Source organism: Pseudomonas sp. P5_A12 (assembly GCF_056400685.1).
In genome coordinates this window covers 1-53,144 of sequence record NZ_JBFUKU010000012.1, presented here as the reverse complement: position 1 = coordinate 53,144, position 53,144 = coordinate 1, and the positions used below count along the sequence as shown (strand labels likewise).

The window sequence follows — 53,144 nt, the reverse complement described above, 5'->3', positions numbered from 1 at the left end:
ATCTGTGCCTGCAAGCGTTGCTGCGCGCGCGGACCGACGTACAGCGCACCGATGCCTTTGGGGCCGTAGAGCTTGTGCGCGGAAAACGACATCAGGTCCACCGGCAAGCGGGCCAGATCGATGGCCACTTTGCCGGCACCTTGAGCGGCGTCGACATGGAACAACACGTCGCGAGCGCGGACGACTTCGCCGATGGAGGCGATATCGTTGACCGTACCCAGTTCGTTGTTGACCAGCATCAGCGACACCAGAAAGGTGTCTTCGCGCAATGCCTCGCTGACCGCTTGCGCTGTGATCAAACCATCGGCGTCAGGCACCAGATACGTCACAGCAACACCGGCGTCCTGCAATTGTTTCGCCGTGTCGAGAATTGCCTTGTGTTCGATCTGACTGGTAATGATGTGCCCGCCGCCGACGCCCCGTGCCTGGGCCACGCCCTTGAGCGCGAGGTTGTTGGATTCAGTGGCGCCGGAGGTCCAGACGATCTGCGCAGCCTGTGCGCCGACCAGTTCTGCAACCTGCTGCCGGGCGTGCTCGACCGACTGTCTGGCCTGCTGGCCAAAGGCGTGGGAGCTGGACGCCGGGTTGCCGAAATTGCCGGAAAAACCCAGACACTCGACCATGACCTTGATGACCCGCTCATCCACCGGCGTGGTGGCGGCGTAATCGAAATACAACGGACGTTTATTCATAAAAGACTCGCAGAGCGTGTTCCGGGATCAGGAGGCTCGTAACGGAAACGTCAAAGCGCAGCCTTGTGAGCTGCGCCGATATCTCAGTACGTTAGAAATACCTGATCGGAGGCCGTTAAAGAAGAACAACTTCATTTAAAAGTGCGTAGGAACGCTCCTGAAGTCGAGCTTAACAGGCATCGGGCAAGCGGTTGAAGCGATGCGTCAGCTAATGCTTTCAAGAAGTAACGGGTACAGCGAAGCCACCAACAGCAAGGCCATGCCCCAGTTGAACAGACGCAACCAGCGGCGATCCTTCAACACGTTGCGTAACAGCGTGCCGCACCCCGCCCAGACGCTGACGCTCGGCAAGTTGATCAACGCGAACACCGCCGCAATCACGAGCACATTGGTGAAATAGCCCTGCATTGGCGTGTAGGTGCTGATGGCACCGATAGCCATGATCCACGCCTTGGGATTGACCCATTGAAACGCCGCTGCACCCAGGTAACTGATGGGCTTGCTCTCCCCCTTCTCACTCTCGGAGACCGGACCTGAATGAGCAATTTTCCACGCCAGATACAGCAAATAGGCCGCGCCAACATAACGCAACACCGTGTAGAGCAAAGGATAAGTCTGGAACACGGCGCCGAGGCCAAATCCCACGGYAACCACCAGGACAAAGAAGCCACAGGTGATGCCCAACATATGCGGAATGGTGCGGTTAAAGCCGAAGTTCAGGCCCGATGCCAGCAACATCGTGTTGTTGGGGCCGGGAGTAATCGAGGTGACGAGCGCAAACAGGGCGAAGCCCATCAGCAGATCAAGTGAGAGCGTCATGGCGGCAGTCCATTAGGGTCAATCAAGTGTTAAGACCCTATCGCACGCCTTGCGGGAAACCCACGGACAGTTACGTAAAACTTCGAGCGGTACAGTTTTCGATCAGCTTGGCCGACCGTGAAGCTGTACAGCGCGTTCGGCGTTCATCTCACCTTGTTTATCAAAACCAAACGGTTTTTGCGGTTGACCGAGCAATGCTGCTTTCTTCGCGTGGTACTCCTCGAAAGACAGACCACGACGGTTCAATTCCTCAAGCGCCAATTCCCTGGATTCTTCGGCGGTGTATGGCCGTAATTCCGGTGAAGCATGGCTGGCACATCCGGCAAGCACGGAGATCGCAAGCAGCAAGAAAGTGGCGATTAGAGGTTTCATTGTTGGCGTCCTGCATCTGGGTTCGGGGGAATGAACACAGGCTACTCGCGCTATTTAAGTGGCAGAAATCAACGCTCTCGATAGTGGCTATCGACTTTGGCAAACACACTCAAGCCGCACCGACACATATTCTATTTAGGCCTATTAATATTTATTTAATGTCTTTTGAGGAATAACAAACAACCTTTATAACAACGCCATCGCTTCACGAACTGTTGCCTGAACAACTGTTTACCCGGCAACAGTCATCCAGCAAACAGCCCTGAAACCAGCACAGCGTTCACCGACAAACATGCTCAAAACCCCTTAAACAGGGGCCCGAAGGATTGGTACAGCTCTTGCTCAAGCCAAGGACTACTCACTGCTCCCTGAGCAACTGTTGAAAAAGGAACTGATCATGTCCCGTGCACTGAAAGTCGTTGCCCTCTCGGGCGGTACCTGGCGTCCGTCTCGCACCCTGGTGCTGACTCAGGCGCTTCTGAGCGAACTGTCGGCGCAATTGCCAATCGAGAGCAGGCTGATCGAACTCGGCGACATCGCCCGCCCCTTGGGTGCGGCCCTCTCACGACAAGAGCTGGGCGCCGAGATTGAAGCCGAGCTGCAAGCGATCGAGAACGCTGACCTGCTGATCGTTGCCGCGCCGGTTTATCGCGGCTCCTATCCGGGGTTGCTCAAGCACTTGTTCGACCTGATTGACCTCAATGCCCTGATCGACACGCCGGTGTTGCTGGCTGCCACAGGTGGCAGCGAACGTCACGCGCTGGTCCTCGATCATCAGTTGCGCCCACTGTTCAGTTTCTTCCAGGCCCTGACCTTGCCGATTGGTGTCTACGCCACTGAAGCCGATTTCTCCAACTACCAAATAACCAGTGAGCCCTTGAAGGCCCGCATTCGCCTTGCTGCCGAACGCGCCGCGCCGTTGTTCGGCGTGCCCCACAAAAATCTGCTGAAAATCGCTTAAGGATTTCTTCATGGATGTTTTCTGGTTCCTGCCTACCCACGGTGACGGTCATTACCTGGGCACCACTCAGGGCGCACGCCCGGTCACGCTCAACTACCTCAAACAAGTGGCCCAGGCCGCGGACAGTCTTGGCTATCACGGCGTGCTGATTCCCACAGGGCGTTCTTGCGAGGACTCGTGGGTAATTGCTTCGGCGTTGGTACCACTGACTGAACGCCTGCGTTATCTGGTGGCCATCCGTCCGGGGATCATCTCGCCGACGGTCTCGGCGCGCATGGCAGCCACGCTGGACCGTTTGTCGAACGGTCGCTTGTTGATCAACGTAGTGACCGGTGGCGACCCGGATGAAAACCGTGGCGACGGTATTTTCCTCGATCACAGCGAACGCTACGAAGTCACCGACGAGTTTCTGCAAATCTGGCGCAGGGTGTTGCAGGGCGAAGCGGTGGATTTCGAAGGCAAACACCTTCAAGTGCAGAACGCCAAGGCGCTGTATCCACCGGTACAAAAGCCCTACCCGCCGCTTTACTTCGGTGGCTCCTCCGAAGCCGCCCATGAACTGGCCGCCGAGCAGGTCGATGTCTACCTGACTTGGGGCGAACCACCGGCCGCCGTGGCGCAAAAGCTTGCCGATGTGCGCGAGCGCGCGGCGCGAAACGGTCGTACGGTGAAGTTCGGGATTCGCTTGCACGTGATCGTGCGCGAAACCGCCGAGGAAGCCTGGAAAGCCGCAGACAAACTCATCGAGCACATCAGCGATGAAACCATCGAGGCGGCGCAGAAGTCGTTCTCGCGTTTCGACTCCGAAGGCCAGCGACGCATGGCGGCACTGCATGACGGACGTCGTGACAACCTGGAAATTGCCCCCAATCTCTGGGCCGGTGTCGGTCTGGTGCGAGGCGGTGCCGGGACCGCGCTGGTAGGTGATCCTCAGCAAGTGGCCGCGAGAATCAAGGAATACGCGGACCTGGGGATCGAGAGTTTCATCTTCTCCGGCTATCCGCACCTTGAAGAGGCTTATCGCTTTGCCGAGCTGGTGTTTCCGTTGTTGCCGGAGCCCTACGCGAGTCTGGCCGGGCGCGGCGTTACCAACCTCACCGGGCCGTTTGGCGAAATGATTGCCAATGATGTGCTACCCACCAAAGCCACGGCCTGATGGACAACCCTTGTGTGAGCGAGCCTGCTCGCTCCCACAGGGGATTTGTGTCGAATTTATGAGGAACCCCCGCGTGACCGCCAAGCCGCACAGCACTCTGTTATCCCCATTGCAAACCGCCCGCCAATTGGCCGCCGGGTTTGCCCTGACCGCCGTCGAACGCGACGAGCGCGGCGGCACGCCCAAGGTTGAACGCGATGCCCTGCGCCACAGCGGCCTGCTGGGCTTGAGCATTCCCGTTCAGTACGGCGGTCTCGGCGCCAGTTGGAGTGAAACGCTGACCATCGTGCGTGAATTCGCCAAGGTGGACAGCTCGATTGCGCATGTCTTCGGCTTTCATCACTTGATGCTCGCCACCGTGCGCCTGTTCGCCAAGCCCGAACAATGGCAGCCATGGTTCGAACAGACCGCACGCAAGAACTGGTTCTGGGGTAACGCCCTCAACCCGCTGGACACCCGCACGGTAGTGAAAAACCTCGGTAGCTGGCGTGAGTTTTCCGGCAAGAAAAGCTTCTGCTCCGGCGCCAGCGATTCGCAGATGCTGATCGCCTCCGCCGTCGATGAAAGCGCAGGTGGCAAGCTGTTGATCGCCGCGATTCCCAGCGGTCGCAGTGGCATCACCCTGCACAACGACTGGAACAACATGGGCCAGCGCCAGACCGACAGCGGCAGCGCCACGTTCGAACGGGTGCGGGTCGAAGAGTCGGAACTGTTGCTGGATCCTGGCCCGTTGAGCACCCCGTTTGCCTGCTTGCGGCCGTTGATTGCGCAACTCACGTTCACGCACATGTTCCTCGGCATCGCCGAAGGCGCCTTCGAAGAAGCGCGGCAATACACGCTCACCGAAACCCGGCCGTGGCACAAATCCACTGTTCAGGATGTGCGTCAGGACCCTTATGTACTCGGCCATTACGGCGAATTCTGGGTCGCCCTCGAAGGCGTTCGATTGCTGGTGGAACGCGCCGCCGAACTGCTCGACAAGGCTTGGGCGAAAGGCCCGAATCTCAGCGCTGAAGAACGTGGACATCTGGCCACCGCCATCGCCACCGCCAAAGTCGCCGCCACACGCAACGGCCTGGATCTGTGTAGCCGGCTGTTCGAAGTGACCGGTGCGCGCTCGACACACGCCTCCCTGCGACTGGACCGCCACTGGCGCAACTTGCGCACGCAAACCCTGCACGACCCGGTGGATTACAAACTCCATGAACTGGGTGACTGGGCGTTGAACCAGGCCCTGCCGATTCCGACTTTCTATTCATAGCCCTCTCTTCATGGAGTGAACCCCATGCAACTGCTGACCCTACCGCCCTCGCCCGCGCTGGCCACCTCGATCCGCGCCACTGCGCAAGTGTTCGAAGACCCGAAATCCCGGGCTTTACTCGCTCATCTGCAACAAGTCGCGCCCAGTGAAGCCAGCGTGCTGATCATCGGCGAAACCGGCACAGGCAAGGAGTTGGTGGCGCGGCACATCCACAACCTCAGCGGCAGGCGCAACCGGCCGTTCGTGGCGGTGAACTGCGGCGCGTTCTCCGAATCGCTGGTCGAGGCCGAACTGTTCGGCCACGAAAAAGGCGCCTTCACCGGCGCATTGAGCGCCAAGGCTGGATGGTTCGAGGAGGCCGATGGTGGCACGCTGTTCCTCGATGAAATCGGTGATCTGCCGATGGCGATTCAGGTCAAGTTATTGCGTGTGTTGCAGGAGCGTGAAGTGGTTCGACTCGGCTCGCGCAAGAGCATTCCTATCGACGTGCGTGTACTGGCCGCGACCAATGTGCAACTGGAAAAAGCCATCAATGCCGGGCATTTTCGCGAAGACCTTTATTATCGTCTCGACGTGGTCAGCCTGGAGCTGAACCCTTTGCGCGAGCGGCCCGGCGATATCCTGCCGCTGACTCGACATTTCGTCGAAACCTACAGTCAGCGCCTGGGCTACGGCAGCATCACCATCAGCAAAGAAGCCGAACTGAAACTGCGCAGCTACAGTTGGCCGGGCAACATCCGCGAGCTGGAAAACGTCATCCACCACACGCTGCTGATCTGCCGTAACGGCGTGATCGAACGCGATGACCTGCGCTTGTCCAACATGCGCATCGAGCGCCAGGACGATTACAACGCCAACATCGACGATTCACCGGAAGCCTTGCTGGATCGGGCCTTTCAGAAACTCTTCGCAGAACAGGCCGGTGCACTGCATGAAAAAGTCGAAGACGCGTTGTTGCGCGCGGCCTATCGCTTCTGCCATTACAACCAGGTCCACACCGCAGCCCTGCTGGGCCTGAGCCGTAACGTGACGCGCACGCGGCTGATCAAGATCGGCGAGCTGGCCGTGAACAAGCGCCGGGTGATGGAAAATGTTCAGGGCGAACGTGTGATGCAGTTATCGATTTAGCGGGGGCGCAGCTGCTGGAATCGAATTCAACCTCCAAATTAGCGGCGCGGTCATCGTCGGAACGCCGCCCGGAGCAGGCTCRCTCCCACATTTGATCTGAGGTGTTCACAAATTTTGTGTTCACAGGAGATCCAGTGTGGGAGYGAGCCTGCTCCGGGCGGCGTTCCGAMGATGACTTACTGACATTCAATGAAGGTTTAGAACCCCGGCGCAATCTGCCCCTTGTAGCGGGTCAAAATGAACTGCCGAACCTCATCAGAATTCAACGCCTTGGCCAGTTTCTGCAAGCCCGGATCATTGATGTTGTCCGGCCGTGCCACCAGAAACTCGATGTACAAGCTCTTGCCCTTCTCGACGATCAACGCGCTATTGGTATCGATCCCCRCCTCCAGGGCGTAGTTGGCAAAGACAAACGCCAGGTCAACCTGACTCACGGAACGCGCCAGCAACGCGCCTTCCAGTTCACGAATTTTCAGGTGTCTGGAGTTGTCGACGATGTCCCGTTGAGTCGCCAGGGTATTGCTCGGGTCCTTGAGTTTGAGCAGCCCGGCTTCGTGCAACAGCACCAGCGCGCGGCCGCTGTTCACCGGGTCGTTGGGGATAGACACGGTGGCGCCGTCTTTCAGCTCGGCGATGTTTTTGATCTTGGTCGAGTAGGCACCGAACGGCTCAATGTGTACGCCGACTACGGGCACCAGATCGGTATGGCGAGACTTGTTGTAATCATCGAGAAACGGCCGGTACTGGTAGTAATTGGCGTCGAGGTTCTTCAACGCCAACTGCTGGTTGGGCTGGATAAAGTCGTTGAAGACTTTGATGTCCAGGTCCACGCCTTCCTTGGCCAGGGTCGGTTTGACGAATTCGAGGATTTCCGCGTGCGGCACCGGGGTCGCGCCGACGATGAGTTTTTCGTTGGCGTGAACGCTCAACGACACTAAGGCAGCCAGAATGGCCAGGGTCTTTTTCATGATGTGCTCCTAGGCAGCTTGAGTGGCCGTCGTTAGGTGGACGTGGGGCCTGATTGCTTTCTTTTGAATAAAACTTATCGTCGGCTGTAGCGCGCGACCAATCGGTCGCCGGTCATTTGCAGGGCCTGAACCAGGATCAGCAACAGCATCACCGTGACCACCATGACGTCGGTCTGAAAACGCTGGTAGCCGTAGCGGATCGCCAGGTCGCCCAATCCGCCGCCGCCAATCACCCCGGCCATCGCCGTGTAATCGACCAGCACAATCGCGGTCACCGTGACTGCCGCCAACAACCCTCCCCGCGCCTCGGGCAACAAGGTGTGGCGGATGATCTGCCACGTATTCGCGCCCATGGCCTGGGTTGCTTCCACGACCCCGCGATCCACTTCGCGCAGCGCCGTTTCCACCAACCGCGCGAAGAACGGCGTACAGCCGACCACCAGCGGTGGAATGGTCCCGGGCACGCCAAGCGAGGTGCCGACCAGCAGCGTGGTCAGGGGAATCAGCACGATCAGCAAAATGATGAACGGCAGCGAGCGCAGCATGTTCACGATCACCGACAGCACGCGGTAAACGCCGATCGCCTCATGCAACTGGCGCTTGCCGGTGAGGAACAGCACCACCCCCAGCGGCAGTCCTAGCAGCACGGTGAATCCCAGCGCGGCGCCGAGCATGCTCAGTGTGTCGAGGCAGGCCTGGGCGATGTCGGCCCAATAGATATGTTTCAGCAATTCGGCCATTGATCACGACCAGTCATGGCGCGGCGGTTTCACGCCGTTGAGCAGCCAGTTGCCAACCACGTGGTACTTCCAGCGCACCGGGTCATGCAGGGTATGGACCCGGGCGTTGCGCCAGTGGCGGTCGAAGTTGTGCTTCCTCAGTGTCGAGCGGGTGCCGCCGAGTTCGAAGAGTTTGTTGCTGGCTTCGATCGCAATTTCGGTGGTCAGCACCTTGGCCTTGGCCACTGCGAGGGAGGCTTGGGCGACATTGTCTGCGTCAGGCGCCGGACGCGCCGCATCCAGCGCTCGTCCTGCCCGCTCCAGCAAAGCTTCGGCGGCTTCCAGACGAATCTCCAGGCCGCCGATCTGGATGATGGTCAGTGGATCTTCACTGGCCTTTTCCACGCCTGCATCAATCCACGGCCGGGCGAATTGCTGAACGAAGGCGATGGTGTCGCGCAGTGCCGCGCGGGCAATGCCGGCGTCGATGGCCGCCGTGGTCAATTGCGCGAAGGGGCCAGCCAGCGTGGGCGTTTCATAGGAACGGTAGGTCGGGAACAGATTGAACGCCGAAACGTGCAAGTCCTCGGCGAGCACGGTGCCACTGGACGTGGTGCGCTGGCCGATGCTGTCCCAGTCGTCGACGATCACCAGCCCTTGGGTTCCGCGCTCAACGAACGCCAACTGACCCTTCTGTTCCTCATCCAGCGCCAACACCGCCAGCCAGTGGGCGTAGAGCGAACCGGTGCAGTAACCCTTGCGTCCGTTGATCACATGACCATCGCCATAGCGGCGGATGGTCGCCTGAATGTCCTGCACGTTTTTGCCGCCGGTTTCCGACAAGGCATTGGCAAAGCGATGGCCTTGCAGCGTCAGCTCGAAAAAGTGCGCCTGTTGTTCGGGTGTGCCTTGCAGTCGGATATCTTCGAGCAGGCAATAGTGGTTTTGCGGAATCTGCCCCAACGACGGGTCGGCGGCCGAAATGATCGCGATGACCTGCGCCAGCACCGCGTAAGACACCTGCGCGCCACCAAACTCGCGAGGCACGCTGATGCCCCACAAACCACTATTGGAATACAGATCGACGATCTCGGCGGGCACCTGTCGGGTGCGGTCGCGTTCGGCATCCTGTTCCAGCAGTACAGCGGCGACACGCTCGGCGACGCGCAAGGCTTCGGCTTCGTCGGCAATTCGATGGGCGGCCGGTGGGTTGATCGGATAAACGGCAGATTCAGGCATTTGAGGTTCCGGGCAGCAGTGTTTAACAGAGCCATTGCAGCTTCTGTGCCGAGGTCCAGCGCTATTGTTTTCAGGCAGTTGAAGGGTGTTTTTCAGGTTCTGGCATGACGCAGTAGAGCAATTTGCTGCTGCACTGTTGTTGGCTGAACAGCGTTGCAGCTCGTCGGGCGTTCGGTAGCCAACATGATGCTGACCTATATTTATTCGGCCGGAAATCGGCACAGGACATCTTTTCACCCACAACAACAAACAGGGAGATTCATCATGAGCGTCAAACCCATTCCAGAGGGTTATCACAGCATCACCCCGTATCTGGGCATCAAAAAAGCGGCTGAAGCGATCGAGTTCTACAAGAAGGCCTTTGGCGCCATCGAAGTCATGCGCCTGGCCATGCCGGACGGCGGGATCGGGCATGCCGAACTGAGGATCGGCGACTGCGCGATCATGCTCGGCACGCCGTGTGATCAAGGGCCGTTGAACAATCCTGACAATTCACCGTCGGTGGGCCTGCATCTGTATGTGACGGATGTGGACAAGTCTTATAACCAAGCCATTGCGGCGGGCGGCACGGTAGTGTCCGAGGTCAAGGATCAGTTTTACGGAGACCGTTCCGGGACGTTGAAGGATCCGTATGGGCACCTTTGGTTTCTGGCCACGCGCAAGGAGGATTTGACTCAAGAGCAGATTGAGCAGCGAGCCAAGGAGATGTTTCAGCAGGGTTGAGATCTTCAGTGCCTGACAGGCCCTTATCGCGAGCAGGCTCGCTCCCACAATTGATCCGCGTACTCCGCCCCATGTGGGAGCGAGCCTGCTCGCGATGGGGCCATCTCTAACACCACAAAACCACGCTTTATCCCCGCCCCCTCAACACCCCTTCGCAAATAAGAAACATTTACTTTCACTTCTCGTTTCAGGTTTACTGATTCTCATCCGTCTTATAGGCATGTAGTTGGCGTGTGCAAGCGAAAGCCACCGCCGGCCTTCTCATGGACCTCAACGCTGGGAAGCCCGCAGCAGAGGCCCTCTCATCGATACAAGACCTTTAATCATGTCGAAGAAATCCCGTTCCAAACTCTGGTTTCTGGTCCATAGCTGGCTGGCATTGCCGATCTGGTTTTTTGTGCTGATCGTCTGTGTCACTGGCACGCTGGCGGTGATCAGTCAGGAAATCGTCTGGCTGGCCAACCCGCAAATGCGTGCCGGCCAGCCGTCGGACGATGCGCCGCTGCTTAGCTATGACCAGATCATCGCGGCAATCAAACAGGCAGAACCTGACACGCTGGTCGAGTCCATCAGCCGCCCGGACGAGTCCCACTTTGCCCTCGATGTCGGGGTCAGTTATCCGGATGGTCGCTCGGTAACGGTGTACGTCAACCCGTACAGCGGCGTTATTCAGGGCACCGCCCCGGCATTCGATTTCAAGGCCTTTACCCGCGCACTGCACGGCTGGTGGCTGGTGCCGTTCACCAACGGTTACAGCTGGGGCTGGTACCTGGTGTCTTTCCTGAGCCTGCCGTTGCTGGCGTCACTGGTCACCGGGCTGGTGGTGTACAAACGCTTCTGGAAAGGTTTCTTGCGCCCGACCTTACGCATTCGTCATGGCGCGCGGATTTTCTGGGGCGACTTTCATCGCCTCAGCGGCATCTGGTCGATCTGGTTCATTGCGGTGATTTCCATCAGCAGCACCTGGTTCCTGATTCAGGCGTTCATGTTCGATAACCAGGTCACGATTTCCACCGCGCCCGTGGCCTTGGTGGTTTCGCGTGAAAGTGTACCGGTGACCGCTGACGGCTCGCCGGCGCCGACGATCAGCCTTGAAACTGCCATTGCACAGGCCAAAGAACGCATTCCTGGACTGGAAGACAGCTTCGTGACCCTGCCCGCCAATGCCTATAGCTACCTCACCGTGGGCGGCCGCAGTTGGTATCCACTGATGTTTCAGACCGCCGATATCAACCCGTATAACGGCGACATCGGCTCCACCCGCCTGCTGTCGGACCGCTCCGGCCTGGAGCTGGTGACCGAGTCCATGCGCCCCTTGCACACCGGCGATTTCGGCGGGATCTGGATCAAGCTGATCTGGTTCTTCTTCGGTCTGGTGCTGAGCATGATGGTCCTCAGCGGCTTGCTGATCTGGACCAAACGCACCGCCCTCGCCACGGCCAACGCCCTCAAGCGCAACGATAAACAATCGCGGGCTCGGACCACCTCGGAGGTTAGCCTGTGAGCACTCTCGCCAAGCAAAAACCGGACTCGACACTGCGCCGCTTCTGGCTCAAATGGCGTTTCCACATCAACGTGCTGCTGCTGTTGGTACCGCTGGGGTTCATGCCCAAATACTTCGCTGACGCGGCGCTGTTTCGCGGCGACACTGGGCTGGGTGAGCGAGAAGCCGGTGAAGTCCAGGTCGGTCCCTGGAGCCTGCGTCTGGCCGAATTCCGCAATGAGGCACCGACGCTCGACGGTCCGGCCGGCCACATGAAAAGCTTCACCGCCGCGCTGTGCGAGCGCTGCCGCGATCAGGTCAAGGCGACTTACCTGCGCATCGGTAAACCGCGCAGCCTGCGTGCCGCCGGGGTGATTTTCTTCGGCACGCCGCACCGCATGGGCGCCATGTTGCCGATCCCGGAAAAGACCAAGGCTGACGCCGACCTGTGGATCACCATGGAAGGCTGGGACGGCGCGATGCATCAAGCGTCGATCCCCTTGAGTCAGGCATCCCCCGCTACCCTCGCGTGGCTGAACAAACAAGGAGGCAAACCATGATCAACGCTTTACGTCCTCTGAGCGCCGCGTTACTGGTGCTCTGCGCCGGCTTCAGCGCCAGCGTCCTGGCGCACAACCCAATGTGCGAGTGCAAAGCCGTCGATGCCGAACAGATCAAATGCACCGGTGGTTTCTCCGACGGCAGCGGTGCGCCGGGCGTGACCCTGGACGTGATCGGTTACGACGAGACCATTCTGGTCCCGGGCAAGCTCGGTGACGATTCCACAGTGACCTTCAAGAAACCCGGCGCCGAATTTTATGTCCTGTTCGACGCCGGTCCCGGCCACGTCGTCGAGATCGACCAAGCGGACATCGAAGCCCCATGAGTACGCCAACCACTCAAATCGTCCGCCCGGCCGGTGCCGGCCATGAAACCCTTTATGTGCTGCTGTTGTGCCTGATGATTCTGGCAGTGGCTGGCTCGGTGGTCGCCTGTCGCCACGAGTCTCAGGCCGTGAGCAGTGTGAGTAGCCATCAACTGGATGCCCGGCGCGACTTGAGCGCYTCCGAACAAGGTATCTACGCCGACCTGCGAGTGACGCTGGACGAGATTCACCTGCTGCGTCAGGAACAGCCATCCCTGCCAACACCGGCGAACCTCGCCGATGAAGGTTTTGCACCCTTTGCCCAGGACGCCAGCTCGGTCAGTCGTGGCGACCATGCCTGGCAATTGCTCGATGCCAAGGCGTATTTCGGTCAAAGCCAGGCCCCCGCCGTGGCCGGTTCGTTTTTGATGCGCCTGAGCGCAGGCGACGATGCGCCGGACATCTGGCTCAACCGCACCGCGAATCTCAAAGCGCCGACTGACCTGGCCGATGCCTCCCTCGAAAGCGCCGGCTGGCAGCAGATCGTCGCGCAATTCGATGCCGGCGTGACCCGCCAGCACCGGCACTGAACCCTCGCCTTCACCCGAGAGAAGACCGCTTTCCCATGCCTATTTCATCTTACTTGCGCCTGCTATGGGTCGGCTTGCTGGCCTGCCTGCTGACCCCACTGGCCCATGCCGACGACGCCAAACGCCTGCGCATCGGCATCACCCTGCACCCTTATTACAGCTACGTGGCCAACATCGTCGGCGACAAGGCCGAGGTCGTGCCGCTGATTCCGGCCGGTTTCAACCCGCACGCCTACGAACCCCGCGCCGAAGACATCAAGCGCATCAGCGGGCTCGATGTGATCGTGCTCAATGGCGTCGGTCATGACGACTTCGCCGACCGCATGATCGCCGTCAGTGAAACGCCGAATATCCCGGTGATCGAAGCCAACGAAAACGTGCCGTTGCTGGCCGCCACCGGCGTCGCCGCTCGCGGCGCTGGCAAGGTGGTAAACCCGCATACGTTCCTGTCGATCAGCGCCTCGATTGCTCAGGTCAATAACATCGCCCGTGAACTGGGCAAGCTCGACCCGGCCAACGCCAAAACCTACACCCAGAACGCTCGCGCCTACGGCAAGCGTTTGCGGCAGATGCGCGCCGACGCCCTGGCGAAGCTGACCCAGGCGCCCAACGCCGAACTGCGAGTGGCCACGGTTCACGCGGCTTACGACTATTTACTGCGTGAATTCGGCCTCGAAGTCACCGCCGTGGTCGAACCGGCCCATGGCATCGAACCAAGCCCGAGCCAGTTGAAAAAAACCATCGACCAACTGCGCGAACTGGACGTGAAAGTGATCTTCTCGGAGATGGATTTCCCCTCCACCTACGTCGACACCATCCAGTGTGAATCCGGGGTGAAGCTGTACCCGCTGTCGCACATTTCCTACGGCGAATACACCGCCGACAAGTACGAAAAAGAAATGACCGGCAATCTCAACACCGTGGTCCGGGCGATACAGGAGTCTGGGGCATGACCGCTAAAGAAACACTCAACGAATCCAAATCCCCTGTGGGAGCAAGCCTGCTCGCGAAGGCGTCAAGTCAGTCAACATCATCTTTAAATGAGACACCGCATTCGCGAGCAGGCTYGCTCCCACAGGTTTCGGGCCCGACCCTGGATTTTGCGGAGGTCAGCCTGACCCTCGGGCGCACCACGATCCTCGACAAGGTGACCTTTCAGGTCTCGCCCGGCAGCGTGCATGCGCTGGTCGGCCCCAACGGTGGCGGCAAAAGTTCGCTGATCAAGACCCTGCTCGGGCAGATGCCGCATCAGGGTCGCCTGAGCCTCCAGTGGCCGGGCGATTCCGGAACCATCGGCTACGTGCCCCAAGCGCTGGAGTTTGATCGCGGCTTGCCAATGACCGTCGACGATTTCATGGCCGCCATGTGTCAACGGCGTCCGGCGTTCCTCGGCTTGAGCAAACACTACGCGGCGGCGATTGGTGAGGCGCTGGAACGGGTTGGCATGCAGGACAAGCGCAAGCGGCGCATGGGTGCGTTGTCCGGCGGAGAACGTCAACGGGTATTGCTGGCTCAAGGGCTGATCCCGGCACCGCAGCTGCTGGTTCTCGACGAACCGATGTCGGCACTGGATGAAGCCGGTATTCAAGTGTTCGAACGGCTGCTTGGCGACTGGCGCCGCAGCGGCATCACCGTGCTGTGGATCGAGCACGATCTGGAAGCCGTCGGGCGTCTGGCGGATCGCGTCACCGGGCTTAATCGCCGGGTGTTGTTCGACGCCACGCCGAAACAGGCACTGACCCCGGAACGCTTGCTGACCCTGTTCTCCACCCATCCACGGAGCGCTGCCTGATGAGTTACGAAGCCTTTCGCTTGATGGTTCAGGGCTGGGCGTCTTCGGGTTACCTGCCCGAGGCGCTGGCCTATGGTTTTGTGGTCAACGCATTGCTCGCCGGCCTGTTGATCGGTCCGGTGCTGGGCGGTTTGGGCACGTTGGTGGTGGTCAAGCGCTTCGCGTTTTTCTCCGAAGCGGTGGGTCACGCAGCACTGACCGGCGTGGCCATCGGCATTTTGCTTGGCGAACCCTACACCGGCCCTTACGGCAGCCTGTTTGGCTACTGTTTGCTGTTCGGCATCCTGCTCAATTACCTGCGCAACCGCACCGGCCTGGCGCCGGACACGTTGATTGGCGTATTTCTGTCCGTGTCGCTGGCATTGGGTGCGAGCCTGCTGCTGATTCTGGCGGGCAAGATCAACGTGCACATTCTGGAAAACGTGTTGTTCGGTTCGGTGTTGACCGTCAATGGCAATGACCTGGCGGTATTGGCGATTGTCGGTTCGCTGGTGATGGCGCTGGCCTTGCCGCTGTACAACCGCATCATGCTGGCCAGTTTCAACCCGCAACTGGCGGCGGTGCGCGGGGTGGCGGTGAAGACCCTGGATTATCTGTTTGTGATTCTGGTGACGCTGATCACCGTGGCGGCGGTAAAGGTCATCGGCGCGATTCTGGTGGGCGCCTTGCTGGTGATTCCAGCGGCGGCCGCGCGGTTGCTCAGTCAGTCGCTGAAAGGCTTTTTCTGGTGTTCGGTGCTGATCGCCACGGTTAGCACGCTGTGCGGGATTCTGGCGCCGATAGTCTTTGATCTGCCGATTCCGTCCGGTGCCGCGATCATTCTGGTGGCCGGTATCGCCTTCGCCCTGTCCGCCATTGCGCGCGGTGTCGTCCCCAGCCTGAAAGGGAACCTCGGATAAATGTCTTTTTCTCTGCGTCAACTGACCCTGGCCGTTGCCCTCTGCGGGCTGGTCAATACCTCCTTTGCGACGGACACCGCCAAACCGCTGCGCGTGCTGGCATCCTTGCCGATCACTTACGGGCTGGGCGAAGTGTTGCTCAAGGGCACCGACGTCAACCTTGAGCGTGCCGCACCGGCGAACCTGCCCGGCAGCCGTCAGACCGCTTATTTCACTGGCCGTGGCGCCCCGGCGCTGGCCAAACTGGCGACCGATGCCGATGCCGTGAYCGGCTTGCGTTCGTTGTGGCCGGATGATCCGCTCTACCCGATTTCCCGTCGCAGCAACATTCGCATCGTTGAAGTCGACGCCGCCCGCCCGGTGGACGGAGCCCTGCCCGGCATCGCCGTGCAGCCGGACAGCAAGGTCGACGGTTTGAACAGTCAGCCGTGGTTTTCCAGCAACAACATGGGACGCATGGCCGATGTGATGGCTGCTGATCTGGTGCGTCTGGCGCCAGAAGCCAAACCCAGGATCGAGGCTAATCTGGCGGTGTTGAAACAGCGCCTGCTCAAGTTCAGCGCGGACAGCGAAGCTCGGTTGGCCAGTGCCGACAACCTTAGCGTGATGAGCCTCAGCGATCACTTCGGCTATTTGATTGGCGCGCTCAATCTGGAGCTGATCGGGATCGATGCGCGGCCGGATGCCGAGTGGACGCCTGAAGCGCTCAAGCAGTTGGGGGCGACGCTCAAGGAAAACGATGTGGCGGTGGTGTTGCATCATCGGCAGCCTTCGGACGCCGTGAAAGCGGTGATTGCCGAGGCAGGTAGCCGGTTGGTGGTATTGAGTGTGGATGCGGCGGATCCGGTGGCGGAGCTGGAAGGGAATGTGGATTTGGTGATCAAGGGGTTGAACGGCGCGTAAGTGAGTTGGACCGCGTTATCGTTCTTCGCTGGCAAGCCAGCTCCTACAGGGGATTTGTGTCGCGCCATTGATCCAATGTAGGAGCTGGCTTGCCAGCGAAGGCGACCTGATAGACAACACAACTCTCAGGCATGAAAGAGCCCGCTGACCTTCTCGGTCCAGCGGGCTTCTTTTTGCGCAGTGATTCAGTGAGCCAAAGCCGCCTGCTCCTCCATCTTCAGACGTAAGCTCAGCGGACGCATGTCCGTCCAGGTTTCTTCGATGTAAGCCAGGCATTCCTTTTTCAAACCGCTCTTGCCCACCGTGCGCCAGCCGGCCGGTATCGCTTTGTAATCAGGCCAGATCGAGTATTGCTCTTCGTGGTTGACCACGACCTGAAAGAGGATGTCCTCGCGGTCGAATACGGAAGTCATGGTATTTCTCCATCGCTGTAGGGTGGGCTGCGCGGCGTGCGCATCCGTTATGTAGAAAGAACGTTCAAAGGGCGAAAAAATTTAGAGATTGGCAGTGGCGGCCACCATGGCCCGGCCGAATATCTCCGCCACCTGATCGATTTCAGCGGCCGTGATCACCAGCGGCGGCAGGAACCGCACCACGCCGCCGTGACGCCCGCCCAGCTCAAGAATCAATCCGCGCTTGAGGCATTCGCGCTGCACCAGCGGTGCCAGACGAGCAAATATCGGTGGATGGCCCTGAGCGTCTGGCGCGCCGTTCGGGTCGACCAGTTCAACGCCAAGCATCAAGCCGCGACCGCGGATGTCACCCAATTGCGGAAAATCCCGCTGCAGGATGCGCAGGTGTTCGCTCAAGCGTTCGCCCATCGCCGCCGCGTGCTCGCACACCTTGTGTTCGACCAGATAACGCATCACCGCGGAACCTGCGGCCATGGCCATCTGATTGCCACGGAAAGTCCCGGCATGCGCGCCAGGCAGCCAGGTATCGAGCCAGTCGCGGTAAATCACCACCGCCAGCGGCAAACTGCCACCGATGGCTTTGGACATCACCACCACGTCCGGAATGATCCCGGCGTGCTCGAAGGCGAACATCTTGCCGGTACGGGCGAACCCGCTCTGGATTTCATCGACGATCAGCGCCACGCCAGCCTTTTCGGTGATACGACGCACGCCCCGCAGCCAATCCAGATCGGCCGGGATCACCCCGCCCTCACCCTGCACCACTTCAACAATCACGGCAGCGGGCAATTGCACACCGGCCTCAGGGTCATTCAGCAGGTTTTCCAGGTAATTGAGATTGACCTGCACACCCTGCGCGCCACCTAGGCCGAACGGGCAACGGTAATCGTAGGGGTACGGCATGAACTGCACGCCGCTGCTGAGCAAGGCGCCCAACGGCTTTTTCGGCCCCAGGCTGCCCATCAGGCTCAAAGCGCCCTGGCTCATGCCGTGATAACCGCCCTGGAACGACAACACGGTGCTGCGTCCGGTGGCGGTGCGCACCAGTTTCAACGCGGCTTCCACCGCGTCGGTGCCGGTGGGGCCACAGAACTGGATCTTCGCCTCGGCCGCCAATGCTAGCGGCAGCAAACCAAACAGGTCCTGTACAAACTGATCCTTGACCGGCGTAGTCAGGTCGAGGGTGTGCAGCGGCAGCTCATCGCTCAGCACTTGCTGAATGGCTTCGATCACCACCGGATGGTTATGCCCCAGCGCCAGCGTGCCGGCACCGGCCAGACAATCGATGAAATGGCGGCCTTCGACGTCCTCGACATAAATACCCTTGGCGCGCTTCAGTGCCAGGGGGATGCGTCGTGGGTAGCTACGGGCATTGGATTCTTGCTGGTTTTGACGGGCCAGCAGCGGCGATTCGTTGAATTGGTAAAGTGTCTCGGCGAGCGCCGGGACAATCCGGGCCGGCTGATCTGCGATAAGGCTGGTAGCGACTGACATCTCTCGACACCTCAATAAGGTTTCCTGTTCTGGAAACGCATCAGGGGCTCAAGGATTTAGACCTTCGACAACGCTTTGTGCATGGGCAAGGCATGAAGCCCTGCCACAGGGGGATTTGTGTGGTTGTCAGACCGGTTGTAGCGGCATGGTCAACTCAACCCGCAGCCCATCCGGCTGACTGTCGAACCGCAACGTACAGCCGCAACGCTGGACAATCGCCTGAACAATCGCCAGCCCCAACCCGCAACCGGTGCTCTGGCCGTTGCGCCAGAAGCGCTGCGTCAGGTTTTGYAAATCCTCTTCGGCAATCCCCGGCCCATGGTCGCGAACCAGAAACCGCGCCCGATTGCCGGTGGTTTCCAGGCTCAATTCCACGGCCCCATCGCCCGGGGTATGGCGCAAGGCGTTGTCGAGCAGGTTGCGCAACGCGGCAATCGACAACACGGCGGGCATTTGCACCGGCGCATGGGAGAACTTGCTCGGCATTTGCAGCTTGATTCGCTGTCGATCCCCGCTGGCGGCGTCCTGAATCGCCAGTTTCGCCACTTGCTCGGCGCTACACTGTACGCCGTCATCGAAGGACAGGCTGCCCTCGACCCGCGCCAATAACAGCAATTGTTCAAGGGTCCGATGCATGCGGTCGGCGCCCTCTTCGGCCCGGGCCAGGGATTGATCCCGCGCCGCGCCATCGGTCATGCGCGCCACTTGCAGGTGGGTCTTGATCGCGGTCAGCGGGCTGCGCAGTTCATGCGCCGCATCGCCGGTCAGACGTCGCTCGCGCTCGATGGTCTTGCCGATCCGCTGAAGCAGTTGGTTCTGGGTATCCAGCAACGGTTGCAGCTCACTGGGCAGCGGCTGAATCTGCAAGGGTTCGAGGGAATCGGCGCTGCGTCGCATCAGCGCATCACGCATTCGGTTGAGCGGTGCCAGCCCTTGGCCGATGCCCAGCCACAGCAGGCACAGGCACCCGAGCAACGCCACGCCAACCGGCACCGACGCTGCCAGCAGAATAGACATGTTCAGCGCCTCGCGCTCGATCTGCCGGTCGGCGGTGGTGATGCGCAGATCGCCCCGGGCCAGCGTAAAGCTGCGCCATGGCGCACCGTCGATCATCTGATCGTGGAAGCCCATTTTCTCGGCTTCCAGTTTTTGCTCGGGGTCACTGTGACTGCGGGCGAGAATTTCCCCACGCAATGAACTGACCTGACAGGCCATACCGCCGGGAATGTTCAATTGCTCCGCACTGAAATGCGTGCCCTCGCCTTTGCTCGGCAGTGCCGGCAATTGCTCCAGCAACCCGGCGACCATCCGCGCTGAGGCCACCAGTCGCTGGTCCAGGGAAAACATCATCTGATTACGCAGGTCGCTGAGCATCCAGGCCGCGGCCAGGGCCCAAATCAGGGCAAAAGCGGCGCCGAGGGTCAGGCTCAGGCGCAAACGCAGGCTCATCACTTCACTTGATCTCCGCCATCAGCCGGCCCCAGGCGATAGCCCAGGCCGCGCACGGTTTCGACTATTCCGTTGCCGAGTTTGCGCCGCAGGTGATGGATGTGGACGTTGAGGGCGTTACTCTCCAGTTCGTCGTTGAAACCGTAGACGCTGTCCTTGAGTTGCTCGGTGGAGAGCACGCGACCGCGGTTATGCAGCAAGGCCTGCAACAACGCCTGCTCGCGGCGCGACAAGTCCACCGGTTGTCCACCGAGAAGGGTTTCGCGGCTGCTGGGGTTGTAAATCAGGGCACCATGCTCGATCAGGTTGACGCTGCGCCCGGCTACCCGGCGCAACAACGTGTGCAGACGCGCAGCCAGTTCACGCAGGTCGAACGGCTTGAGCAGGTAATCATCCGCACCGGCTTGCAGGCCATCGACGCGATCCGTCACTGAATCCCGTGCGGTGAGAATCAACACCGGAATCTCCAGACCGCTGTGACGCAGCTGCTGTAACAGTTTCAGGCCGTCTTCATCGGGAAGGCCGAGGTCGAGCACCATGACGTCGAATTCAGCGACCTTGAGCATCGCGCGCGCAGATGAAGCGGTGGCGACATGCTCGACCGTCAGGCCCTGTGCGGTGAGGCCGGCGACAATGCCGCTGGCGATCAGCTCATCGTCTTCACAAACCAATACGTGCATGGGGAGCCCCGTAGAAAAAAGGTGATTAAGCCGTTGGCCGATTAAGCGGACATTATGCCGCAAGCGCCATGGCGACAAGGCGACTGCGGTTAATCATTGGTTAATCGCCGCCTCCCATTGTGCACCTCAACTGCACAGGGATAAGGCTTACCCATGCGTCGTCTGTTTGTATTTTTCGTCCTCTTGATCTCGGGTCTGGCCCAGGCAGGGACCAATCCGTTCGACACCAAACCTGAATTTCTGCCGGTGGAAAAGGCGTTCGTCTTCACGTCCGAACGCCTTGAATCGGGTGAAACGCAGCTCTACTGGCAGATCACCGACGGTTATTACCTTTATCAGAAACGCTTGAAATTCGATGGTTTGCCTGCTGAACAGCATCCCGCCTTGCCGGAAGGCGAAGCGCACAGTGATGAGTTCTTCGGGGAACAACAGGTTTACCGCCAGGGTTTGGAACTGAAGATCCCGGCCGGCGCGACCGGGCAGATCAAGGTGGGCTTCCAGGGCTGTGCCGATGCCGGTTTGTGTTATCCACCGCAGACGCAGGTGGTGGATTTGGGCGGTAACGTCCCGGTTGGCGCAAACGAAGCACCGGATCAAGCCTTGGCCAGTGACCTGCAACAACGGGCGCTGGGTTGGAGTTTGCTGGTGTTTTTTGGCCTGGGGCTGTTGCTGGCGTTCACGCCTTGTTCGTTGCCGATGCTGCCGATTCTGGCGGGTTTGATTGTGGGCAGCGGCGCCACGCCTAAACGTGGGTTTGCTTTGGCGGGCAGCTACGTKGTGAGCATGGCGCTGGTGTATGCGGCGATGGGCGTGTTGGCCGCGTTGCTCGGTGCGAACTTGCAAGCGCTGCTGCAAAACCCGTGGCTGCTGGGCAGTTTCGCCGCAGTGTTTGTGCTGTTGGCGTTGCCGATGTTCGGTTTCTTCGAGCTGCAACTGCCGGTGGCCGTGCGCGACCGCCTGGAAAACGTGTCGCGCAATCAGCGTGGCGGCAGTCTGGTCGGCGCTGGTGCGCTGGGCGCTTTGTCCGGCTTGCTGGTGGGTCCGTGCATGACCGCGCCGTTGGCGGGTGCCCTGCTCTACATCGCGCAAAGCGGTAATGCGTTGCATGGCGGGCTGATTCTGTTCGCCATGGGCATTGGCATCGGTGTGCCGCTGCTGTTGCTGGTAACGATCGGCAACCGCTTCCTGCCCAAACCCGGCGCCTGGATGAACCTGCTCAAAGGCATCTTCGGTTTCCTGTTCCTTGCCACGGCGTTGCTGATGTTGCGCCCGGTATTGGAGCAATCGCTATGGATCGGTTTGTGTGGCGCACTGTTGCTGATGGCGGCTTACAGCGCTTGGCGCCAGTCCAGCGGTTTTGGCCGTACGGCGCACGTGTTCGGTGTCAGTTCGTTACTGCTGGGTTTGTGGGGCAGCCTGCTGGTGATCGGCGCAGCGGGCGGTAGCGACGATTTGTTTCAACCACTGCAGGTCTATCGCGGTTCAAACACGGCCAGTGCCGCCGCACCTGTTGGCCACGAAGCCTTCACCACGATCAAAGACCCGCAAGCGCTGCAACGTGAACTGGATGCGGCCAAGGCTCAAGACCAGTGGGTGCTACTGGATTACTACGCCGACTGGTGCGTCTCGTGCAAAGTCATGGAAAAACAGGTCTTCGGCAAAGCCAAGGTGATGCAAGCGTTGAGCGATGTGCGCTTGCTCCGGTTGGATGTGACCGCCGACAATGCCGCCAGCCGCGAACTGCTCGGCCGTTATAAAGTGCCGGGACCGCCGAGTTTTGTGTGGATCGGTGCCGACGGCGAAGAGCGTCGCAGCCAGCGCATCACCGGCGAGGTCGATGCCGACACCTTCCTGCAACGCTGGAACACCACCCGAGAAGCCCGTTAATGCTGACTTTTACCCTCGGCACCTTTGCCATCGCGCTTAATCATCTGCTGCTGATCAGCGCCCTGGCGTTGGCGACGTTTGTCGGCTGGCGGGTGGCCAAGCGGGGTGGCGAAAACCCCGAGTCGGTGCTGTTCAGCCTGTTCCTGACGGGCATGCTGGCGGCCCGGGTCAGTTTCGTCGCCGTTTACTGGACGCACTATCGCAACGATCCGTGGCAAATCATCGACCTGCGCGACGGTGGTTTTCTCGCCTGGCCCGGGGTGATCGTGTTGCTGCTCGCGGCGTTGTATCGCGGCTGGCGACGACCGGGTTTGCGCCGGCCACTGGGATTCGGCGTGGGCAGCGGTCTGGCGTTCTGGCTACTGGCGACCCTCTCCCTGGGCATTTACGAACAAGGCACACGCCTGCCGGAAATCACCTTGCGCAATGCCGCCGGTGAAACCGTGCAATTGGCCGATTACCAGGGCGGTCCGCTGGTGATCAATCTCTGGGCCACCTGGTGCCCGCCGTGCCGTCGGGAAATGCCGGTACTGGAAAATGCCCAGCAACAGCGGCCGGACCTGACTTTCCTGTTCGTCAATCAGGCCGAAAGCATGCAAAGCGTCGCCACCTTCCTCGAAACCCAGGGCCTGAGCCTGACCAATGTGCTGTTCGATGGCAGTGGTCGTTTGGGTCAGGCCGTGGGTTCGATGGCGTTGCCGACGACGCTGTTCTATAGCCATGACGGTCGCCTGCTCGGCAGCCATTTGGGCGAACTCTCGCAAGCCAGCCTGGCCCGCGCCCTGGAAAACTTCGACCCCACTCCTTCCGCCACACCGTCCCCCTCTTCAAGGAAACTGCCATGCCCCGCCTCCGCCACCTGCTGACGCTGACCCTGGGCGCTGCCCTGCTGCACCTGCCGTCGGTACAGGCCGCTGAAGAACTGCCTGAAGCGATCAAGAAGATCGAAGCCAAGGGTGCGAAAATCGTCGGCCAGTTCGACGCCCCCGACGGCTTGCGCGGTTACGCAGCGCAATACCAGAACCGTGGCATGGCGTTGTACCTGACCCCGGATGGCAAGCATGTATTGCTCGGCAACCTCTTCGATGCCGAGGGCAACGACCTGACCACCGCACCGTTGCAAAAGCTGGTTTACGCACCAATGGCCAAGGAAGTCTGGGGCAAGATGGAAGCCAGCAACTGGATCGCTGATGGCAAAAAAGATGCCCCGCGTATCGTCTATCTGTTCAGCGATCCGAACTGCCCTTATTGCAACGTGTTCTGGGAACAGGCACGGCCGTGGGTGAAGGCCGGCAAGGTGCAATTGCGGCACATCATGGTCGGGATCATTCGCGAAGACAGTCCGGGCAAATCGGCGGCGCTGCTGGCGGCCAAAGACCCGGAAAAAGCGCTGGAAGAACACGAAAAGGCGGGCAAGGAGAGTTCGTTAAAAGCCCTCAAGGAGGTRCCGCCGGCAATTCAGGCGAAACTGGCGGCGAACATGCAGTTGATGGAAGACCTGGAGTTGCAGGCAACCCCGGCGATTTTCTACAGGGATGACAAGGGCGAGCTGCAACAGCAACAAGGCGCGCCTTCGCCGGACAAGTTGGCGAAGATTCTGGGACCGAAGTAAGCCTGACCGGCCCCATCGTCGGAACGCCGCCCGGAGCCGGCTCGCTCCCACAAGTGGAATGCATTCCAACGTAGGAGCTGGCTTGCCAGCGAAGGGGCCCTTAAAGCCGCTAGAGAATCAAAGCCCCTCCAACTCCGCCATCAAGTCATTCAGCCGATCCACCTTCTCCTCGGTGATGTCATTCGCCGCCAAGCCCTCGATGTACTCAGCGAGCTCCGCGACCGTGCTGCATTCGAACATCGCCCGCAGCGGCACATCCCTTTGCAGCGCTTTCTGCACCCGCGACGCAATCTGCGTTGCCAGCAACGAATGCCCACCCAGTTCGAAGAAGTTGTCGCGTACCCCGACCTTCTCGACCTTCAACACCTGCGCCCAGATATCCGCCAGCGCGTGCTCCAGCTCATTGCGCGGCGCCAGATAATCCAGGCTCTGCAGCTGACCGATCTCCAGCATTGGCAATGCTTTGCGATCGAGTTTGCCGTTGGCATTGAGCGGCAGGCGATCCAGCCACAACCAGTGCAACGGCACCATGTATTCCGGCAGTTCGGCGCGCAGCCTTTGCTTGATATGCTCCAGTCGTTCGGTCGGATTGAGCTTCGAATCGGCCGCTACCAGATAACCGACCAGATGCTTGCCGTTCACCCCGTCCTGCACACCCACCGCCGCTTCACGGATTTCCGGTTGTTCGTGAAGACGCGCTTCGATTTCCCCCAGTTCGATGCGGTAACCGCGAATCTTCACTTGATGGTCGATACGCCCGACGTATTCCAGCACACCATCATTGCGTCGACGGGCCAGGTCGCCAGTGCGATACAGTCGATCCCCCGGCGCCCCGAACGGGTTCGGCACAAACACTTGCGCCGTGCGCAGCGGATCGCTGACATACCCGCGCCCGACCCCGGTGCCTGCCACGCACAACTCACCCACCGAACCCGACGGCACCAGCTCCAGCGCGCCATCGAGCAGGTATAAACGGTTATTGTCGGTCGGCGTACCAATCGGCAAATAGCTGCCGCGCGTCGAGGCCAGGTCGACGCGGAAAAACGCTACGTCATCCGAACATTCCGCCGGGCCATAGGCATTCACCAAGCCGATCTCCGGGTAACGCAGCAGCCATTGATGCGCGAGTTCCGGCGGCATCGCTTCACCAGTTGGCAGCATCCAGCGCAGACCGTCGAGGCTCATGCGTTCCTGGGCGAGCATGCCCTGAATCAACGATGGCACGCTCTCCAGCACCGTGATGCCCTGCGCCGAAACGTGTGCCAACAGGCCTTGTGGGTCATGGGCGATGGCGTTCGGCACGATGTCCACCCGCGCACCGAACAACGGTGCGGCGAGGAATTGCCAGACCGAAATATCGAAGCTTTGCGAAGCGGTCTGGGCGATCACATCGTTATCACTCAGATTCAGGTACGGCACTTTGCTCAATTGGTTATTGAGCATGCCGCGCTGCTCGACCATCACGCCCTTCGGCAAACCGGTGGAGCCCGAGGTGTAGATCACGTAGGCGAGGTTATCCGGCCCGCTGTAGATGCCCGGGTTTGCCACCGAAATAGCGCTTGCTTGCACCTTTTCCCAGACCAACAACCTGGGCCGCTGGGCACAGGCGAACTCGTCCAGCAACGCCAGCGCTTGTTCGCGGCAGGCTTGACTACAAACGAGCAGCGGCGTGCGGCTCAGATCGATGATCCGACTCAAGCGCTGACTCGGCAGGGCCGGGTCCAACGGCAGGTAACCGGCACCCGCCTTGAAGCTGCCAATGATCATGCCAAGCAAATCGAGGTTACGTTCACCCAGCAACGCCACCGGTTGATCCAGCCTGACACCGGCGGCAATCAGAGCGTGACCGAGGCGGTTACTGCGCTGGTTCAGTTCAACGTAGCTGTATTGCTGACCCAGATAACTGGCAACAATTCGCTGCGGATGCTGAGCCACCTGAGCTTCGAACAACGCGACGTAACTGTGATCCAGCGGGTATTCGTGTTCGCTCTGATTGCAGCCATGAATCAGGAAGTCCTGCTCTTTGGCACCCAGCAGCGGCAAATCGGCCATGTCGCCATGGAACCCTTCCACCAGTGCCAGCAGCAAGCGTTTGAACTCACCGAGCATGCGCTCGATGGTCGATTCATCGAAATAGCGCTGGTCGTAAGACAGGTGCAAGCCGAGGTCGTCGCCTGGATAGCACACGGCTGTCAGCGGGAAGTTGGTGTGGGTGCGGCCCGAATCCGAGGTCGCGTTGAGGCTTTGCGCCCGGTCCAGCACCGACACCTCCACCGGGGCGTTTTCGAACACGAACAGGCTGTCAAACAGCGGCTGGCCCTTGGGCAGTTCACTGTTTTCCTGAATGCTCACCAGCGGCAGGTATTCGTACTCGCGCAGCTGCATGTTGCTGTCGAGCATAGCGCTGAGCCATTGGCGAACGCTGCATCGCTGATCGTCTTCGGGCATCTTCACCCGCAGCGCGATGCTGTTGATGAACAGCCCGACCGTGCGTTGCATCTGCGGCATGTCCACCGGACGCCCGGCCACCATGACGCCGAACAGCACGTCGCGATCACCGCTCAAGCGTCTTAGCACCAGGGCCCACGCCGCTTGGGCGAAGGTGTTGATGGTCAGTTGATGCGCCTGCGCCAGTTCGCGCAGTTGCGCACCGTCATGGGCATCGAGTTTTGTGTAGCAGTCACCAACGATCATGCCACCGCTACCGCCGGCATGTTCACGCAGGAACGGTCGGTCACTCGGAATCGGCGTGGTCCGTTCGAAGCCTTGCAAGTTAGTTTTCCACCACTGCCGCGCTTCGGTCAGGCTCTGACGTTGCAACCAGCCGATGTAGTCGCGGTAACGCGGTGGCGCGGCCAATTGCGCTTCGCGGCCTTCGCCAAGGGCGGTGTAGATCTCAAAGAAATCGTTCATCAGCAACGAGCGGCACCAGGCATCGATCAGGATGTGGTGGTTGCTCATCATGAACCAGTAACGCACCGCGCCGACCTTGATCAAACGCAGGTGGAACGGGGCCTGATTGAGCAGATCGAAGCCGGTTTCGCGTTCGCGTTTCAGCAAGGCCTGTAAGGTCGGTTCTTGCACGGATTCGGCCATCGCGCTCCAGTCAAGGTATTCGATCGGCGTGCGGCCCGGTTTGTGGATCACTTGCAGCATGTCTTCGCCGACGTTCCAGCAGAACGACGCGCGCAAGGCTTCGTGACGGGCGATCACCGCTTGCCAGGCTTGGGCGAAACGCTGCGGATCGAGTTCGCTGTTGATGCGGTAACGATCCTGCATGTAATAGAGCCCGGTGCCCGGCTCCAGCAAGGTGTGCAGCAGCATGCCTTCCTGCATCGGGGTCAGCAGATAGACGTCTTCGATCACGGCCGCCGGAACCGGCAGCGCGTCGAGTTGCGCCTGGGTCAATTTCGCCAGCGGGAAGTCCGACGGCGTCAGGCCGCTCGCCTCGTCTTGCAGGCAATGCTCGACCAGGCCTTGCAGTTCGCCCAGATAAGCGTCCGCCAGCTCAGCGATGGTGTGCGGGTCGTAACGTTCAGCGCTGAAGGTCCAGCGCAGCACCAATTCGCCGCCATAGACCTGACTGTCGACGCTCAGCTCATTGGGCAGCGGTGCGTGAGGATCATGGGCCGCACCGATCGCTTCATCGAGCGGATGGAACAAGGCATCCGTACCTAAACTCTGGTCGAACTGACCGAGGTAGTTGAAGGTGATCCAAGCTACCGGCAGCGCGGCCATGGTTTGGCGGCACAGGTCGTCGGCCAAGTAACGCAACACGCCATAACCCAAGCCTTTGTGCGGCACGGCGCGCAATTGCTCCTTGATTGCTTTGATCGAGGCGCCCTGCCCCTCCTGCGGGGTCAGTCGCAGCGGATAGGCGCTGGTAAACCAGCCAACGGTGCGGGTCAGGTCGATCTCGTCGAACAGGGCTTCGCGACCGTGACCTTCCAGTTGAATCAATGCCGATTCGTCGCCGCTCCAGCGACACAGCACGCGGGCCAGCGCCGTCAGCAACAGGTCGTTGACCTGCGTGCGGTAAGCACTCGGGGCCTGTTGCAGCAATTGGCGAGTCTGCTCGGCATCGAGGCCCACGCTGACGGTTTGTGCATGGCGATTCTGCCGACCGCCCTCGGGACGATCGCACGGCAGCGCGACATCAGGGCCGGCCAGTTGCGACTGCCACCAATCCAGTTCTTCGCGCAGGGACTCGCTGCCGGCGTAGGCCTGCAAGCGTGCCGCCCAGTCTCTGAAGGCACTGGTTTTGGCCGGCAGGTTAACCGCTTGCCGGGCCACCAGTTGACGGTAAACCATTTGCAGATCGTCCAGCAGCACCCGCCACGAAACACCGTCGACCACCAAGTGGTGAATGGCAATGAACAGCCGTTGTTGCCCCTCGGGGCCATCGACCAGCAACGCTCGCAGCAATGGTCCTGTTTCGAGGTCGAGGCTGCGCTGGGCATCGGCAAACAACGCCTCGCACTGGTCCATGGTTGGTATGCGCACTTGCCACAACAGTTCGGTGTCGGACACCGGCTGATGTTCGACTCGCCATTGCCCGGCTAATTCCGTAAAACCCAGGCGCAAGGCGTCATGCTGCTCGATCACCGCCAACAATGCTTGCTCCAGGCGATGGGGCTCTAGCGCCACGGTCGGTTCCAGCAGCAACGCCTGGTTCCAGTGTTGACGCTCAGGAATATCAGTGTCGAAAAACCAGTGCTGAATCGGCGTCAAACGTGATTCACCGGTGAGCAAGCCTTGCTCGGCGGTGACCTGTTTGGTGCGGGTCGCCACGGCAGCCAGGGTTTGCACGGTCTGGTGCTGGAACAGGTCGCGCGGGCTGAAATGGATGCCCTGCTGCCGTGCCCGGCTGACCACCTGGATCGACAGAATCGAATCGCCACCCAGTTCGAAGAAGTTGTCGTTGAGGCCGACCTGCGGGACGTTCAGCACTTCGCACCAGATCGCGGCCAGGGTCAGTTCCAGCGCACTGCTCGGCGCCACATAGTGCTGGCGGTTCAGCTCCGGGTCCGGCGCCGGCAATGCACGGCGATCCAGTTTTCCGTTAGCGGTCAGCGGCATGCTGGCGAGCAGGATCAAGCGCGTCGGCACCATGTAATCCGGCAGTTGTGATTTGAGGTGCGCCTTGAGGGCATCGCGCAGTGCCGCTTGTTGCGCTTCGTCCTGCTCGGCGACCTCGGTGACCATATAGCCCACCAGTTGTTTGCCGCTCGGCGCTTCAAGCGCCAGCACCACGGCTTCACGGATCGATGCATGTTCCAGCAGGCGGGTTTCGATCTCGCCCAACTCGATGCGGAAACCGCGAATCTTCACTTGATGGTCGATCCGTCCGAGGTACTCCACCAACCCATCGGCGCGCTGGCGCACCAGGTCGCCGGTGCGGTACAGGCGCCCGCCGTTGGCAGTAAACGGATCGGCAACGAAACGCTCAGCGGTCATGCCCGGACGCTGGTGATAACCCTGCGCCAGACCGGCACCGCCAACGTACAACTCGCCGGTCGCCCCTTGCGGTACGAGGGCCAGGTCCGCATCGAGAATGTAAGCCACCCGTGCACCGATCACGTTGCCAATCGGCACACTGCCCATACCTTCTTCCAGCAGTTCGGGCGCGAGACTGGCCAGCGGCATGACCACGGTTTCGGTCGGCCCGTAAGCGTTGAAAAACAGACTCGGCTTGAACGCTGCGCGGATGCGCGCCAGGTGCTCACCCGTCAGGGCCTCGCCACCAGTGATGCACATGCGCACCGGCAAGGTTTCGCCCCGGGTCGCCAGCCATTGCGCCAATTGGCTGCCGTAGCTCGGGGTGAAGCCGAGGATGTTGATGTTGTGATGGCGAATCAAACTGCAGATTTCTTGCGCATCCCACTGCCCTTGCGCCCGCAAAACCACTTGTGCACCACTCAAAAGCGGCACCAGCAAACGCTCGGTCGCGGCGTCGAAGTTGATCGAATAGAAGTGCAATTCGCAGTCGTCCGGACGCATGCCGAAGCGTTGAATGACCGCTTGGCAATGCATGGCGATTTCACCATGGGCCACCACCACGCCTTTCGGTTTTCCGGTGGAGCCGGAGGTGTAAATCAGGTAGGCCTGATGTTGCGGCAGGCTGATCAACGGCAGCTCGGTGGTCGGGTAGTTGGCAAGTTCGGCGGCATCGTCCTCCAGGCACCAACGAGTGACGTTGGCCGGCAACTCACCGAGGGCTTCAAACATCGCCGCATCGCTGAGCAACAAACCGATGCCGCTGTCTTCGATCATGTAATGCAAGCGGTCCAGCGGATATTCCGGATCCAGCGGCACATAGGCGCCACCGGCCTTGAGAATCGCCAGCAGGCCGATGACCATTTCCAGCGATCGCTCAAGCGCCAGACCAACGCGCACCTGCGGACCGACGCCGCGCTCGCGGAGCATCCAGGCCAGTTGATTGGCGCGGCTGTCGAGTTCGGCATAACTCAGGGTCTGCCCGGCAAAGGTCAGGGCCGGCGCGTCTTTTCGCGTCAGCGCCTGCTCGCTGAACAGGTGATGAATGCACTGGTCGAGGCGATGCTCACCCGGCTCGACGCCGAGGCTATCGAACAGATTTTGCTGTTCGCTGACGTCCAGCAACGGCAATTCACTGAGGTGCTGTTGTGGGTCGGCCAGCAGCGCTTCCAGCAAGTTTCGCCAATGCCCGGCCATGCGCGCGATGCGCGGCTCGTCGAACAGATCAGTGCTGTAGGTCAGACAGCAACCGAGGCGATGGTCGAGATCGGTGACTTCCAGATTGAGGTCAAACTTGGTTGCTCGCGCATCGTTAGCCAGGTACTCGACAGTCATACCGGCCAGGGTGCGGCTCTGCTGGAATTCCCAGCGCTGCACGTTGCACATCACCTGGAACAACGGGTTGTAAGCCGCGCTGCGCGGTGGCTGCAACGCTTCCACCAGATGGTCAAACGGCAGGTCCTGATGGGACTGGCCTTCGATCACGGTGTGGCGAACCTGCTCGAACAATTCACCGACGGACATCTGCCCGTCGAGCTGGCAACGCAGCACTTGGGTGTTGAGGAACGCCCCGATCAACCCTTCGCTCTCCGGACGAATCCGGTTGGCCACCGGTGCGCCGATGCGCAGGTCCGTCTGGCCGCTGTAGCGGTAAAGCAGCACGGCCAGCGCGGCGGTCATGGTCATGAACAGGGTCAGACCGTTTTGCGCATTGAAGGCGCGGACTCGTGCAGCGAGGTCATCGCTAAGGTCGAAACGGAACAGTTCGCCTCGATGACTTTGCACAGGTGGACGCGGTCGGTCCGCCGGCAATTCCAGCAGCGGGTGCTCGTGACCCAATTGCGCGGTCCAGTAATCGAGTTGGCGCTGACGCTCGCCGGACTCCAGCCATTGACGCTGCCAGACGCTGTAATCCAGATACTGCACCGGCAGCGGCGCCAGCGGTGATTCGCGGTCATCGACGAAGGCTTCGTAGAGCGCGCTCAGTTCCCGGGCGAAAATGTCCATCGCCCAGCCTTCAGTGACAATGTGGTGCAGGGTCAGCACCAGGAAATGTTCGTGCTCGGCGGTCTTGACCAGGCAGGCACGCAACAGTGGGCCGGTTTCCAGATCGAAAGGTCTATGCGCCTCGTCGTCAGCCAGTTGCTGGACCCGTTGCTCGCGGACCTCGCCAGCCAGTGCCGAAAAATCCTTCCAGTCCATGCGCAGGTGGGTTTGCCCATGGACCTGTTGCCGAGCGACGCCATCGACGCTCGGGAACGTGGTGCGCAGGGTTTCGTGACGCATGATCAGCGCTTGCAGCGCGGCCTCAAAACGCCCGACATCGAGTACGCCACGCAGTCGTGCCATACCGCCGACGTTGTACGCCGGGCTGTCTGGTTCCATCTGCCAGAGGAACCACATGCGCTGCTGGGAATAGGACAGCGGCACAGGCTGGTTGCGGTCAACTTTCTCTATCGGTGGCTGTTTATTGGTCTTGCCGCTGACCTGAATCAGCCGGACCTGCTCGGCGAACGCGCCCAGCTCACTGTTCTCGAACAACGCACGCAGCGGCAATTCGACGTCGCAGGCCTGGCGGGTGCGGGAAATGATTTGCGTGGCCAGCAACGAATGGCCGCCGAGGGCGAAGAAGTCGTCGCGCAGTCCGATTTGAGTCTGGCCCAACACTTCGCGCCAGATGCCGGCGATGTGTTGCTCCAGCACGGTGATCAGTTCGACGTGTTCGCGTACCTGCCATTGCGGCTCGGGCAAGGCACGACGGTCGAGCTTGCCGCTTGGGCTCAGGGGCATTAGTTCCAGACGCATGAACTGCGCCGGGACCATGTAGTCCGGCAGTTCAGCCGCCAGTGCAGTGTTCAGGCGCGCGGTCTGAGCGTCTTCCGTTTCGCGAATTTCAGTAGTGGTGTAGTAACCGATCAACTGCCCGCCAGCCGCCGTCTCGCGCACCAACACCACGGCTTGCGCGACGCCCTCCTGCGCCAGCAACCGTGCTTCGATTTCTTGCGTTTCGACACGGAAGCCGCGCAGTTTGACCTGCTGATCGAGACGACCGAGGTATTCGAGCACACCATCGACGGTCCAGCGTGCGCGGTCGCCGGTACGGTACAGACGAGCGCCCTGCTCGCCCAGCGGATCGAGGACAAAACGTTCGGCGGTCAGGCCCGGACGGCCCAGATAGCCGCGCGCCAGGCCGATGCCGCTAATGCACAGTTCGCCGCATACACCGGCCGGCACGGGGTTGAGGTCACTGTCGAGCACGCGACAAATGACATTGCCCAACGGACGGCCAATCGGCGAGCGCTCGCCATCGACCGGGGTGCAATGCCAATGGGTCACGTTGATCGCGGTTTCGGTTGGACCGTATCGGTTGTGCAGCTGAACAGCGGGCAATTGTTCAAGCACGCGATTGCGCAGTTCCGCCGGCAAGGCTTCGCCGCCGGAGAATACGCGGCGCAGGCTGGTGCATTCAGCGGTGAGCGGTTCGTCGATAAACAGCGAAAGCAGCGGCGGTACGAAGTGCAATGTGGTGACGCCGTACTGCTGAACCAACTGGGCGATGCGATGCGGATCACGGTGTTCGCCGGGGCCGGCAATCAGCAAACGGGCGCCGGTGATCAGCGGCCAGAAGCATTCCCAGACCGATACGTCGAAACTGATCGGCGCCTTTTGCATCAGCACGTCGCTGTCGTTCAGGCGATAGGTTTCTTGCATCCATTGCAGCCGCTCGGCCAGCGCCGCATGGGTGTTGCCGACACCCTTTGGCTGGCCGGTGGAACCCGAGGTGTAGATCACGTAGGCGAGGTTGTCGCCGTTCAGATGCAGCCCTGGCGCATGGCTCGGCCAACGGTCGAGAGTGAGCGCGTCCATGGCGATCACGCTGACGCCATCGGTGGCCGGCAATCGCTCAAGCAATCCGCTTTGGGTCAGCAGCAACTCGACGCCGCTGTCACTGAGCATGTAGGCCAGCCGCTCGGCCGGGTACTCCGGGTCCAGTGGCACATACGCGCCACCGGCCTTGATGATCGCCAGCACGCCAATCAGCAATTGCGGCGAACGCTCGGCCGCGATGGCCACGCACACGTCCGGGCCAACGCCTTTGTCGCGCAGGTAATGCGCGAGTCGGTTGGCCTGGGTGTGCAGGTCGGCGAAGTCCATGGTCCCACCGTCCCACATCAGGGCGGTGCGCTCAGGCGTCAGGCGCGCCTGTTCGTTGAGCCGTTGCGGCAGCCATTGGTTGGCTGGTGTGCAGGGCGCCTCGCTCCAGGCTGTTTGCTGGTCGAGCTCGTTCGGGGTCAGCAGCGGCAGGTCACCGATGGCGGTGTCCGGTTGTTCGCAAATGGCGCGCAACAGGTTGCTGAAGTGTTCGGCCAGACGCTCGATGGTCGGCGCGTCGAACAGTTCGCTGGCGTAGTCGAAAGACAGGCTGAGGCGACCCTTTTGATCTTCTTCACTGTGCAGTTGCAGGTCGAACTTGGCTTCGCGGCTGTGCCACGGCAGCTCTTCGGCAAGCAATCCCGGCAGGCGGCGCAGTGCACTCAAATCCCGTTGCTGGTGGTTGAACATGACCTGGAACAGGCCTTGCTCGCGGGCTTGCGGGAACGCTTCGAGCAGTTGTTCAAAGGGCAAGTCCTGATGCGCCTGGGCGCCCAATGCGCTCTGCCGGGTTTGCGCCAACAACTCAGCGAAAGGCTGCCGCGAATCCACCTCGGCACGCAGCACCTGAGTGTTGATGAAGAAGCCGATCAGCCCTTGGGTGTCCAGTCGTGGACGGTTGGCATTCGGCACACCGATGCGGATGTCACGCTGGCCGCTGTAGCGGTGCAACAGACTCTGGAACGCGGCGAGTAACAGCATGAACGGTGTTGCTTCATGAGCCTGTGCGGTCTGGCGAATGGCACCGCTCAAGGTCGCGTCCAGCTTGACGGAATGACGAGCAGCGCCATGAGTATGCTGCGCCGAACGCGGATGGTCGGTGGCCAGACTTAGGGTCGGGTGTTCGTCGCCCAACCGGGCTTTCCAGTAAGCCAGCTGACGCTCGCCCTCCCCTTGCGCCAGCCATTGACGCTGCCAACTGCCGTAGTCGACGTACCGGGTCGGTAATGCCGCAAGCGCTGCGGTTTGTCCTTGGAACTCAGCGGCGTACAGGCGCGAGAACTCGTCGATCAGCAGGTTCAGCGACCAACCGTCAGCGATGATGTGGTGCATCGTCACCAGCAGTTGATGCTCCTCTTCAGCAAGGCGCACCAGGGTCACCCACAGCAGCGGGCCTTTCTCCAGATCGAACTGAGTACGGGCTTCGTCTTCACGGATTTGCGCTGCACGGGCTTCACGCTCGGCAGCCGGCAAGTCACTGATGTCGATCAATTGCAGGTTGAATTCAGCGGCTGCATCCACCTGTTGCAACGCCACGCCGTCACGCTCGAAGAATCGCGTGCGCAGGGATTCGTGACGTTCGATCAGCTGCTGGAAGCTGGCGCGCAGCGCGTCTTCATCCAGCTCGCCGCGCAAACTCAACGCACCGGGAATGTTGTAGGCGCTGCTGTGCGGGTCGAGTTGCCAAGTGATCCACAGGCGGTTTTGCGCCAGCGATTGCGGCATGGCTTCGGTGCGCGACAATGGGGTGATCGCGCCTTGGGCCAGGCCGCCATCCTGTTGTTGCTTAGCCACTGCGATGGCAAACGCACCGAGGGTCGGCGCTTCAAACAGCAGGCGCAGGTTCAGCTCAAGATTCAGTTCTTCACGCAGCCGCCCGACCACTTGAGTGGCGGCAATGGAGTTACCGCCGAGCAGGAAGAAATGGTCGTCGGCATGGACCTGTTTGACCTGCAATTGTTYGCCCCAGATCTGGCCGATCAGGGTTTGCAGTTCAGAACCCGATTCGGGCTTTCCTTCCCTTTCGGTGACCGCTGACGGAAACAGCGCATAACTGTCCAGACTGCCGTCCGCCAGGCGATTGCGGCACGCCGAGCGTTGCAACTTGCCACTGGAGGTCTTGGGCAACGCCCCCGGATTGAGCAATACCACCACGCTCGGCGCTTCCTGAAAGGCCTCAGCCACGGCTTGGCGGATGGCGTTGATCAGTGCTTCGGGAGCCAGGATTTTCTGCACGCTGCGGCTGATTTCGGCGGCGATGCCAATGCCTTCCTGGCCGTCGCTGTGCACTGCGAAAACGGCGACACGACCTTTGCGCACCACGTCCACTTCACGCTCGATGGTCTGCTCGATGTCCTGCGGATAAAGGTTGTGTCCGCGAACGATCAGCATGTCTTTCAGGCGCCCGGTGATGAACAGTTCACCGTCGCGCATAAAGCCCAGGTCGCCGGTGCGCAGCCAGGTCTGGCCCTCGTACTGGACGAAAGCCTTGGCGCTGGCCTCGGGGTTGCGCCAATAGCCGAGGGCGATGCTCGGCCCACTGGCCCAGACTTCGCCAACGGTATTGTCGACCCGCTCAGTGTGTGCGACCGGATCGACAATCAGCACAGCGTGATCCGGCTGGCTGATGCCACAACTCATGACCGCGCGGCCCTCGCCCGGCTCAGCGCGGTTTTGTGCCAAGGCTTGATCGTCCACGCGCAGATTGCCAATGCCCTGCCCCCGAGGGCTGCCGGCAACGAACAACGTTGCTTCGGCCAGCCCGTAAGACGCCATGAAACTGTCCGGAGTAAAAGCGCACGGAGCGAATTTCTCGGCGAAGCGTTCCAGGGTGTCGAGGCGAATCGGTTCGGAACCAGAATACGCCACTCGCCAGCCACTCAGGTCGAGGCGCTCCACGGCCGATTCGCTGACGCGTTCGCTGCACAGCCGATAGGCAAAATCCGGCCCGCCGCTGATGGTGCCGCCGTATTCATTGATTGCCTCCAGCCAACGCAACGGTCGACCGAGGAAGTACGCCGGGGACATCAACACGCACGGCACGCCGCTGAAAATCGGTTGCAACAGACCACCGATCAACCCCATGTCGTGGTACAGCGGCAGCCAGCTGACGATCACGTCATCAGGGTTTAGATCGATGCCAAAGCCGTGGCGAATCAACAGTTCATTAGCCACGAGGTTGCCGTGGCTGACTTGCACACCTTTGGGCAACGCGGTGGAACCGGAAGTGTATTGCAGGAAGGCAATGTGGTCGTCTTGGAGGTTCGGCTCGATCCAGCGGTTCGCCCTTTCAGCCTCGAGGGTGTCGACGCATAGCAACAACGGCGCGTCTTCGATCTGCTGCAATGCGTCGCGCAGATCGGCGCTGGTCAGCAGCACGCGCGGCTCGGCATCGCTGATGATCGACAGCAGACGCGCCTGGTGGTGACGTTTGGCCGACTCCGGCGGATAGGCCGGAACCGCGATCACCCCCGCATACAAACAGCCAAAAAACGCGGCGACGTAATCCGGGCCACTGGGAAACAGCAGTACCGCGCGATCGCCAAATTCGGTCTGGGCCTGCAACGCTCCGGCAATGGTTCGCGCGCGCTGGTCCAGCTCGCGATAGCTGAGTACCACCGCCTGGTCCGGGCTGTCGGCGAGAAAACGCAAGGCCACCCGATCCGGCGTCAGGGCCGCGCGGCGCTGGAGGGCTTGGACCAGAGTGCTTGGGAGTTCGAACGCGTCGGTCATGAGGTTTCCTGCCTGATTTCGGCTTGCAAGTGGAATCGGTTTTCTGACAGCACGCCCATGGGAAGGCGCGCACGACGCGGTCTTTGCCGACCGCGCAAGGCAATGGGAATGCGGGTTTGGCCGGGATTGACCCTGCGCCTTACACCAATGGGAACGGATGACGTCTTGAAATAATTAGTCGGCAGGCCGGATAGCCAGCGGGGATGATTACTGCATGCAAGGGCATCGGCGTGCGGCAGTTCGCACTTTGCACCACACGGGCGCATTAATTCTCTTTCTCAATTGACAATCATTATCATTCAACCTAATTTGTCGCTCGACGCGCAGGGCGAAGCAGGTTGCGAGTCGTCCCGCCAACCTTTTTGCAGCAGGGTGATTTCCATGATGGAACCAGTATCCACAAGCAGGTGCGATTCACCGCTACTTCAAGCCTTCGTCGACAATCGACTGATCCTGGTCAAAATTGCAGCCCGTATCACCGGGTGCAGGTCACGCGCTGAAGACGTGGTGCAGGATGCGTTTTTCCGGCTGCAATCAGCACCGGCGATCACATCGTCCTTCAAGGCTCAGCTCAGCTATCTGTTCCAGATCGTGCGCAACCTGGCGATCGACCACTACCGCAAGCAGGCGCTGGAACAAAAGTATTCCGGCCCTGAAGAGGAAGGTCTGAACGTGGTGATTCAAGGTGCCTCCCCCGAGACCTCGCACATCAATTTCTCGACCCTTGAGCACATTGCCGATGCACTGACGGAGCTGCCGAGCCGTACCCGCTACGCCTTTGAGATGTACCGCCTGCACGGGGTGCCGCAGAAGGACATTGCCAAGGAACTCGGTGTATCGCCGACCCTGGTGAACTTCATGATTCGCGATGCGCTGGTGCACTGCCGCAAGGTATCGGGGAGTCGTGCGGATACCTTTGCTCGTCGCTAAATCTGAAATCGGCGTCGCCCCATTCGCGAGCAGGCTCGCTCCMACATTGGATCTGCGGTGAACAAGCGATGTGTGAGCACTGGAGATCTACTGTGGGAGCGAGCCTGCTCGCGAAGGCGGACTCAAGCCCCCTATAGATCTTGAGCCTTAAGCATCAAGCCAACGAACACCGATCAAAAAACCGCTCCCGCCCCAACACCATCAACGCCGCGCGCTTGTGCGGAAAGTCGAACTCCTTCTCGCAGTAAAAGCCCTGCCCCTGCATGTGCCCGATCATCCTGGCGTTGTCGGCCCGAGGCTCGGCCACCACCCGCTGGGTACGCGGATCGTCGAGAAACAGGTAATGCACCAGCGCCGATAACCAGCTCGCGACTTTGCGTGGCCCCCGGTGGTTTTCTTCACCCACCAGCATGTGAATACCACGGTCATAATCGCCAGCGTCATAGAACGGCGCGATGCGATCTTCCTTGGCCCAATACGCTTCAAAATAGGCAAACGGCTGATCATCGAAACAGCCAATCAAGGTCACCGTGTGCGGGTCCGCCGCCAGTTTGCTCAGGTATTGGCGATGTTGTTCGAGGCTGCCCTCCTCCTGCCAGAAACTCGCTACGCGCGGGTTGTTCTGCCAGCGATTGAAACGCTCCAGGTCCTGTTCAATGTCCACCGTGCGCAGGGAAATCCAGGCACCGAGGCGCGCATCAAAGCGCCGATAGACTTCAYCGCACGGCTTCAATGGACGCAGCGGATGGCGCTTGCTATCGCTGATGACCGGATGTTGTGGGTAACTGGGCGTCGGTCCCTTGACCAGCCATGGCTGCGGCAATTGCCAGAACAGTGTGCGCAAGCAGTGATATTGGCCAACCACTTCGCCGGGAATCAGCAAGCCGCTGAGCAGGGCCTGGATGGGCGTTTCATCGAGCTGCCAGGTCAGGCGCTGACAGGCTGGATCACGGGCAAACAGCCAATAACACGCCGATTGAATGGCCTGTCCGACGGGATGGCCAAAATGTTTTTCTACCTGCACCTGTAACTCGGACTCACGACTCAGGTGCAGCTGAATCAGTGGCTGCCCTCGCAGGCTGAAGTGCAGCCGGTTTTCGGTTTCATCCGCTACAAGCGGTCCTTCGAAAGGCAACACCAGGGCAGTCAGGTCATTCAGATTGGGCATAGGTCGGGCTCACGATATCGTTGACTATTCATTGAGGGACGTGAGTCCGACCCGGAAATTTAGCTGTGATTAGCGTAAACCTTAGAGCGACCTGACCCAAATATTGTGGAAGGCATAATCATTACCGCCGCCAGTGGCGACATGGCTAACAATCCGCAACTCCATCAGAGACGAGTCCGCGGTAAAAGCACCTTTAATTTCAATATCGGTCGTGGTTGAAATGTCTGTCGCTACCACAACGTTCTGCGATTCAGAATCGAGAGAGAGTTTCGGTAGTGCACCTCCGGTGCCCGATCTGCGCACCGTCACTCCGAACTCATAAAGTCTGCCTGCCACCAGATCCTCATAACTCTTTTTCAACACAATGCCGGCAGAGTTATTGGTGTAGGTGCGGTTAAGCAAGAGGTGAGTTTCCCCATCCTTGAGGAGAGTGAGATCCCTCGGATCAGAAGCTGCCTCGCCCCTCATCCAGCCATTCCAGTCATCAGTGCCATCACTTTCTGAAAATGTCGTTTCATCCTCATAAGGCTTACGCACCTCAAGACTCAATGGCGGGAACAGCACCGGGCAAGCACAGCTACATCCATCCAGGGCGGCCTGAAAAACAAATACAACATGACTCAGATCTTTCAGGCCAAGGAAATAGTCCCAGGCGATGTTTCTGAACCAACCTTCATCGACTTCCTGTTGTGTTAAAGGCTCCGCGTTGACTACGCGAAGCATCTTCGGTTTTCCGTCCTCGCCCTGGCCGCAGACATGCAACGTCGTTTGTTGGCCAACCGACATGAATGGAAAGCGCTTCACTTGGACGGTGACACCCGATGAACCATCTGGCCTTTGCAAGGAAAGTACTTTATCAACAGCTTGCGTCACGTCGGGAGACGGTACGCAGCAAAGAGAGACCAATACTGAATCTGACATGGAAGAAGTCCTTTCTGGATAAGTATCACGCCCAGTTATGGGTCTAATACCGGAAAGTCATCTAAACGCGGTCAAAACCCCACCGTCTACTGTCAAATTTGACAGTAGGTCCAACCAAATACATGGTTTCTGACAAACGGAATACCACAACGCTTTTCCCGCCATGCTGTACCAGTCAAACCTTCGGCACCGGCACCACGGCAATTTTGTACGGTTCGAAAATCTTCAGCATCTGCCCGTTATCCCGTAATWCTTGCAGCAACTTGCCAAACGCCTCACCACTGATGGGTGCGGCGGGACTGAGAATGGCATGGTGACGATAGACCTGATCGATGCGCTGTGACACCAGCATCTGATCACCGACTTTCTCATTACGCAGCAGGTAATCGCTCAGGTAGGAGCGGGTCACCAGGGCAATGTCGGCCCGACCGCGCAACACCATCAGCAAGTTGCTGTCATGGGAATAGGTCAGCGTAGCGTTGTAGTTTTGCGCAAGGAATTTCGAATCGGCATTGAAGTTGGCAAATTCGTAGTGATAGCCACTGAACAGGGCCAGCCGCTTACCCGTGAGTTGCGCAAAGTAGTTTTGCTGGCGGTCCGGCAACTGCTGCGCGACAAAGATCTCGGCGTCTTCCAGGCCCATGTCGACAGTGATATGCGGGATGTCTTTCCAGCCCCAGTCCGGGTTCTCGAAAATCGCCATGTCGATCCGGCCTTGCTTGAGATCACCAAAGCGTCGGGGAATGGAGGTGGGCACCAGGACAAACTGAAAGTCGCTTTGCAGGTGATTCAAATCTTCGATCAATTGTGGTAGCAGGCCGGTGTCGACACCGGATTCAGGGCGGATGGTATAGGGCGGAAAATGGGCGGCGCCCACCCGTACCGTTTGCGCAGCGTGGGACGGCAATACCCATAGCGTCGTGAGCGATGCCAGCAATAGCCGCGAAGCCGTCCTGATTGGCGAAGACATCAAAACAACCCACTCCCTGAAAAGTACGCATCAATGCAATCAAGTTAGGCGGTTTCGGCCACTTGGCCAGCTCCCTTTGACCGGCACAACCCTACTGCTTTTCTTCCAGTACGAGAATCAAGGCTTCATCGGCCAATTGATCGAGGTTCATGCTGCCGTCCGCGCGAAACCAGGTGGTGGTCCAGGACAACGCGCCCGTCAGGAAACGACGCGTGATGAACACATCGCCGCGAATAAAACCCGCTTCTTTGGCTTCACCCAACACCTGCAGCCAGATGTCTTCATAAATGTCACGCAAGGCCAACACCTGCGCCTGCCCATCCTCGGACAACGAGCGCCATTCATAGACCAGCACCGCCATGGCTTCGCCGCGGCCCCCCATGATCGACTGCAATTCGCAGCGAATCAGCGCCAGCACTCGTTCGCGCACAGTGTTGGCCTCGGCGAGGGCTGCACGCATCAATGCCATGTTGTAGCGGATCGTCTCTTCCATCACCGCGCGCAGGATTTCATCCTTGCTCTTGAAGTGATGAAAAATGCTGCCTGACTGAATGCCCACGGCACCCGCCAGATCGCGCACGGTGGTGCGTTCATAACCTTTGTTACGGAACAGGTGAGCCGCCACTTGCAGCAATTTGCCGCGGGCGCTGTCCGGGTCGGTCAATTGGCCGTTGTCGACCAATTCGCGCATGACCCTCAGGGCTTTTTGCTCGTCCACCCGTTCTCTCCTACAGTCGATCAATCCAATACGCCGCTCGCCGCTGAAACTGCGGGGTTGCGCGGGCAATTTAAGCTGGCGACGGCCACCTAGCAAGCGCTCGGCCATAAGATATTCCAGGCATTTACAAACCAAGCGCTTGCTTGGTAGTCTCGATTCACTTCACTGGGAGGTGGCTATGCAGTTGACTGTGCCTAAAACGATTCGCATCGGCTGCGCCAGCGCCTTCTGGGGTGACACCTCGACCGCCGCCGCGCAACTGGTGGAAGGTGGGCGTCTGAATTACCTGGTCTTCGACTATCTGGCCGAAATCACCATGTCGATCATGGCCGGCGCAAGGATGAAAGACCCACAGGCCGGCTATGCGGGCGACTTCATCGAAGTCCTCAGCCCATTGTTGGGGCAACTCGCTGAACAGAAGATCCGCGTCATCAGCAACGCCGGAGGCGTCAACCCATTGGCCTGCGCCGCCGCGCTGCAATCGGCCTGCGACAAGGCCGCAGTGGCGCTGAAAATCGCGGTGGTGCTGGGTGATGACCTGCAACCGCAGTTCAAACAGCTGAGCAGCAGCGCTATTCATGAAATGTTCAGCGGCGCCCCCTTGCCACCTATGTGTGTTTCGACCAACGCCTACCTTGGCGCACCCGGCATCGTCGAAGCGCTTCGGCTGGGTGCGGACATCGTCATCACCGGGCGCGTGGTCGACAGCGCCGTGGTCAGCGCGGCGCTGGTGCATGAATTCGGCTGGTCCTGGCACGATTACGACAAACTGGCACAGGCCGCGCTGGCCGGCCACATCATCGAATGCGGCGCTCAATGCACCGGCGGCAATTTCACCGACTGGCGCCAGGTGCCCGATTACGAACACATCGGTTTCCCCATCGTCGAGGTCAGCGCCGACAGCCAGTTCATCGTCAGCAAACCTGAAGGCTCCGGCGGCCTGGTCACGCCCCTGACCGTCGGCGAGCAGATGTTGTATGAAATCGGCGACCCGCGGGCTTACCTGCTGCCCGATGTGGTCTGCGATTTCACTCAAGTCAAACTTCAGCAACAAGGCAAGAACGCGGTTCAGGTGCACGGTGCCAAGGGCCTGCCGCCGACAGGTCAATACAAAGTCAGCGCGACATATCTGGACGGTTTTCGCTGCACCGCCAGTTGCCTGATCGCGGGCATCGATGCCGTCGACAAGGCGCGGCGGGTCAGCGAAGCGATCATCAACAAGACCTCGGAGATCTTCAGCCAGCGCGGCTGGGCGCCCTACAGTGAAGTGAACATTGAATTGCTCGGTAGCGAGGCCACGTATGGCCCCCACGGCCAACGCCAGGACAGCCGCGAAGTGGTGATCAAACTCGCCGTGCGCCACCCGAGCAAACAAGCCTTGATCGTGTTCTCCCGGGAAATCGCCCAGGCCGCAACGGGCATGGCGCCGGGGTTGACCGGGATTGTCGGCGGACGGCCGACGGTGTATCCGCTGATCCGGCTGTTCTCCTTCCTTATCGACAAAACCGCCTGCACGCTGGACATTGATTTCAACAGCCAGCGCCACCCCTGCGCCCTCCCCGCCGTCGATGTGCTCGACCCGGATGACTTGCCTGTCCCGTTCGATCCACCGCAGCCCAAAGACCGCGCCGACGCCAGCGTGGCCCTGATCAAACTCGCGGTCGCCCGCTCTGGCGACAAAGGCAATCACAGCAATATCGGGGTCATGGCCCGTGAGCCGGAGTACCTGCCGTGGATCGCCGAAGCGCTGACGCCGGAGGTCATTGTCGACTGGATGAGCCACGTCCTCGATCCCGTTCACGGACGTGTCGGACGCTGGTATCTGCCCGGCACCCAGAGCCTTAATTTTCTACTGGAAAACGCCCTCGGCGGCGGTGGCGTGGCCAGCCTGCGGATCGACCCGCAAGGCAAAGCCTTCGCCCAGCAGCTGCTGGAGATCCAGATTCCGGTGCCTCAGCGCATCGCCGACCAAGTCAACTAGAGGACTGTCGCCATGGCTTACGATTCGATTTTCAAAGCCGATTTGTTTGYAGGCCAAACCATCATTGTCACCGGTGGCGGCAGTGGCATCGGCCGCTGCACCGCCCATGAACTGGCGGCCCTCGGCGCGCATGTGCTGTTGGTCGGGCGCAAGGCCGACAAGTTGAAAAGCGTCGCTGTCGAGATTGCCGAAGACGGTGGCAAAGCCGATTGGGCGGTCTGCGATATTCGCGAGGAAGAAGCGGTCAAGCACATGGTCAGCGAGTTGATTCGCAAACACGGGCCGATACACGGGCTGGTCAACAATGCCGGCGGTCAATTTCCTGCACCGCTGGCCTCGATCAATCAGAAAGGGTTCGAAACCGTCGTGCGTACCAATCTAGTGGGCGGTTTCCTGATGGCCCGGGAAGTGTTCAATCAATCCATGAACAAGCATGGCGGCGCCATCGTCAATATGCTCGCCGACATGTGGGGCGGCATGCCCGGCATGGGGCATTCCGGCGCGGCGCGCTCGGGCATGGATAACCTGACCAAGACTGCCGCTTTCGAATGGGGTTACGCCGGGGTGCGGGTCAATGCGGTGGCGCCAGGCTGGGTCGCGTCCAGCGGCATGGACACTTACGAAGGTGCCTTCAAAGCGGTAATTCCAACCTTGCGCGAACACGTGCCGCTCAAACGCATCGGCACCGAATCGGAAGTCAGCGCGGCGATTGTGTTCCTGCTCAGCCCGGCAGCGGCGTTTGTCAGCGGCAGCACTTTGCGCATTGACGGCGCCGCCAGCCTCGGCGGGCGGGCGTGGCCGATTCACAAGGCTACGAACAGTGAGTCGTATAACGGTTTTCACCGGGCCTATTTACCTGACGTGCTCCAGGACAAGGAATAAGCCATGCCGGTGATTCAGTCGCAAGTGGACCCGTTCAGCGCGCAGTTCGCCCAGAACCGCGCAGCGATGCTGGCCGTGATCGAACACGTTCGCCAACTCGAACAAAACCTGTTGAACAAGGCGGCCGAAGCCAAGCCAAAATTCGACAAGCGCGGGCAACTGCTGCCACGCGAGCGCCTCAACCTGCTGCTCGACCCCGGCGCGCCGTTCCTCGAACTGGCGAGCCTGGCCGGCTACAAGCTGCATGACGACAAGGACGGCAGCGCGGCCGGGGGCGGTTTAATCGCCGGGATCGGTTACGTGTCCGGCGTACGGGTGCTGGTGGTGGCGAACAACAGCGCGATCAAGGGCGGCACCATTTCCCCCAGCGGTTTGAAAAAGTCCCTGCGCCTGCAACAGATCGCCATGGAGAACAAACTGCCGGTGATCACCCTCGCCGAAAGCGGCGGCGCCAACCTGAATTACGCCGCGGACATTTTCGTCGAAGGCGCGCGCAGCTTTGCCAATCAGGCGCGGATGTCGGCCATGGGTCTGCCACAAATTACGGTAGTGCATGGCTCGGCCACCGCGGGCGGCGCTTATCAGCCGGGACTGTCGGATTACGTGGTGGTCGTGCGTGGCAAGGCCAAGCTGTTTCTCGCCGGCCCGCCACTGCTCAAAGCGGCAACCGGTGAAGTCGCCACCGACGAAGAACTGGGCGGCGCCGAGATGCACGCGCAAACCGCCGGCACCGCCGAGTACTTGGCCGAGAACGATGCCGACGGCGTACGCCAGGTGCGCGAAATCGTCAGCCTGCTGCCGTGGAACGATCAATTGCCCTGGCGCCCCGAACGTCGCTGGGAAGAACCGCTCTACCCCATCGACGAGCTGCTGGGCCTGATCCCGGATGACCCGAAAAAACCCTATGACGTACGCGACATCATTGCCCGGATCGCCGACGGCTCGAATTTCCTTGAATTCAAAGGCGAGTTCGATCAGCAGACTGTCTGCGGCCAACTGAAAATCCAGGGCCGTGCCTGCGGCTTCATCGGCAACAATGGCCCGATCACGCCCAAGGGCGCCAGCAAGGCCGCGCAGTTCATCCAGCTCTGCGACCAGAGCCAGACGCCGCTGCTGTTTTTCCACAACACCACCGGGTTCATGGTCGGTACCGAATCGGAACAACAAGGCGTGATCAAGCACGGCGCCAAGATGATTCAAGCGGTAGCAAACGCGCGGGTGCCGAAACTGACGATTGTCGTCGGCGGCTCCTATGGCGCTGGCAACTACGCCATGTGCGGTCGCGGCCTCGACCCGCGCTTCATCTTCGCCTGGCCCAACAGTCGCACCGCGGTGATGGGCGGTGCCCAGGCCGGTAAGGTGCTGCGTATCGTCACCGAAGCCAAGCAGCTCAAGGACGGTCTGGTGCCGGACCCGAAAATGCTCGACATGCTCGAACAGGTCACCGCGCAGAAACTCGACAGTCAGTCCACCGCCCTCTACGGCAGTGCCAATCTGTGGGACGACGGGCTGATCGATCCACGGGACACCCGGACATTGCTCGGTTACTTGCTGGATATCTGTCACGAGGCCGAGGTGCGGCCGCTGCAAACCAACAGTTTTGGTGTCGCGCGATTTTGATGACGCAGAGCGTCCAAGGCTGCATTCCCACGCAGAGCGTGGCAACGATCAAGGAGAACAATAAAAATGATCTTCACCCAGGAACACGAAGCACTGCGTCGTACCGTCCGCCAATTCGTCGATCACGAGATCAACCCGCACGTCGAAGAATGGGAAAAGGCCGGCCGTTTTCCGATCCACGAGATCTTTCGCAAGGCCGGTGACCTCGGCCTCTTGGGCATATCAAAACCGGAAAAATTCGGCGGCATGGGGCTCGACTACAGCTATTCGATCGTCGCGGCCGAAGAGTTCGGCACCATTCATTGCGGCGGCATTCCGATGTCCATCGGCGTGCAGACCGACATGTGCACCCCGGCGCTGGCGCGGTTCGGTTCCGATGAATTGCGTGATGAGTTTCTGCGCCCGGCCATCACCGGCGAACAGGTCGGTTGCATCGGCGTCTCCGAAGTCGGCGCCGGCTCCGACGTTGCCGGGCTGAAAACCACCGCCCGCAAGGACGGCGACGACTACGTGATCAACGGCAGCAAGATGTGGATCACCAACTCGCCCTGCGCCGACTTCATCTGCCTGCTGGCCAACACATCGGACGACAAACCGCACATCAACAAGTCGCTGATCATGGTGCCGATGAACACGCCAGGCATCAGCCTCAGTTCGCACCTGGACAAGCTCGGCATGCGCAGCTCGGAAACCGCCCAGGTGTTTTTCGACAACGTGCGTGTGCCGCAACGCAACCGCATCGGCCATGAAGGCGCCGGGTTCATGATGCAAATGCTGCAATTCCAGGAGGAACGCCTGTTCGGTGCGGCGAACATGATCAAGGGCCTGGAGTACTGCGTCGACAGCACCATCGAGTACTGCAAGGAACGTAAAACTTTCGGCAATGCGCTGATCGACAACCAGGTGATCCACTTCCGTCTGGCGGAGCTGCAAACCGAAATTGAATGCCTGCGGGCGTTGGTCTACCAAGCCACCGAGCAATACATCAAAGGCCGGGACGTCACCCGCCTGGCTTCCATGGCCAAACTCAAGGCCGGGCGCCTGGGCCGTGAAGTCAGCGACAGCTGCCTGCAATATTGGGGCGGCATGGGTTTCATGTGGGACAACCCGGTCGCTCGCGCTTACCGCGACGTGCGGCTGGTGTCGATTGGCGGCGGCGCCGACGAAATCATGCTGGGGATCATCTGCAAACTCATGGGGATCCTGCCGGGGAAAAAGAAATGAGCACCCTGCCCGATTGCCAGACGTTGCTGTTGGAGGCACATAACGGTGTGCTGCACATCACCCTCAATCGCCCGCAAAGCCGCAATGCAATGAGCCTGCAAATGGTCGCCGAACTGCGCGCGGTATTCGCGGCGGTGCGTGATGATCGAGCAGTTCGGGCATTGGTGATCGGCGGTGCCGGCGGGCATTTCTGTGCCGGCGGCGACATCAAGGACATGGCCAATGCACGCGCCCAAGGCCCGAGCGCCTATCGGGAGTTGAATCGGGCATTCGGCGCGTTGCTGCAAGAGGTGCAACACGCGCCACAAGTCGTGATCACGGTACTGCAAGGCGCGGTGTTGGGCGGCGGTCTGGGGCTGGCCTGCGTCAGCGACGTCGCCTTGGCCGATCACTTGGCGCAGTTCGGTTTGCCGGAAACCAGCCTCGGATTGCTGCCCGCGCAAATAGCGCCCTTTGTGGTCCAGCGTATTGGCCTGACCCAAGCCCGGCGCCTGGCGCTGACCGCCGCGCGTTTCGACGGTACACAGGCGCGGCGGATGGGCCTGGTACATTTTGTCGAGCATGACGCGCAAGCACTGGCCGAGCGCCTCGATGAAATCCTCGCCCATGTGCTGTGTTGCGCACCGGGTGCTAATGCGACGACCAAAAAACTTCTGCTGGCGAGTGCCGGGCAGCCGTCGGATGCGTTGCTGGATGACGCGGCTCAGTGGTTTAGCGAAGCGGTGACGGGGGCTGAAGGAGTCGAAGGGACCATGGCTTTTGTGCAAAAGCGTAAACCGGGGTGGGCCACTTAAAAAGCTTCGCGAGCAGGCTCGCTCCCACATTGGATCTGTGTTCGCTGAAGATCCCCTGTGGGAGCCGGGCTTGCCCGCGATGAGGCCATCACATTCACCGCAAATTTCAAGGGAAGAACCCATGCCCGGACTCAGCAAAATCCTGATCGCCAATCGCGGTGAAATCGCCTGCCGCCTCCAGCGCACCGCCCAGGCGCTGGGCTATCGCACCGTCGCCGTCTTCAGCGATGCCGACGCCGACGCCCTGCACGTGCAAATGGCCGACGAAGCCGTCAACATCGGCCCGGCCCCGGTGCAGCAGTCTTATCTGAACATCCCGGCGATCATCGATGCCGCCCGGCGCACCGGCGCTGATGCGATCCACCCCGGCTACGGCTTCCTCTCGGAAAACACCCACTTCGCCCTTGCCTGCCGTGACGCTGGCATCACCTTCATCGGCCCCAGCCCCGAAGCCATTGAGCTGATGGGCAGCAAGCGCCTGTCGAAAATCGCCATGATCGACGCTGGCGTGCCGTGTGTTAAAGGCTATCAAGGCGCCGAACAGGACGACGCAACCCTGAGCCGCGAAGCCGAACGCATCGGTTACCCACTGATGATCAAGGCCAGCGCAGGGGGTGGCGGACGTGGCATGCGCCTGGTGCAGGACGCCAGCGAGTTGCTTGAACAACTGCGTACTGCACGCTCCGAAGCGCAGCACGGTTTTGGCAGCGATGAACTGATCCTCGAACAAGCTTTGATCGACCCACGCCACGTCGAGATACAGCTGTTTGGCGATCAGCACGGCAACCTGATCTACCTCGGCGAACGCGACTGTTCGATCCAGCGGCGCCATCAAAAAGTCATCGAAGAAGCGCCCTGCCCAGTGATGACCCACGAGCTGCGTCAAGCCATGGGCGAGGCCGCGCTCAAGGCGGGTCGGGCAGTGAATTACGTCGGCGCGGGCACGGTGGAGTTTCTGCTGGATGCGCGCGGGCAATTCTACTTTCTGGAGATGAACACCCGGCTGCAAGTGGAACACCCGGTGACCGAACTGATCACCGGGCTGGACCTGGTGGCCTGGCAACTCCTCGTTGCCGAAGGGCAGCCGCTGCCGTTGCGGCAGGAGCAAGTACAGCTCAACGGCCATGCCATGGAAGTGCGTCTGTACGCCGAAGACCCGACTCACGACTTTCTACCCCAGACCGGTCAAGTCACGGCTTGGGAACCGGCGTTGCCGGGCGGCGTACGAATCGATCATGGCCTGATTGAAGGCCAGGACATCAGCCCGTTCTATGACCCGATGCTGGGCAAGATCATCGCCCACGGCGCAACCCGCGAAGAAGCCCGGCGCAAGTTGCTGCGGGCGGTGCAGGACAGCGTGCTGCTGGGCGTGCAGAGCAATCAGCGCTTGCTCGCCAGTCTGCTACAACACCCGCAGTTCATCAGCGGCGAGTTCAGCACCGGGTTCATCCCGACCTGCTTCGCTGACGATCCGTGTTTGCGGGCCCATGTCCCGAGCGCTGCAGAATTGGCCATCGCCGCGGTGCTGTTCTATCAAGCGTCGGCACAGACTCACCCGGCACCACTGGCCGGCTGGCGCAACAATGCCAGCGTGCCCTTGCACTATCGCATCGGTTTGAATGAACAGGACTGGCCGGTGGAGCTGAATGCCTCGCCTGATGGGTCATTTCGGATTCGAGTGGCCGAGCAGTTTCTGGAATTGAAGATCATCCGCTGCGACGGGCGCGGGGCAAGGCTGGAGATCGACGGTATTCACCAGCGTCATGCCTATCGCCTCGAGGCCGGGCACCTCTGGTTGTTCACCCGCCCCGGCAGTTTGAAACTGCTGGACCGGACCCGGGCGCTGGTCAGCAGCCAAGCCAGCGTCAGTACCGGCACACTCAAGGCGCCCATGGACGGTGCCATCGTCGACGTGCTGGTCACCGAGGGCAGCCCGGTCAGTAAAGGCCAGCTGTTGGTGGTGCTCGAAGCCATGAAAATGGAACACCCGCTCAAATCGGGTATCGACGGGGTGCTTAAACGTTTGCAGGTGCAGGTCGGCGATCAGGTTAAAAATCGTCAGATTTTGTTGGAGGTCGAATAAGCCGCTAGGCGGATCCGTCGGGTTTGGCTACGCTCATGCCCTATCAGGACGCGGATACCAGGAACCCTGCAATGCCTCACTGGCTGGTGATAGATCTGGAAGCCACCACGGATGAGGGTGGCTGGCCAGTTACGGAAATGGAAATCATTGAAATCGGTGCCACCCTGGTGGACCGCAAAGGTCGCGAACTGGACCACTTCCAGCGTTTCGTGCGGCCGTTGCGTCGGCCCTTGCTTACACCGTTTTGCCGGGAGCTGACGCACATAACCCAAGGCAATATCGATACCGCGCAACCTTTGACCGAGGTTTGGCCTTCATTCGAGCGCTGGCTGGGACACCATCATTCACGACTGGAAGGTTGGGCGAGCTGGGGGGACTACGACCGCAAACAGTTGGTCCAGGAATGGGAGTGCCTGCAACTCGACAGCGCCCTCAGCCGAGTGCCGCACATGAACCTCAAGCAGCGCTTTGCCAAGGCCAGACGGCTGGAGCGTCCGCTGGGGCTCAATGGCGCCTTGCAACTGGCGGGCATGCAGTTCACCGGGCAGCAACACCGCGCGCTGGAGGATGCGCGCAATACCGCGCGCTTGTTGCCGCTGATTCTCCCCGTCTAGAGAGGTGACGGCGCACAAGGCCTTGTGCATACTGGCCGGCCTTTTTAGCCCTTTCCGAGGAATCGCCCATGTTTAAAGTCAACGAGTACTTCGACGGCACCGTCAAGTCGATCGCCTTTGGCACCGCTGAAGGTCCTGCGACCATCGGCGTCATGGCTGCGGGCGAATACGAATTCGGCACCAGCCAGCGTGAAATCATGCACGTGGTCAGCGGCGCCCTGACCGTCAAGCTGCCTGACAGCGACGGCTGGGAAACTTTCGCTGCCGGCAGCCAGTTCAACGTGCCTGCCAACAGCAAGTTCCAGCTGAAAGTGGCCGTCGACACCGCTTACCTGTGTGAATACCGCGGCTAAACCCGAGGGTTCACAGCGAAAAAAAATGCCCGTGTCGCAGGACACGGGCATTTTTCATTCAACGGGCTTTTATTCGAGAATCGTCACTGGCATCCCGACTTCGAGACGACCGTTGCTGTCGTTGACCAGGTTCTGGCCGAACATCGCGCCATCGGCCTCGGAGCGGTATTTCTGCAACGTGGCCAACGGTTCGCGGTCATCGCTGCGTAAACCGGTTTGCGGGTCGATGGTGGTCAGAATGCAGCGTGAACAGGGCTTGACCACCCGGAACTCGACATCGCCGATGCGGATGCGCTTCCAACCATCTTCGGCGTAGGCTTCGCTGCCCTCCACCACCAGGTTCGGTCGAAAGCGCAGCATTTCCAGGGAGCGCCCGACCTTTTGCGACAAGTCCTCCAGGGACGCCTGTCCGATCAGCAATAACGGGAAACCATCGGCGAACGCCACCTGATCATCGTCCTTGCCGAAACCGGCCTCTGTGGTGCGCGCACGATCAACGGGAACCTGCACCAGGCGAGTCGGTTTGCCAATGAAGGCGCTGACCCAGGCACCCGCCTCGTCACCGGCATCCGGCACCCGCAAGGTGTCGCGCCAGATGGTCACGCCACGTAGTTCAGCGTCGCTGGCAGGCAAGGCGATATCGATCGGCGAGCGGCCCGGGGCACTCAGGGTCAAGCCGCCTTTGGCATTCCACAACGCCGACAACTGGCTCATTGACGCCACCGCGCGCTGGGTCAGAAAGCGCCCGCTGGCCTCGTCCACCAGCATCCAGCGTCGATCACCGTCCACACCCAGCTTGTCGAGCCCGACTTGCTGCAAGGTCTCGCCCTTGCCGGATTTCAACGGATAACGATAAAGCGCGCTCAGACGCAGCATGGCCAGCTCCCTGGTGGGCAAAAAAGGCCACCCTATACGAGCTTGATCAACGAATCAAAGGCTGACATGACTGCCAGCCTGCCGCACCGTGATCAGGCTGGCACTTCGTCGAGCATCAGGCGCTGGCGCACCACGTCGACGAGTTTGTCGGGCTGGAATTTTGACAGGAAGTTGTCGCAGCCGACTTTCCTCACCATCGAGTCGTTGAAGCTGCCCGACAGCGAGGTGTGCAGGACCACGTAAAGTCCACGCAAACGCGGGTCATTACGGATTTCGGTGGTCAGTCGATAGCCATCCATTTCCGGCATTTCTGCGTCGGTGAACACCATCAGCAGTTTGTCGGTCATGGACACACCTGTATCCGCCCAGGCCTTGAGCATGTTCAGCGCCTTCAGGCCGTCGCTGGCAATGTGCATTTTCACGCCCAGTTGACCCAGGGTGTCTCGCAATTGCGACAAGGCGACGCTGGAGTCGTCGACCAGCAGCACTTCCCGGCCCCGGGCGCGTTGCAGTATGGGGTCGTCGAGTTTTTCGCGGGAGACTTTGGCGCTGTACGGCACGATTTCGGCCAGGACTTTCTCGACATCRATGATTTCCACCAACTGGTCATCGACCTTGCTGATCGCCGTGAGGTAATGCTGACGACCGGCGCTGGTCGGCGGCGGCAGAATGGCTTCCCAGTTCATGTTGACGATGCGGTCCACCCCCCCGACCAGAAACGCCTGCACCGAACGGTTGTACTCAGTGACAATGATCGTGCTGGTCGGACTAGGGACCAGCGGGCGCATGCCTATGGCCTGGGAC

42 protein-coding genes are annotated in these 53,144 nt (G+C 60.3%); 25 read left to right on the top strand and 17 right to left on the bottom strand.

All coding sequences use genetic code 11. The features are described 5' to 3' along the window. The 3 genes from AC1DSG_RS03500 to AC1DSG_RS03490 all read right to left on the bottom strand — a co-directional run. Positions 1–692, bottom strand: a 692-nt coding sequence (locus AC1DSG_RS03500) for an aminotransferase class V-fold PLP-dependent enzyme (protein WP_477789606.1), incomplete at its 3' end; no start/stop codon positions are given. A 204-nt stretch (positions 693–896) separates the two neighbouring features. After that, positions 897–1,511: a LysE family translocator gene (locus AC1DSG_RS03495; RefSeq protein ID WP_477789605.1), complete on the bottom strand. Its 615-nt coding sequence runs from the start codon at positions 1,509–1,511 to the stop codon at positions 897–899. Positions 1,512–1,613: 102 nt separating this feature from the next. Beyond that, positions 1,614–1,883 carry a hypothetical protein gene (locus AC1DSG_RS03490; RefSeq protein WP_477789604.1) on the bottom strand — a complete coding sequence of 90 codons (270 nt, stop codon included), beginning with the start codon at positions 1,881–1,883 and terminating at the stop codon, positions 1,614–1,616. A 397-nt stretch (positions 1,884–2,280) separates the two neighbouring features. On the opposite strand from AC1DSG_RS03490, the gene msuE reads away from it, so the two are divergent. From msuE to AC1DSG_RS03470, 4 genes are all read left to right on the top strand, one after another. Further along, positions 2,281–2,844 carry an FMN reductase gene (gene msuE, locus AC1DSG_RS03485; RefSeq protein ID WP_477789603.1) on the top strand — a complete coding sequence of 188 codons (564 nt, stop codon included), beginning with the start codon at positions 2,281–2,283 and terminating at the stop codon, positions 2,842–2,844. 10 nt (positions 2,845–2,854) lie between these two features. After that, positions 2,855–4,000 carry an FMNH2-dependent alkanesulfonate monooxygenase gene (gene ssuD / locus AC1DSG_RS03480; protein ID WP_477789602.1) on the top strand — a complete coding sequence of 382 codons (1,146 nt, stop codon included), beginning with the start codon at positions 2,855–2,857 and terminating at the stop codon, positions 3,998–4,000. Positions 4,001–4,073: 73 nt separating this feature from the next. Then, complete coding sequence (locus AC1DSG_RS03475) at positions 4,074–5,261, top strand: acyl-CoA dehydrogenase family protein (RefSeq protein ID WP_477789601.1); 1,188 nt, start codon at positions 4,074–4,076, stop codon at positions 5,259–5,261. Positions 5,262–5,285: 24 nt separating this feature from the next. Beyond that, the gene (locus AC1DSG_RS03470; RefSeq protein WP_477789600.1) at positions 5,286–6,389 is read left to right on the top strand and encodes a sigma-54 interaction domain-containing protein; all 1,104 of its coding nucleotides are present in this window, start codon (positions 5,286–5,288) and stop codon (positions 6,387–6,389) included. Between the two features lie 197 nt (positions 6,390–6,586). Here the strand turns inward: AC1DSG_RS03470 and AC1DSG_RS03465 are convergent, their stop codons facing one another. The 3 genes from AC1DSG_RS03465 to AC1DSG_RS03455 form a co-directional block, all read right to left on the bottom strand. Then, the gene (locus AC1DSG_RS03465; RefSeq protein WP_477789599.1) at positions 6,587–7,357 is read right to left on the bottom strand and encodes a MetQ/NlpA family ABC transporter substrate-binding protein; all 771 of its coding nucleotides are present in this window, start codon (positions 7,355–7,357) and stop codon (positions 6,587–6,589) included. 74 nt (positions 7,358–7,431) lie between these two features. Beyond that, on the bottom strand, positions 7,432–8,097 hold the full coding sequence (locus tag AC1DSG_RS03460) for a methionine ABC transporter permease (RefSeq protein WP_477789598.1): 666 nt from the start codon (positions 8,095–8,097) through the stop codon (positions 7,432–7,434). A 3-nt stretch (positions 8,098–8,100) separates the two neighbouring features. Continuing rightward, the gene (locus tag AC1DSG_RS03455; RefSeq protein WP_477789597.1) at positions 8,101–9,315 is read right to left on the bottom strand and encodes an SfnB family sulfur acquisition oxidoreductase; all 1,215 of its coding nucleotides are present in this window, start codon (positions 9,313–9,315) and stop codon (positions 8,101–8,103) included. Between the two features lie 264 nt (positions 9,316–9,579). On the opposite strand from AC1DSG_RS03455, the gene AC1DSG_RS03450 reads away from it, so the two are divergent. From AC1DSG_RS03450 to AC1DSG_RS03410, 9 genes are all read left to right on the top strand, one after another. Then, complete coding sequence (locus tag AC1DSG_RS03450; RefSeq protein WP_477789596.1) at positions 9,580–10,038, top strand: VOC family protein; 459 nt, start codon at positions 9,580–9,582, stop codon at positions 10,036–10,038. A gap of 325 nt (positions 10,039–10,363) precedes the next feature. Then, a complete protein-coding gene (locus AC1DSG_RS03445; protein ID WP_477789595.1) occupies positions 10,364–11,542 on the top strand; it encodes a PepSY-associated TM helix domain-containing protein in 1,179 nt (392 codons plus the stop codon). Then, positions 11,539–12,081, top strand: coding sequence for a thiamine pyrophosphate-binding protein (locus AC1DSG_RS03440; protein WP_477789594.1), 543 nt, complete (start codon positions 11,539–11,541; stop codon positions 12,079–12,081). The genes AC1DSG_RS03445 and AC1DSG_RS03440 overlap by 4 nt, the downstream gene beginning before the upstream one ends. Continuing rightward, the gene (locus tag AC1DSG_RS03435; RefSeq protein ID WP_477789593.1) at positions 12,078–12,407 is read left to right on the top strand and encodes a hypothetical protein; all 330 of its coding nucleotides are present in this window, start codon (positions 12,078–12,080) and stop codon (positions 12,405–12,407) included. Before AC1DSG_RS03440 ends, AC1DSG_RS03435 begins: the two co-directional genes overlap by 4 nt. Beyond that, complete coding sequence (locus AC1DSG_RS03430; protein WP_477789592.1) at positions 12,404–12,976, top strand: DUF6162 family protein; 573 nt, start codon at positions 12,404–12,406, stop codon at positions 12,974–12,976. The genes AC1DSG_RS03435 and AC1DSG_RS03430 overlap by 4 nt, the downstream gene beginning before the upstream one ends. A gap of 35 nt (positions 12,977–13,011) precedes the next feature. Then, positions 13,012–13,929: a metal ABC transporter substrate-binding protein gene (locus AC1DSG_RS03425; RefSeq protein WP_477789591.1), complete on the top strand. Its 918-nt coding sequence runs from the start codon at positions 13,012–13,014 to the stop codon at positions 13,927–13,929. Then, complete coding sequence (locus AC1DSG_RS03420; RefSeq protein WP_477789590.1) at positions 13,926–14,768, top strand: metal ABC transporter ATP-binding protein; 843 nt, start codon at positions 13,926–13,928, stop codon at positions 14,766–14,768. Before AC1DSG_RS03425 ends, AC1DSG_RS03420 begins: the two co-directional genes overlap by 4 nt. Continuing rightward, positions 14,768–15,667 (top strand): metal ABC transporter permease, encoded by a 900-nt coding sequence (locus AC1DSG_RS03415; RefSeq protein WP_027925783.1) that lies wholly within the window; start codon positions 14,768–14,770, stop codon positions 15,665–15,667. The genes AC1DSG_RS03420 and AC1DSG_RS03415 overlap by 1 nt, the downstream gene beginning before the upstream one ends. Continuing rightward, positions 15,668–16,570 carry a metal ABC transporter substrate-binding protein gene (locus tag AC1DSG_RS03410; RefSeq protein WP_477789589.1) on the top strand — a complete coding sequence of 301 codons (903 nt, stop codon included), beginning with the start codon at positions 15,668–15,670 and terminating at the stop codon, positions 16,568–16,570. 185 nt (positions 16,571–16,755) lie between these two features. On the opposite strand, the gene AC1DSG_RS03405 is transcribed toward AC1DSG_RS03410, so the two are convergent. The 4 genes from AC1DSG_RS03405 to AC1DSG_RS03390 all read right to left on the bottom strand — a co-directional run bounded on the left by AC1DSG_RS03405 (position 16,756) and on the right by AC1DSG_RS03390 (position 20,606). Then, the gene (locus tag AC1DSG_RS03405) at positions 16,756–16,983 is read right to left on the bottom strand and encodes an MbtH family protein (protein WP_477789588.1); all 228 of its coding nucleotides are present in this window, start codon (positions 16,981–16,983) and stop codon (positions 16,756–16,758) included. Between the two features lie 81 nt (positions 16,984–17,064). Continuing rightward, positions 17,065–18,477, bottom strand: coding sequence for a diaminobutyrate--2-oxoglutarate transaminase (locus AC1DSG_RS03400; RefSeq protein WP_477789587.1), 1,413 nt, complete (start codon positions 18,475–18,477; stop codon positions 17,065–17,067). Between the two features lie 126 nt (positions 18,478–18,603). After that, complete coding sequence (locus tag AC1DSG_RS03395; protein ID WP_477789586.1) at positions 18,604–19,929, bottom strand: ATP-binding protein; 1,326 nt, start codon at positions 19,927–19,929, stop codon at positions 18,604–18,606. Continuing rightward, on the bottom strand, positions 19,926–20,606 hold the full coding sequence (locus AC1DSG_RS03390; RefSeq protein ID WP_477789585.1) for a response regulator: 681 nt from the start codon (positions 20,604–20,606) through the stop codon (positions 19,926–19,928). Before AC1DSG_RS03390 ends, AC1DSG_RS03395 begins: the two co-directional genes overlap by 4 nt. A gap of 153 nt (positions 20,607–20,759) precedes the next feature. Between AC1DSG_RS03390 and dsbD the strand changes: the two genes are divergently transcribed. The 3 genes from dsbD to dsbG are packed head-to-tail and all read left to right on the top strand — an operon-like array spanning position 20,760 to position 24,105. After that, on the top strand, positions 20,760–22,493 hold the full coding sequence (gene dsbD, locus AC1DSG_RS03385; RefSeq protein ID WP_477789584.1) for a protein-disulfide reductase DsbD: 1,734 nt from the start codon (positions 20,760–20,762) through the stop codon (positions 22,491–22,493). Beyond that, entirely contained in the window at positions 22,493–23,359 is an 867-nt protein-coding gene (locus tag AC1DSG_RS03380; RefSeq protein WP_477789583.1) for a TlpA family protein disulfide reductase, read from the top strand. Before dsbD ends, AC1DSG_RS03380 begins: the two co-directional genes overlap by 1 nt. Further along, complete coding sequence (dsbG, locus tag AC1DSG_RS03375; RefSeq protein ID WP_477789582.1) at positions 23,335–24,105, top strand: thiol:disulfide interchange protein DsbG; 771 nt, start codon at positions 23,335–23,337, stop codon at positions 24,103–24,105. Before AC1DSG_RS03380 ends, dsbG begins: the two co-directional genes overlap by 25 nt. A gap of 117 nt (positions 24,106–24,222) precedes the next feature. Here the strand turns inward: dsbG and AC1DSG_RS03370 are convergent, their stop codons facing one another. Next, entirely contained in the window at positions 24,223–37,206 is a 12,984-nt protein-coding gene (locus AC1DSG_RS03370; RefSeq protein ID WP_477789581.1) for a non-ribosomal peptide synthetase, read from the bottom strand. Positions 37,207–37,587: 381 nt separating this feature from the next. Here AC1DSG_RS03370 and AC1DSG_RS03365 point away from each other — a divergent pair, with 381 nt between their 5' ends. Next, positions 37,588–38,136 carry an RNA polymerase factor sigma-70 gene (locus tag AC1DSG_RS03365; protein WP_007943290.1) on the top strand — a complete coding sequence of 183 codons (549 nt, stop codon included), beginning with the start codon at positions 37,588–37,590 and terminating at the stop codon, positions 38,134–38,136. A 154-nt stretch (positions 38,137–38,290) separates the two neighbouring features. On the opposite strand, the gene AC1DSG_RS03360 is transcribed toward AC1DSG_RS03365, so the two are convergent. From AC1DSG_RS03360 to AC1DSG_RS03345, 4 genes are all read right to left on the bottom strand, one after another. After that, a complete protein-coding gene (locus tag AC1DSG_RS03360) occupies positions 38,291–39,304 on the bottom strand; it encodes a GNAT family N-acetyltransferase (protein ID WP_477789580.1) in 1,014 nt (337 codons plus the stop codon). Between the two features lie 81 nt (positions 39,305–39,385). Next, entirely contained in the window at positions 39,386–40,225 is an 840-nt protein-coding gene (locus tag AC1DSG_RS03355; RefSeq protein WP_477789579.1) for a sugar-binding protein, read from the bottom strand. A 175-nt stretch (positions 40,226–40,400) separates the two neighbouring features. Further along, positions 40,401–41,195, bottom strand: coding sequence for a substrate-binding periplasmic protein (locus tag AC1DSG_RS03350; protein WP_477789578.1), 795 nt, complete (start codon positions 41,193–41,195; stop codon positions 40,401–40,403). Between the two features lie 91 nt (positions 41,196–41,286). Then, a complete protein-coding gene (locus AC1DSG_RS03345; protein WP_477789608.1) occupies positions 41,287–41,913 on the bottom strand; it encodes a TetR/AcrR family transcriptional regulator in 627 nt (208 codons plus the stop codon). Positions 41,914–42,103: 190 nt separating this feature from the next. Here AC1DSG_RS03345 and AC1DSG_RS03340 point away from each other — a divergent pair, with 190 nt between their 5' ends. The 8 genes from AC1DSG_RS03340 (at position 42,104) to ppnP (ending at position 51,464) form a co-directional block, all read left to right on the top strand. Next, positions 42,104–43,894, top strand: coding sequence for an acyclic terpene utilization AtuA family protein (locus tag AC1DSG_RS03340; RefSeq protein ID WP_477789607.1), 1,791 nt, complete (start codon positions 42,104–42,106; stop codon positions 43,892–43,894). Positions 43,895–43,906: 12 nt separating this feature from the next. Then, on the top strand, positions 43,907–44,776 hold the full coding sequence (locus AC1DSG_RS03335) for an SDR family oxidoreductase (RefSeq protein WP_477789577.1): 870 nt from the start codon (positions 43,907–43,909) through the stop codon (positions 44,774–44,776). Positions 44,777–44,779: 3 nt separating this feature from the next. Then, positions 44,780–46,396, top strand: coding sequence for a geranyl-CoA carboxylase subunit beta (atuC, locus tag AC1DSG_RS03330; protein WP_477789576.1), 1,617 nt, complete (start codon positions 44,780–44,782; stop codon positions 46,394–46,396). Between the two features lie 66 nt (positions 46,397–46,462). Beyond that, positions 46,463–47,620, top strand: coding sequence for a citronellyl-CoA dehydrogenase (gene atuD, locus AC1DSG_RS03325; protein ID WP_477789575.1), 1,158 nt, complete (start codon positions 46,463–46,465; stop codon positions 47,618–47,620). Next, the gene (locus AC1DSG_RS03320) at positions 47,617–48,414 is read left to right on the top strand and encodes an enoyl-CoA hydratase/isomerase family protein (protein WP_477789574.1); all 798 of its coding nucleotides are present in this window, start codon (positions 47,617–47,619) and stop codon (positions 48,412–48,414) included. The genes atuD and AC1DSG_RS03320 overlap by 4 nt, the downstream gene beginning before the upstream one ends. 121 nt (positions 48,415–48,535) lie before the next feature. Further along, positions 48,536–50,497, top strand: a complete 1,962-nt coding sequence (locus tag AC1DSG_RS03315) for an acetyl/propionyl/methylcrotonyl-CoA carboxylase subunit alpha (RefSeq protein ID WP_477789573.1) — start codon at positions 48,536–48,538, stop codon at positions 50,495–50,497. Between the two features lie 71 nt (positions 50,498–50,568). Beyond that, on the top strand, positions 50,569–51,111 hold the full coding sequence (locus AC1DSG_RS03310; RefSeq protein ID WP_477789572.1) for a 3'-5' exonuclease: 543 nt from the start codon (positions 50,569–50,571) through the stop codon (positions 51,109–51,111). 68 nt (positions 51,112–51,179) lie between these two features. Beyond that, positions 51,180–51,464 (top strand): pyrimidine/purine nucleoside phosphorylase, encoded by a 285-nt coding sequence (ppnP, locus tag AC1DSG_RS03305; protein WP_477789571.1) that lies wholly within the window; start codon positions 51,180–51,182, stop codon positions 51,462–51,464. Positions 51,465–51,533: 69 nt separating this feature from the next. Here ppnP and AC1DSG_RS03300 read toward each other — a convergent pair whose 3' ends face one another. Then, on the bottom strand, positions 51,534–52,340 hold the full coding sequence (locus tag AC1DSG_RS03300) for an MOSC domain-containing protein (protein WP_477789570.1): 807 nt from the start codon (positions 52,338–52,340) through the stop codon (positions 51,534–51,536). Positions 52,341–52,432: 92 nt separating this feature from the next. After that, positions 52,433–53,144: chemotaxis protein CheV (locus AC1DSG_RS03295; protein WP_477789569.1), on the bottom strand; the 712-nt coding region annotated here is incomplete at its 5' end.

Excerpts from the sequence above, each read along its gene's own strand:
- AC1DSG_RS03455 (WP_477789597.1), bottom strand. The coding sequence starts at position 9,315 with ATGCCTGAATCTGCCGTTTATCCGATCAACCCACCGGCCGCCCATCGA.
- AC1DSG_RS03390 (WP_477789585.1), bottom strand. The coding sequence starts at position 20,606 with ATGCACGTATTGGTTTGTGAAGACGATGAGCTGATCGCCAGCGGCATT.
- AC1DSG_RS03405 (WP_477789588.1), bottom strand. The coding sequence starts at position 16,983 with ATGACTTCCGTATTCGACCGCGAGGACATCCTCTTTCAGGTCGTGGTC.
- AC1DSG_RS03415 (WP_027925783.1), top strand. The coding sequence starts at position 14,768 with ATGAGTTACGAAGCCTTTCGCTTGATGGTTCAGGGCTGGGCGTCTTCG.
- AC1DSG_RS03435 (WP_477789593.1), top strand. The coding sequence starts at position 12,078 with ATGATCAACGCTTTACGTCCTCTGAGCGCCGCGTTACTGGTGCTCTGC.
- AC1DSG_RS03315 (WP_477789573.1), top strand. The coding sequence starts at position 48,536 with ATGCCCGGACTCAGCAAAATCCTGATCGCCAATCGCGGTGAAATCGCC.
- AC1DSG_RS03445 (WP_477789595.1), top strand. The coding sequence starts at position 10,364 with ATGTCGAAGAAATCCCGTTCCAAACTCTGGTTTCTGGTCCATAGCTGG.
- AC1DSG_RS03400 (WP_477789587.1), bottom strand. The coding sequence starts at position 18,477 with ATGTCAGTCGCTACCAGCCTTATCGCAGATCAGCCGGCCCGGATTGTC.
- AC1DSG_RS03355 (WP_477789579.1), bottom strand. The coding sequence starts at position 40,225 with ATGTCAGATTCAGTATTGGTCTCTCTTTGCTGCGTACCGTCTCCCGAC.
- AC1DSG_RS03470 (WP_477789600.1), top strand. The coding sequence starts at position 5,286 with ATGCAACTGCTGACCCTACCGCCCTCGCCCGCGCTGGCCACCTCGATC.
- AC1DSG_RS03365 (WP_007943290.1), top strand. The coding sequence starts at position 37,588 with ATGATGGAACCAGTATCCACAAGCAGGTGCGATTCACCGCTACTTCAA.
- AC1DSG_RS03490 (WP_477789604.1), bottom strand. The coding sequence starts at position 1,883 with ATGAAACCTCTAATCGCCACTTTCTTGCTGCTTGCGATCTCCGTGCTT.
- AC1DSG_RS03460 (WP_477789598.1), bottom strand. The coding sequence starts at position 8,097 with ATGGCCGAATTGCTGAAACATATCTATTGGGCCGACATCGCCCAGGCC.
- ppnP (WP_477789571.1), top strand. The coding sequence starts at position 51,180 with ATGTTTAAAGTCAACGAGTACTTCGACGGCACCGTCAAGTCGATCGCC.
- AC1DSG_RS03450 (WP_477789596.1), top strand. The coding sequence starts at position 9,580 with ATGAGCGTCAAACCCATTCCAGAGGGTTATCACAGCATCACCCCGTAT.
- AC1DSG_RS03425 (WP_477789591.1), top strand. The coding sequence starts at position 13,012 with ATGCCTATTTCATCTTACTTGCGCCTGCTATGGGTCGGCTTGCTGGCC.
- AC1DSG_RS03320 (WP_477789574.1), top strand. The coding sequence starts at position 47,617 with ATGAGCACCCTGCCCGATTGCCAGACGTTGCTGTTGGAGGCACATAAC.
- atuC (WP_477789576.1), top strand. The coding sequence starts at position 44,780 with ATGCCGGTGATTCAGTCGCAAGTGGACCCGTTCAGCGCGCAGTTCGCC.
- AC1DSG_RS03310 (WP_477789572.1), top strand. The coding sequence starts at position 50,569 with ATGCCTCACTGGCTGGTGATAGATCTGGAAGCCACCACGGATGAGGGT.
- atuD (WP_477789575.1), top strand. The coding sequence starts at position 46,463 with ATGATCTTCACCCAGGAACACGAAGCACTGCGTCGTACCGTCCGCCAA.
- AC1DSG_RS03300 (WP_477789570.1), bottom strand. The coding sequence starts at position 52,340 with ATGCTGCGTCTGAGCGCGCTTTATCGTTATCCGTTGAAATCCGGCAAG.
- ssuD (WP_477789602.1), top strand. The coding sequence starts at position 2,855 with ATGGATGTTTTCTGGTTCCTGCCTACCCACGGTGACGGTCATTACCTG.
- AC1DSG_RS03380 (WP_477789583.1), top strand. The coding sequence starts at position 22,493 with ATGCTGACTTTTACCCTCGGCACCTTTGCCATCGCGCTTAATCATCTG.
- msuE (WP_477789603.1), top strand. The coding sequence starts at position 2,281 with ATGTCCCGTGCACTGAAAGTCGTTGCCCTCTCGGGCGGTACCTGGCGT.